Raw genomic sequence first — 41494 nt, forward strand, 5'->3', positions numbered from 1 at the left:
GGCCTGGCGATGGAGCTCGACCGTGCGGAGCGCATCGGCCGGCTCGGTCACATGCATATGGTCGAGCGCTTCCAGCGCGCCGCCCGGAACCGGCACTTCGGTGCCGATGATGTAGACGGGTTTTTCATCACCCGAGCGGGCGACCGCCGCCTCGGCAACCGCCGCAAGCTCGGCCGCGCGCGCGGCAATCGTCTCGTCGGCGAGTGCCACGGAATCGTCGGCACAAGCCATGCTGGTGTCGAGATGCAGCTTGGTGAAGCCGGCGGAGGCATAGGCGTCGATCATCGCCGCCGCCTTGTTCATCGCTTCCGCCGCGGGCAGATGCTTCCACGGATTCGGGCCGAGGTGATCGCCGCCGAGGATCAGCCGGTCGAACGGAAAGCCGGTCCTGCCTGCTTGCGTCTCGACGAAGGCTCGAAAGGCGGCCGGGGTCATGCCGGTATAGCCGCCCTCGTGATTGATCTGGTTGCAGGTCGCCTCGATCAGCACATCGGCGCCATTCCTCGCGCCGTGGCGGAGCGTCGCTTCGATCACCAGCGGGTGCGCCGAACAGATCGAGGCGATGCCGCCCTTCGCGCCTGCCGCGCGGCGAGCGGCGATGCCAGCAAATCTTGCCGTGGCGCCGGTCATGCGCGTGCGGTCGCTTTTGCGATGAAGGCCTCGACGTCGGCGAGCCGGTGAATGCCTTCCATCGGCCCCTTGCGGGTAACGGCGAGCGCGCCGCAGGCATTGGCGATGCGCAGTGCATCGGCGGGCGAGGCACCGCGCAGCCAGAAGGAAACGAAGGCGGCGCCGAAGCAATCGCCGGCGCCGGTCGGATCGACTTCCTCGACCACAAAGCCGGGCATGGCGAGCGTGCCCTTGCGGTCGTGATAAGTGGCGCCATCGGCGCCTTTCTTCAGCACGATGCAGGAGATGCCTCGCCCCAGCAATTCGCGGACCGCGGCCTGTTCGTCGCTGGCGGACGAGAAAAGGAACAGTTCGTTGCCGCTCGGCAGGAAGACATCTGTCTGCGCGAGCACATGATCGAGCGCCTGACGCGTGCCGGACGCCTGCATGATCTCGCGACGGATGTTCGGATCGAAGGACACCGTGCCGCTCTTGGCCTTCACGGCCGCGATCGCGGCGAGTGCGACGTCGGTGGCGCGATCGGAAAAAAGCGAAGAGCCCATGACATGGACATGATCGGCTCCGGCCAAGAGCCGCTTGGCGGCATCGTCCATTTCCAAAAGGCCGGCGGCGCTGTTCCGGATATTGAAAACAAAATGCCTGGATGCATCGGTCCGGTAGGCGACGAAGGCGGTGCCGGTTGCATGGCCTTCACGGACGGCGATTGCCGAAACGTCGGCGCCGAGCGCGCTGAGCCGGTCGATGTTCAACTGGCCGAAATCGTCCCCGCCGACGGCGCCGATGAGACCCGCAGGCTGGCCGAGCGCCGCCGCCTGGCCGATGAAGATCGCCGGGGCGCCGGACGGAAAGGGGCCGGCCAGCGGACCGGGCTCGAGGAAGCTCTGGCCGATTGATTCCGCCATGATCTCGACGAGGATCTCGCCGGCTGAGACCAGCTTCTTCATCACGTCCTCCCGGCATTCGCCATGCATGGCTTTAGGGCTTGGAATACGGCCCCCTCTTTTTCACGTCAATTAATAAATTTACGCATGGAATAATTTCTCCGGACGCGTTGAAACTTGCGGAGCTTCCTGTAAAAACTTGCAGGCGCACGGCGATGCACCGTATGAGCGCCGGAGCAGCGCCATGGGAGCGAGGTTCCATGCCGCGAGGGTTTGGATGCCGATGACTCACAAGACGATGGAGGAGTTCGCCCGTTCCTGCGGCGTCTCCAGGCCGACCTTGTCGAAATTCTTCGACGATCCGACCAGCGTCAAGCCGGCGACGCGAAAACGCATCGAGGATGCGCTGCGCTCGTCCGACTATCAGCCCAATCTGTTCGCGCGAAACCTCAACCGCAAGCGCACCCGCAGCATCGGCATCGTCGTGCCGACGGTGACCGACCCGTTCTATTCCGAGATGGTCAGCCGCATCGAACTCAGGCTACGCGACGAAGGCTATTGGCCGATCGTCATTTCCTCGCATGGATCGAGCGAACTGGAAGCCGAGGCGACGCGGACGATCTTGTCGTTGAAGGTCTCCGGCGCGCTGATAGCACCGCTCGGCCGGCGCTCGGACCAGCGAGCGATCGAGAAGCTGACGCAGGCGATCCCGATTGTCTATTTCGACACCTATCTCGAAGGCGGCACGCCTTTCGTCGGCAACAACAATGTGCAGAGCATGTCGACCATCGTCGACTATCTCTGCCGCTCGGGCGATGCCCCGGTCTATTTCGATATTCCGCACGTCAATCATAATTCGCGCGAGCGGGTGGAGAGTTATGTCAATGCCATGAAGCGGCTCGGGCAGGAGCCGCTCGTCTTCGGCAATACCGACGACTACACATGGGAGTTCGAACGGATCGGCTACGAACAGACGGAAAAGCTGCTCGGCAATGGCGGCCTGCCGGGCAAGACCATATTGTGCGCCAACGATCGTCTCGCCTTCGGCGTGATGGCGGCCGCCTTCTCGAAAGGGCTGAAGGTGGGCCGCAAGGCGGATTGCGACCTGCGGGTGGCTGCGCATGACGACCATCCGCTCAGCCGCTACACTTGCCCGGCGCTCACCACCATGGCGCAGGATTTCGCGGCGATGGCCGGAAGCAGCGTCGAGACGCTGCTTACCCTGCTCGACGAGGACGGCGCGCCCGTCGCGGCGAAGGTCAATCTCGACGCGACGCTGGTGATGCGCCAGTCGGCCTAGGGATACCGAACTCCCGCTGGGCGATCACGGCGCCTCAGGCAAGCAGGCTCGCCGCCTCGTCTTCGCCGAGCAGCGGCGGCTGGTCGACCGAGCCGACGACGGCGACGGAGTTCCGGCTTTCGCCGGAGGCGAGGATCGCTTCCATGACCTCGAGCACGTGCAGCGCCAGTTCGCCGGACGCGCGGGGTCTGCGCCCTTCCAACAGCGACCGCGCCAAGTCGGCGACGCCGAGCATGCGATAGTTGGCGCGGTCCGGTGCGGCATAGGGCCAGTTGCGCGCGCCGTAGAGCTCGCCTTCGCTCTCGAAATCCTTCCAGTCGGCGCCGTGCGCCGATAGCGAGACCGTGCCGCCAAACGTGTCGGGATCGGGTAGCCTGAGCGAGCCTTCCGTCCCGTGCAGCTCGATCGGATGGTTGGAATGCTTGAAGACGTCCCAGGAGGCGCCGAAGGTGACGGTGGCGCCGCAGTGGAATTCGAGCAGCGACAGGATGTTGGTCGGCGTGCCGACCCTGAAGCTGGTGTTTTTGTAAGGGCCTTCGGCGGTGATCAGGCGCTCGTCCTGACCGCGCGTCGTCATCGCCATGACGCGGGCGACCGGGCCGAGCAGGTTGACCAGCATCGTCAGGTAGTATGGCCCCATGTCGAACACTGGACCGCCGCCCGGCTGATAGTAGAATTGCGGATTGGGATGCCAATGCTCCATGCCGCGCCCCATCATGAAGGCGGTGCCGGTCACGGCGCGGCCGATCGCGCCCTCGTCCATTAGGCGGCGGGCACGCCGCCCGGCTGCGCCGAGGAAGGTGTCTGGAGCCGAGCCCAGCAGCAGATCGCGCTTCGACGCCTCCGCGACCAGCCGGCGGCCCTCGCCGGCCGAGGTCGCCAGAGGCTTTTCCGTGAAGACGTGCTTGCCCGCGGAAAGCGCCGAATGGGTGATGTCGAAATGCGCCGACGGAACGGTGAGGTTGAGGACGAGATCGACCTCGGGATCGGCCAGCAGCGCATCGACCGGCAGCGCGCGGATACCGTATTCCCTGGCCCGTAGCGCGGCCAAGTCGGCGGAAATATCGGCGCAGGCGCGCAGTTCCACGCCGGCGAAAAGTGCTGCGTTGCGCAAATAGGTCATCGATATGTTGCCGCAACCGATAACGCCGATACCGAGCTTCGCTCCTGACTTTGCTTGCATTTTCCTTCCGACCTCCCAATGCGGCATCGCCCAGCAAACCCGCTGCAACGGCGGCGGACCATGTTCCCTACTCGCTATAGCGCATTTTAAATCTTGACGCGCGTAAAATTTCTATAGAGCATGTGAAAATGCTGGCTCGACATCGGAGGCCGCCAGCTCAAAACGATTGAGGAATTTTGCACTCATGAGCCTAGGAACCAAGGTGCGCCTTGCGCGCCTCTTCTCGCATCCATCCGGGAAGCTTTTTGGCGGCGCGGTCGACCACTTTGTCGGCTACGGCGACGTGCGCAAAGGCGGGCTTGCCGATCTGCCCGGTGCGCTCGCGCGCGTCATGATGGGCAAACCCGACTACGTCAGCATCCAGCCCGGCACCGCGCGCCATCTGTGGCCGCAATATGCGGGCAAAGCGTCTCTGGTGATCCAGGCGGGCTGCTTCACCCCAGACGATCGCATCAGCGAACTGATTGCAACGCCGGAGGATGCGGTGCGCGCCGGGGCCGATGCGTTGGCCGTGGCCATTCCGGTGCGCGGCGCGACCGAGGGTAAGTACATACGCTGGCTGACCGACTCGGTGAATGCGGCGGCACGCTACGGCATGCCCGTGGTGGCGCATATTTACCCGCGCGATTTCGCCGACGGAGCAAAAATCGTCTTCACCCCCGACGAGATCGCCTATGCGGCGCGCATCGGCTACGAGTCCGGCGTCGACGTGATCAAGATAGGCTACACGGGCGATTTCGAGTCGTTCCGAGAGACCGTCCGGACCTGCCCGGTGCCGGTTGTGATCGCGGGTGGTCCGAAGACCGAGACGCTGCTCGGCGCCCTTCAGCAGACGGCGGACGCCATACGTGCCGGCGCGCGCGGTGCCGTGGTCGGTCGCAATCTCTGGGGGCACGGCGATCCGGAGAAGGCGGCACTTGCCTTTCGGAGCGTCATCCATGACGGCCTTTCGGCAGAAGACGCCCTGGCGAAGGCGGGTGCCTGAACGATGCCCACCGTCCCTTCAATCCTCGGCTTCGGCGCTATTGCGATCGACGACATCGTCTATGTCGATCAGCCGTTGTCGGCGGGCAAGGGGAAGGTTCTGCAAACTGCCCGAACTTTCGGCGGAAATGTCGCGACGGCCCTTGCCGCCGTCGCGCGGCTCGGCGGAACCGCCGGGTTCGTCGGATGGCTAGCCAGTGCCGCGGACGACGCCGTGCTGTGCGATCTCGTTGCGAGCGGCGTTGAAACCGCATTCGCGCCGCGCCACCCGCAGGCACGCCCGGTGCGCTCGCGGATCACCGTCGGCTCGGATGGCGAGCGGTTCATCGCGTATGACGACGAAGCGATGCTGGGCACCGCGTCGGACTTTCCGGACGAGGTCCTCAGCCGCGCGGCCGTCCTGATCGTCGATAGTTACGCGATCCGGTCGATGGATGTCGTGGCTCGGGCTCGCGATCTCGGCCTTGCAATCCTCGGCGATATCGAATGGAGCAGCGGCCCAGCCACCGAGAGGCTGATCGGGCTCTGCGACCATGTCATTCTTCCCCTCGGCTTCGCGCGGACTGCCACGGGCGGCCGATCGCCCGCCGAGATGCTCGACGCATTGTGGATGCCGTCGCGGTCCACCGTGGTTCTGACTGACGGCGGCAGGGGCGTCTATTATCGCGGACGCGACGAGGCAGGGCTCTGGCACCTGCCTCCGCACCGGGTTGCCGTCGTCGACTCGACCGGCGCCGGTGACTGCTTTCACGGTGCCTATGCCCATGCATTGACGCGCGGAGCCGAGACCGCAGGCCGGGTCGCATTCGCAGCCGCGGCCGCGGCCCTGTCGATAACGGGGCGTGGCGGGCGCGAGGCGCTGCCGACCGAGGGCCAGGTCACGGAACTCCTGGCATCGACGAACGCCCCGTCGGCAGTCGAACTGAAATCTGCGCAGCTCGATACCGGAACATAGTTGAAACTATCCGAGGAAGATTTCGCAGGGCGACCATAGGCCGACAATAATCATAAAAACGAGCGGCTTAGACTTGTGGAGGGAGGAAGATGGCAGAAGTCATTCTTGAGAATATCTGCAAGACCTACGGGAACAACTTTCATGCAATCGACCAATTGAACTTGTCGGTCGAGGATGGCGAGTTCTTGATTCTCGTCGGGCCGTCCGGCTGCGGCAAATCCACCGCCTTGCGAATGATCGCGGGATTGGAGGACGTGACAAGCGGCAGCCTTCGGATCGGCGGAGTCGACGTGGTCGACATGCCGCCCAAGGACCGGGATATCGCGATGGTCTTCCAGAGCTACGCGCTCTACCCACATATGACGGTGTTCGAAAACATCGCCTTTTCGATGCGGCTGGCAGGCAAGCCGAAGGCCGAACGCAAGAAGCGGGTGGGCGAGATTGCCAAAACCCTTCAGTTGACATCTCTGCTCGACAGCAAACCCGCGAACCTTTCAGGCGGACAGCGTCAACGGGTTGCCATGGGCCGCGCCATGGTGCGCGAGCCGGCCGCCTTCCTCATGGACGAACCCCTTTCCAATCTGGACGCGAAGCTGCGTGTTCAAATGCGCGCCGAAATTACCAGCCTGCAAAAGCAACTCGGCGTCACGACCATATACGTGACCCACGACCAAACCGAGGCGATGACGATGGGGGACAGGGTCGCGGTGTTGAAAGGCGGCGTGCTGCAGCAGGTCGACACTCCCAAGAGACTCTATGAATCGCCGGTAAACGCCTTCGTTGCCGGCTTCATCGGTTCTCCTTCGATGAACCTGTTCGAGGCGACGCTGACGGGCGACGAACTGATGTCCGGCACCTTCGCCATCCGGCTGCAGGACGCAGCCTTCGTGCGCAGGCCGTCCTTGAGGACGTATGCAGGGCGCAAGGTCGTGTTCGGGATCCGACCGGAGGATCTCTATGACAGCAGTCTCGAATCCGGCCGCAGATATCAGACGATCCCGGCAAAGGTGACCTCGATCGAAGAACTCGGGTCCGAACACATCGTTCATCTCAGCATCGATGCGGTGCGGGTGGACTCCGGCGATCCGGACGCGGTGCAGGATTTCGGCATGACCTCGAACGCGGTGGCGAAATTCGAACCGGTCAGCACAGTCCTGCCCGGCTCGGAGATCCGCTTGGCCGTAGACGACGCCAAGCTCCATTTCTTCGATCCCGAAACGCATCTGGCGATCTGAAGATTTGTCGCAGAGCCCGCAGGCAGGAGCGATGCGCCTGCGAAAGTACTCGTAAGAAGACTTCTGAATGAAGCAGACGATCGTCCGCATTGTGCGGTCGATCTTAAGAAGGAGGAGAAAATGACGTTTCGGATACGACCCGCGATGCTGAAAATGGCCGCGGCCGCATGGCTGCTCGGCGCAACCGGCGCCATGGCGGACACGACGCTGGAATTCACGCAGTGGTGGGAGCCAGAGCTGCCCGCAGGCTCCTTGCGCAAAATCATGGACGAGTTCGAGGCTGCAAACTCCGGGATCAAGGTGACGCTGGTCAGCGGCCCCTATGCGACCACGCGAGACCAGATCTCGGTCGGTGCTGCGACCGGAACGCTTAGCGACGTTGTCGGTCTCGATGGCGCTTGGGTGAACAATCTGAACGCACAAAATGCGTTGGCCGACATGAATCCGATGATGGATGCGAGCGGCTTCGACAAGAGCCAGGTCGCCGATATCATCAAGGTGGACGGCAAGGCGGTGATGTTTCCCGTGGCTTCGTTCGTCTATCCGGTCTTCGTCAACATGGACCTCGCCGCCAAGGCAGGTGTGAGCAAGCTGCCGTCGACCCGCGCGGAGTTTCTCGAAGCCGCCAAGAAGATGACCCATGCCGACAAGAACCAGTATGGCTGGGTGCTGCCCCTGTCGCTGCAAACACCGTCCGGCGTTCAGAACGACATGATGTCGTGGGTTTGGGCTTCGGGCCAGTCGATGATGGCGAATGGCAAGCCCGACCTCGAGGGCAAACCGGTGGTGGATATGCTCAGCTTCGTGAAATCGCTCAACGACGCCGGCACCATCTCGCCCGGCATCGCCACCAAGACGGAACAGGAGAAGGTCGAGGAATTCGTCAACGACCGGGTCGGGATGATGATCGACTCGCTCGCGCATGTGAACCTCATCCGCAAACGCAATCCCAAGCTGAACTTCGACCTCATCCCGGTCCCGGTCGTGGAGAACTACAACGGCAAGCGCGGCCTTCCCTATGCCTCCTGGGGCATCGGTATCTCTGCCGGCTCGAAGCACCAGGAGGAGGCCTGGAAGCTCGTCCAATATCTGATGAGTGAAAAGGTGAACGCCAAGCTCGTGTCGCTTGCAAACGCCTTCCCGGGCAACGTCAACGCCAAGCCCGATTTCGTGACGTCCGACAAGGCATTCGCAAAGGCTTTCGAAATCTTCAAGACCGGTTATCTCGCCAACGAGTTCACGGGTCTGCCGGTGGCGGAAGACCTGATGACCCAGTTCGACGTGGAAGCCCAGAAGATGCTTGCCGGCGAGCAGTCTCCGGAACAAGCCGCAGCCAACGCTCAAAAGGGCTGGATGGCGAAATTCTGATCGGCCTGTTCCCCGTTCACTTTCTCGACCGGGTGGCCTGACTTCGGGCAGGCCACCCGGCCACAACGGATCGGTGGACCCGTGTTCCGAAGCTCACCTTCTCTTGAAGGCGTATTTCAAGGTTGGCACATGACCCCGCAGAAGCGCTCCCATCACAGACTGAAACGAGCGGTCGCACCCTATCTCTATCTGTCGCCCTCGCTCCTCATAATCGGTCTTCTGATGCTGCTGCCGATGGTGACGGTGATTGCCTATTCGTTCCAGAACAGCGCGGTGCTGCGCCGTGACCCATCCTTTGCCGGACTGAAACACTACCAGGCGATCTTTGCCGATCCGGTGTTTTGGGCTTCGCTGTGGCACACGCTCTACTTCACTTGCATGAGTGTCGTTTTCCACATGACCATCGGCATGGTCTTCGCACTCATGCTGAACAGCGACCGCATCAATCCGATGCTGCGCAATATTCTGCGCGTGCTCTACATACTGCCTTGGCTGTTCACTGCGGTGATTATCGCCGTGATCTGGCGCCTCCTGCTTGAGCCGAACGGGGTCGTGAACAGCATTCTCATGCAGATGGGCATCATCGGTTCCAAGGTCGAGTGGTTTTCCTCGCCCGAGACCGCGCTGCACGCCGTCACCTTCGCCAATATCTGGGCAGGGTACCCGCTTTTCATGGTCAGCCTGCTCGCAGGCCTGCAGGGCATTCCCAAGGATTTCTACGAGGCCGCCGATATCGACGGCGCCAAGGCCTACCAGAAGCTGATCTTCATCACGATCCCGCAGTTGATGCCGATCATCATCAGCATCTCGCTGCTCGACTTCATCTGGACCATGCAGGTCTTCCCATTGATCTGGATAACGACGGGCGGTGGTCCGATCTACTCGACCGAGGTCCTCAGCACCTACACCTATAAGCTGGCGTTTTCGAGCTACAACCTGTCTCAGGCGTCGGCGAGCGCTGTGGTCATTCTGCTGATCTCGCTTGGCCTGACGCTGTTCTACGTCCGTTATCAAAAGGCTCGGTAGTCACCATGAGGAAAAGGCACACGCCGAAAGACAGGCTGATCACCGTCGCGCTGCATGTCGCGCTTGCCGCGGGGCTGTTCTTCGCGGCCTTCCCGATCTACTGGATGCTCAGCAGCTCGTTCAAGTCGAATACCGAGATCTTTGCCCTGCCACCAACCATCCTGCCGAAGGCCTTCACGCTGGAAGCGTACGCAGCCATCGTTGGCGACCCGGTAAAGCTGCGCTTCTTCTTCAACAGCTACTTCGTGGCGGCAGCGGTGACCGTGCTGACGGTGCTGATCGCCTTGCTGGCGGCCTACGGGTTCAGCCGCTTCAACTTTCGCGGCAAGGGCAGCCTGAACACACTCATCATCAGCACGCAGACGATTCCGCCGATCACGCTTCTCATCCCCTTCTTCGGGCTTGTCGTCTCATATGGCATCTTTGACACCTATATCGCGCTGATCCTGACTTACCTGGTGTTTACGCTGCCCTACGCGATCCTGCTGATGACGGGATATCTCAACACCTTGCCCCGCGATCTCGATGAAGCGGTGGCTGTCGACGGCGGCACCAGTTGGACAGCGCTTTGGCGGGTGATCGTCCCGATCTCGCTGCCTGGTATCGTGGCGACGTCTGTCTACACCTTCCTGTTATGCTGGAACGAATTTCTCTTTGCGCTGACGCTGACCAAGTCGACCTCCATGCGCACCGTGCCGATCGGCATCCAGCTGTTGATGGGGCAGCACGCCTTCGAATGGAACCAGATGATGGCGATGAGCGTGCTCGGCTCGTTACCGCTTTTGCTCATCTACCTCGTTGCCCAGAGATTCTTCCTCGCAGGCATGACCGCGGGCTCGGTCAAGTAGGACGTCCCTCCCATGAAGACGCAGAGCGACACCAAGGAATGGGCGGTATCAAGGAATGAAAGAATGAACGTGAAAGACCTCAAAGTTGGCTGCCAGACTTTTACCTGGGAGATGCTCGGCGACCGTTTTGGCGGCGGCCCGGACGATCTCATCAAGGCGATTTCCGACGGCGGCTATGCCGGCATCGAGATCACCGACACGATGATCGGTCGCTATGCCGGCAAGCCTGCGGAGTTCGCCGCCGCGTTGAAGGCATCCGGCCTCATGCTGGTCTCGTTCGCCTTCGGCTCGAAGAGCGGCTTCACGCTCAAGGAGAAAATCGGCGAGGACCTCGAAACCGCCGGTCGCTGGATCGACTTCGCCGCCGCCTTTCCGGGAGCGCTGGTGTCGATGGGCTCGGCAACCGTCGTCTCCGACGGCCCGCGCGACCACAAATTCGCCATCGCCGCCGAGGTCTACAACAAGGCCGGCGAACTTGGGCGCAAGGCCGGCGTGCAGGTGGCTGTGCATCCAAGCTCGCATAACAACACGCTGCTCTTCGACCGCGCCGATTATGACCGCATCTTCTCCCTGCTTGACCCATCGCTGGTCGGCTGGGTGCCGGACACCGGACACATCTTGCGCGGCCGTCAGGACATGGCCGATACGCTCACCACCTATCGCGACCGCATTCGCTATGTGCATCTGAAAGACGTCGATGCCAACGGCAGTTGGGCGATGCTCGGCCAGGGTGTCTGCGACACGGCTAAGGTGATCGAGATCGCAAGCGCCGCGCCCAACTTCAACGGCTGGCTGGTGCTGGAGGAGGAATCCGAAACCGCCGCCGCCGATCCGGCTGGCGCGGTGAAGACCAATCGCCAGACCATGCGCGGCTACGGGGCTTGAGGCGATGATAGGCAAACAAGACCGTCGTCTTCGTGTCGGTGTGCTCGGCTGCGGGCCGATCGCGCAGTTCGCGCATCTGGAATCCTGCGTGAAGGCAGCCAATGCCGACCTCTACGCGATCTGCGACGCGGCGCCCGACCTGCTTGCGCGCATGAGCGCCACCTACGAGCCGCAAAAAATGTATGGCGACTATGACGAGATGCTCGCCGACCCCAAGTTGGAGGCGGTGATCGTCGCGACGTCCGACGCCTACCACGTGCCGATGTCGATCAGGGCGCTCGAAGCAGGCAAGCACGTGCTTTGCGAAAAGCCGATCGGCATTTCCGTCGAAGAAGGCGAGAGGCTGGCGGAAGCGGTCAAGCGCTCCGGCAAGGTGCTTCAGGTCGGGCATATGAAGCGCTTCGACCCGGCGCTGGAGGCGGCGCGCGATTTCGTGCGCGACGAGATGGGCGAGATCCTCGCGCTGAAGGCCTGGTATTGCGATTCCACCCATCGCTACACCAATACCGACGCCGTGCAGCCGCTGCCCGTCACCAGCAAGCTGGCGAGGAAGCCGGCCGGCAATCCGAAGGCGGACCTGAGACAGTATTTCATGCTGGCGCATGGCTCGCATCTGGTCGACACGGCGCGCTTCCTGTGCGGCGACATCACCGCCGTGCGCGCGCGGCTCAACCAACGCTTCGGCGCTTATTGCTGGTTCGTCGAGACGGAGTTCGCCAATGGGGCGCTCGGCCATCTCGACCTGACCGTTGCGGTGCGCATGGACTGGCACGAGGGCTTCCAGCTCTATGGCGAGAACGGCTCGGTGATCGCGAAGACCTTCAATCCCTGGTATTTCCGCGCCAGCGAGGTCGACATTTTTCATGAGAAGGACGCGACGTCGCGCAAGCCGCTCGGCGCCGACGGCCACTTCTTCCGCCGCCAACTGGAAGGCCTCGCCGACACGGTGCTCAACGGCGCGCCGCAGCGCGGCGCTACCGTGGAGGACGGGCTCGCTTCGATCCGCGCCATGGTGGCGATCGCCCGCTCGGTCGAAAGCGGCCAGCGCGTTGAGCTCGCCGGCGTCACCGGAGCGGTCTGATGCAGGTCGGGGTGTTCGCCAAGACTTTTCCAGGCGGCGAGCCGGCCGGCGTGCTCGCCGCCGTTCGCGAAGCGGGCTTCGCAGTCACCCAGTTCAACCTTGCCTGCGCCGGCCTGCCGTCGATGCCGGACGATGTTCCCGACGAAGCGATCCGTACGATCGATGCCGCCGCTACGGCTAGCGGCGTCGGTCTCGTCGCGCTGTCGGGAACCTACAACATGGCGCATCCGGACAGCCGGGTGCGCGATGACGGGCTGCGGCGGCTCGGGGTGGTCATTGAGGCAGCCGCCAGGCTTTCGATCCCGCTGGTGACACTGTGCACCGGAACGCGCAACGCCGAGGACCAATGGGCGCACCACCCCGACAATGCCGATCCCTCGGCTTGGGCCGACATGGCGCGGGAAATGGAGAAGGCGCTTCAGCTCGCCGAGCACCACGGCGTCGATCTCGGCATCGAGCCGGAGCAAGCCAACATCGTCACCTCCGCCGATGACGCCGCGCGGCTGATTTCCGAAATGGGTTCGAACCGGCTGCGCATCGTGCTCGACCCCGCCAATCTGTTCGAGCGAGCGAATGCCGACGAGGCACGCGGCATCGTTGCCGAAGCGGTCGAGCGCACGGCGGGTCATGTCGCGCTTGCGCACGCCAAGGACCGTTTCGCCGATGGGCGCTTCGCCACGGCCGGACGAGGCGTGGTCGACTTCGACGACTTCGTCGCTCGCCTGAGGGTCACAGGCTTCGACGGGCCGCTGGTGACGCACGGGCTTTCGGCCGAGGAAGCGCCGGGCGTCGCCCGCTTCCTCAAGGGGCTCATGTGATGGGCACGCTGCTGCGCGACGGTGCCACGCTGCATATGACCGACACCGGCGAAGGCCTGGCGGTCGTCTTTCAGCATGGGCTCGGCGGCGGCGAGGCGCAGGTCGCGCAGACTTTCCCCGCAGGCTTCCGGCGCATCACGCTGGAATGCCGCGGGCATGGCGGCTCTGGGCTTGGGAAGCGGCGGCCGTTCTCGTTCGAAATCTTCGCTGACGATGTGCTTGCCGCCGCCGATCGTGCCGGCCTCGACCGCTTCGTTGCCGGCGGCGTCTCGATGGGCGCCGCGATCGCGCTTCGCCTCGCCTGCCGTCATCCGCGGCGCGTCGCCGCCCTGGTCCTGGTGCGGCCGGCATGGACGTTTTCGCCGGCACCGCAGAACATGCAGCCGATCACCGAGGCCGCCGAGCTCATCCTGGAACACGGGGCCGACAAAGGGCGGACGATCTTCGCACGATCGGACTCGGCCACGCGGCTCTACCGCGAGGCGCCCGACAATCTGTCCTCGCTGCTCGGCTATTTCGACCGGCCCGACGCCAAGGAGTTCGCGCAAGTGCTCGCCGACATCGCCGGCGACGGTCCAGGCGTTTGCGACCGCGACGTCGCGGCGCTCGACATTCCTGCGCTGGTCGTCGGCAACGCGATGGACGCGGTGCATCCGCTGTCGAGCGCCTACACGCTTGCCGCCGCGATGCCCCGCGCGGTCTTCGCCGAAATCACGCCGAAGGCGCGCAACAGCGCCAGACATTTCATCGAACTGCACGAGCAGATCGGTTCCTTCCTCCAGTCCAACTCGAATGCCCGGAGCCTCATTCCGTCATGACCGCCAAACCCGTCTCCGGACCCGCGGCAATAGCCGCACTGCCGCGCAACCGGCTTATCGGCGAATTCTCGCTGTGGTCGGCGGATCTCGCCAATATGGAGCGCGACCTGAAGCGCATCGAAGCCCATGTCGATCTGCACCATATCGACGTGGCGGATGCCCGCTTCACGCCAGGCTTCCTGTTCTTCCCCGACATGGTGGCGCGCATCGCCAAGCTGACGGCGAAGCCGATCCACGTCCATCTGATGGTCGAGGCCGAGATCGTCGAGGCTCAGACGCGCCAGTTCATCGAGGCTGGTGCCGATCTCGTCACCATCCATGCCGAGAATGGCGCTGCAGGCTTGCGCGCCGTGAAGCTGGCGCGTGAGCTCGGCGCGGAGGCCGGCGTGGTGCTGCGGCTGGAGACGCCGGTTGAAGCGATCGAGCCGTTCCTGCCACGCGTGGCCTTCGTGACGCTGCTCGGCACCTCGATCGGGGTGAAGGGACAGAGCCTGTCCGAGGAAGCCTGCCCAAGGCTGGTCGAGGCGCGCGCGCTGATGAGGAAGGCCGGCCGCGAGCCCGACATCCGGCTCGCCGCCGATGGCGGCATCCGCCATGAGACGGTGCCGCTGCTGCGCGCCGCCGGCGCCGACACGGTGGTGCTGGGCTCGCTCGCTTTCGGCGATCCCAATCTCGCCCAGCGCATGGCCTGGCTGCATGGACTGAAGGCCGCCGCCTGATGAGCACGATCGCCCTTGCCTTCGATCTCGGCGGCACGGAACTGCGCGGCGCGCTGGTCGAGCGCAGCGGCGAGGTCGTCAAGCGCGTCTCGGCGCCGACGCTCGCCGGCGCCGGATCGGAAGCGGTCATCGGCCAGATCATAGCGCTTGCGGACAGGCTGCTTAAAGAACACCCGCAGGCAAAGGTCAGCGGCATCGGCATGTGCGCGCCGGGGCCGCTCGACCCCAAGGCAGGCATCGTCATCGGGCCGCCGACGCTCGCCGGCTGGCACAACGTGCCGCTGATCGACATCCTCAGCCGCCAGTTCGGCTTGCCGGTACGGCTGGAGAACGACGCCAATGCCGCGGCGCTCGGCGAGTGGCGTTTCGGCGCCGGCCGCGGCGCGGGCTCGCTGGTGTTCGTCACCGTCTCGACCGGCATCGGCGGCGGCGTGGTTGCTGATGGCCACATCTACCATGGAAGGCGCGGGCTCGCGGCCGAGATCGGCCACATGACGATCACCGGCGAAGGCGACCGCTGTTTCTGCGGCAACGTCGGCTGCTTCGAGGCCGTTGCTTCCGGCACCGCGCTCGGGCGCCGGGCGACCCGGCTCACCAAGCCAGGCGACGGCTCGGTGCTCAGACGGCTTTCCGACGACGGCGACGTCTCGGCCCGGCATGTCGTGGATGCCGCGCGCGCCGGCGACGCGGCCGCCGGCGAACTGGTCGACACCGAGGCGAAATGGCTGGGCATCGGCTTCACCAATCTCCTGCATCTCTATTCGCCGGACCTGATCGTCATGGGCGGCGGCCTTGCCAACGGCTTCGACCTGCTGGCGCCCGGCATCAGGGCGACGGTCGACGAGCGCGCCATGAAGGCATATCGCGACGTGCCGATCGTGCCGGCCGAGCTCGGCGACCGCGCCGGGCTGGTCGGCGCGGCAAGCCTGATCCTGTGGGAGGGCGAGCCGGGAACGGCGCTGGCGATGGTGCAGAATGAGCAGACGAAGCCCGTCGAAAAGGCCGGCGCTTCGGCCCGATCGATCATCGAACGGATGAAGGAGAGCGAAGGGAACTGAGACCGCTCGCCTTCCTATTGTCCGCGCCCGGCTCGGTCTTGGGCTGAGGTCGCGCCAGAAGATAAAGGGCGGCCACGTGCGTAATCATCAGCAGGGGCACATAGATGATCGGGATCGCGTATGCGGCGCCCAGCTGCCCGGCCTGCTCGGGCAGATGAAGCACGGTGCCGTGATAGTAATCGCCGACGAGGTCGACTATTCCTACCAGATTGAAGGCTGCGACGGACGGCCAGAAGATCGAGGGCCGCCTCACGCCAAGCAGCGCCAGCATGGCCAGCAGCCCGGTCGCGAAATCGCATAGGCGGCAAAGACGGCGAAGTCCGCCGGGAGGTTCGGGCCAACGACGCCCGGAACCAGGAAGGCCAGCCCGAAGAATCGGAAGCTGTGCAGCGTCGCGATGGCGCGCTGCGCCTCGACGCGGTCCATGAGCCTGAGCCTCGGCCAGATATAGGCGCCGAAGCAAAGCAGCCACGGGACGTAGCCCAGGAGGAGATGGATGCTGAAGATCGTGGCCGGCGTCATTCTTGTCTCCCGTCAGACATTGGCTGGAACGGCTTCGAATACCGCCGTCAGGATACCGAGACGGCCTTCCAACAGATTGCGTCCAAGATTGGCGGCATAATCCGCGGAACCCGGCCCCATGACGACGCCGAGATTTAGCGAAGGCGGCGGCCCCGACGCCCGCAGCCGCACGCGATCCAAATCGTCCGTCATTGCCACTTCCCTTCAGCCTTCCAATCGACAACACAGATACGACCGCTTTGTGCCGGGAAGTATCCGCGATAATCTCCATGGGTCATGAAGCAAAACTTCACAGTCCGGCATGGCGCGCTCGACGGCGTCGAGGCGTTCCTGAGCGTCGCCAGGCATCGCAATTTCCGCAAGGCGGCGGCGGAGCTTGGCGTCACGCCGTCGGCGATCAGCCAGGCGGTGCGGACTTTGGAAGGGCGCATCGGCGCCGCGCTGTTCGTCCGCACGACACGCAGCGTCGGCCTGACCGAAGCCGGCGAGCGTTTTTTCTCGCGCGCCCGGCCAGCCTTCGAGGAATTGATAGCAGCAAGCGAGGTCGCGCGCGAAATCGGCCAGCGGCCGGCTGGACTTTTGCGCCTGTCGGTTCCGCCTGCGGTGGTGCCGACGCTGCTGGAGCCGATGATCGCATCCTTCTGCCAGGCCTATCCCGAGATCGAGCTGGAGATCGTCGCTAGCGGCGAACTGGCGGACCTCGCAGCCGAGGGATTCGACGCCGGTATCCGGCTCGGCGACCTCATCGCGGCCGACATGGTCGCGGTTCGACTGACGCCGTCCTTTCCGATGGTGGTCGTCGGCAGTCCCGGCTATCTACGCCAGCGAACAACGCCGGAGCGCATCGAGGATCTGCGCCACCATGCCTGCCTGCGCCTGCGCCGATCGAACGGTTCGGTCGCGCCGTGGCGCTTCACCAAGGGCAACAAGGCGGTCGAGGCAATCGTTTCCGGGCCGTTCATTGCACACGACTATCCCACGCTGCGTGGCGCTGCGATCCAGGGCGCCGGGCTTGCCCAGGTGCCAAGCCCGATTGCCGCCGCGGCGCTCGCGGACGGGCGCCTCGAAACGCTGCTTTCGGCCTTCGCCGCGACATCGCCGGGTGTCTTCCTCTACTATCCGGAAAAACATCAGGTCCTGCCCAAACTGCGCGCATTCATCGATCACATCAGGTATCGAGGCGGCGCCGAGACCACCCGAAAACGGCCGAGGGGACGGCAGGCTCAGGCTTAACGCATCAGACCGATCGACCGGGCACACGCCTCTCTCAGATGCGGAGCAGATCAGCGAGGCTGTCGGACTTCTCGACCTTGTCGGTGAGATCGAGGCCCGAGAGCAGATCGACCAGATGGCTGTTCATCAGCGCCGCGGCGTCGGCGCTGTCGCCGGCTTCAATGGCGTCGACCAACGCGTGATGGGCATGTTTCTCGCAGGTGGCGTCGCGGCGTTTCCAGTAGAGCGCGATGATCAGCGAGGAATGCGAGACGAGGTCGCGCACGAAGTTGGTGAATACCGAATGAGCCGCGATCTCGGCGATGCCGACATGGAAGCGCGCCGACAGCATGATGGCGTCGCTATCGCGACCGGCATGCAGCGCCTCATGCTCCTTCTCCAGGTGCATTCGCAATTGCGCGATGTCGGAGGGCACCGCAGCCTTTGCGGCGAGCGCCGCCACCTTGGGTTCGATCAGCGCCCTCGCCTCGAACACTTCGCGCGCCTCGATCTTCGAAGGCTGCGCGACGAAGGCGCCGCGATTGGGCTCCAGCCGCGCCAGCCGGTCATGCGCAAGGGCCTGCAAGGCGGCGCGGACGACGGTGCGGCTCACTGAATAGATCGATGCCAGCTCGTCCTCGGGCAGCTTGGTGCCCGGAGCGAGACGATGGCTGACGATGGCGTCTCTCAGCCCATAGTAGATCGGCGACCAGCGCGCTGCCGGCTTGTCGTCGCGATCGTCTTCTCTGAGTACCGTCAACATGCTTTCAATGCGCAGGCCCGACGCGGCCCGCTCTGCCCCCAAATCGCCAGCGGCCGGTCCAATCTAATGGCGCTCGCGCCCCGGTCAATCCCGCGGGATCGATCTCCCGGGGCCACGTTCAGCCGGGCGAACCGGCGCCCGGGGGAGACGCCGAAGCGAAGATACCCGCGAAACGCTTGCCTCGCGGGGCGGCATAGCCGCCGATCTTCGATGTCTTCAAGCCGACCTTGAACAGGCTCTCGGCCAGGGTGACGGCGCAGACGACGCCGTCAAGCACCGGAACGCCATGCTCTTGCGACAGGCTGTGCGCAAGGTCGGCCATGCCGGCGCAGCCCAGCACGATCGCCTCGGCGTGATCCTCGCGAATGGCGCGCGCGATCTCGTCCGAGATCCGATGCCTGGCGTTCGAGCCTGGCCGTTCAAGCTCGAGCACGGCGACTTCCGACGAGCGCACTTTGGCGCAGCGCGAGGAAAGACCGTATTTCGCAAGGTTGTGCTCGATGGCGGGGACTGAGCGGGCAAGCGTGGTGACCACGCTGAACTTGCCGGCGACAAGGCTGGCGAGATGGAAGGCCGCCTCGCCGATGCCGATGACCGGCGCTTCGGTCGCGCAGCGCGCGGCGTCGAGCCCGGTATCGTCGAAGCAGGCGATCACATAGGCATCCGCCGCCGGCGCCTTGCTCATCTCGGCGATGATGCCCGGTACGGCAAACACCTCGTCGAAATAGCCCTCGATGCTCGGCGGCCCATCGGCCGGATTGACAGCGACGATCTCGGTTCCTGAGGACGCGACGCTTGTCGCCGCCTTGCCGATCTTGCCGGTCATCGAAGCGGTCGTGTTGGGGTTGATGACGAGTATGCGCATGGAAATCAGCCTCAGATCTCGCCGCCGAGATAAAGACGCTTGACCCGGTCGTCGCTCAGCAGTTCGGCGGAGTTGCCGCTCAGGGCGACGCTGCCGGTGGTCAGCGCATAGGCGCGCTGCGAAATGCGAAGCGCCATGCGGGAATTCTGCTCGACCAACAGAACGCTGACCTTCTCGTCGCGGTTGATGGCGACAATCGAGCGGGCGATGTCCTGGACAAGTTTTGGCGCGACTCCGAGCGACGGCTCGTCGAGCAGCAAAAGCTTCGGCTTGGCCATCAGCGCGCGGCCGATGACCAGCATCTGCTGTTCGCCGCCGCTCATCGTGCCGGCAGCTTGGGAGAAGCGCTCCTTCAGCCGGGGAAAGCGCCCCAGCACCATCTCCAACGTCGCCGCGATCTCGGCCTTGCTCGAGCGCGTGAAGGCACCCATCAAAAGGTTGTCCCTGACCGTCATATAGGGAAAGACGCGGCGCCCTTCCGGCACCATGGCGATGCCCATCTTGACGATCTCGTCTGGAGCGGCACCGTCGATGCGCTTGCCGCTGTAGTGGATCTCTCCGGACCTTATCCGGTTGAGCCCGGTAATGGCGCGCAGGATCGACGACTTGCCGGCGCCGTTGGCGCCGATCAGCGCGACGGTCTCGCCCTCATTGACCTCGAGCGAGACGCCCTTCAGCGCATATACGTGATCGTAATAGAGTTCGACGCCGGCGAAGTTCAGGATCTGGTTCATAGCCCGATCGCCTCGTCTTCGCTGCCGAGATAGGCTTCGATGACCTTCTCGTTGGCCTGGATTTCCGACGGTGTTCCCTCGGCGATCTTCTGCCCGAAATTGAGCACCACGATACGGTCCGAGATCTTCATCACGGCCGGCATGTCGTGCTCGACGAGCAGGATGGTGAGGCCGAGATCGCGCAGGCGCCGCACCATCGCCACCATGCGCATCGTCTCCTCGTGATTCATGCCGGCGAAGGGCTCGTCGAGCAGCAGGATCGAGGGATCGGTGGCAAGGCCGATCGCGATGCCCAGCGCGCGCAAATGGCCATGTGGCAGGTTGCGGGCGATCTCGCTGGCAAGCGAGGCCAGGCCGAGCAGCGCCAGGATCTCGTCGGCGGACTGGCCGAAAGCCGCTTCGTCGGCCTTGGCCGTGCCGGTGCCGAGAAAGAAGCCGACGAGGCTCGCCTTCGAGCGCAGATGATGCGCGATAATGACGTTGTCGCGCACGCTCATGTTCTTGAAGATCGTCGTTTCCTGGAAGGTGCGCACGACGCCCTTGCGCGCGGCGATATGCGGCGCCATGCCGGAGATGCGTTCACCCTTCAGGCGGACCTCGCCGGACGTTGGCCTGAGGAACGACGAGATCAGCTTGAACAGCGTCGATTTGCCGGCGCCGTTCGGACCAATGACCGAGAGAATCTCCTTCTCGCGCACCGAGAAGGAGACGTTGTTGACCGCGACGAGACCGCCGAAGCGCTTGGTGATGCCGGAAACTTCGAGCATTTCGGCCATGGCTCAAGCCTTCTTCCGGGTCGGAACCGTGAGGCTGAGCAGGCCGTTGGGCAGCACCAGCATCAAAACGATCATCAGGCCGGAATAGATCAGGAGCTGGAATTGGCCGGTCTGGAACAAGAGGTCCCAGCCGAAATAGAGCACCAGCGTGCCGAGCATCGGACCGAACACGTAGCCGAGGCCGCCGAGGAAGCAGTTCAGCATGAAGTTGACGGAATCGGTGACCGTGAAGCTCGACGGATAGATCGACTGCGAGATGGCGGCGAAGATGGCGCCGGCGAGACCGCCGAAGAAGGAGGACACCGCATAGGCGATGACGCGCAGATAGGCGATGTTGACGCCGATCGAGGAGGCGAGTTCCTCGTTCTGCTGCAGCGACTGGCAGAGCTTGCCGATGCGCGAGTTGACCAGCCGATACATCACCGCGAAGCAGCCCACCATCAGCGTGACCGCCAGCAGGTAGAAAGCGAGCCGCGAATTCTGCAGCGTGGCGAAGTCCGGGATGATGGTCAGCCCGAAGACCGAGAGCGCGCCGGGCAGCGGGATGCTGACGATGCCCTTGGCGCCGTTGGTGATCGGCAGCGCCAGCGCCAAGAGCCGCACGACCTCGGTCAGAACCAGAGTCACCATGGCGAAATAGACGCCGCGCAACCGCAGGATCGGCAGACCGATCAGCACGCTCGCGCCGGCGCAGAAGAGACCCGCGACAGGCAGCGTCAGCCAGAACGACCAGCCGTGGTTCATCACCAGTATGGCCGAGACATAGCCGCCCATCAGCGCATAGGCGCCCTGGCCGATATTGATGCGACCGATGTAGAAGGTGAGCCACACGCCGGCGCTGGCGATGCTGAGCAGCGCCACCGAAGTCAGCGTGTAGTAGAGGTCGATGCGGCCGCTGGCCGAGATCGCGGCCGGCACGGCGATGAAGACGATCGCCAGGAAGGCTGCGACCGAAGCGATCTTCATGTTGCGATTGCGGGTCATGGCAGATCAACCCCACGGCTTGCCCATCAGCCCGTTGGGGCGGATCGACAGAAACACCATCAGGGCGGCGAAGATGACGAGATAGGTGACGTCGCCATATTCGCGCAGCGCGGTGAGGCCAACCGATTCCATCATGCCGAGGATGAAGCCGCCGGCGATCGCGCCGCCGACGACGCCGGCGCCGCCGATCATCACCATCAGGAAAGCCTTGATCGAGATCGGGCCGCCAATGCCGGAATTGACGCCGGTGATGGTGACCAGTAGGCCGCCGACAACGCCCGCCAGCATGGCGCCGAGCGCGAAGCCGATCATCGAATAGCGGTCGACCCTGACACCCATCAACTGGGCCGCGACACGGTCCTGGGCGAGCGCGCGCATGGCGCGGCCGACCCGGCTGTACTGCATGTAAAGGACAAAGGCGGCGATGAAGACGATGGCCAGAGCGCCGACAACCAGGCGGTCATAAGGCATGATGATGCCGGCCTCGTTGAAGACGCCTTTGACGATCTTGGGAACGCCGCGCTGCTTCTCACCGAACATGAGCAGGATGACGGCGTCGAAGAAGAAGGCCGTCGCGGCGGCGAGCAGCATGGTGCTCTCCTCGCGGTGACTGCGGCGGATAACCGTTCGAAAGAGGAATCTCTCCATCAGCGCGCCGATGACGGCGAGCGTCACACCGGAGGCCAGCAGCGCCACGACGAAAGGCAGGCCAAGCTGGCCGTAGACGGTGTAGGTGATGAACCCGCCCAGAACGTACATCTGCCCGTGGGCGAAATTCAGCACGTTCATCAGGGCGAAGATCAGGGTTAGCCCGAGCGCGATCAGCGCGTACTGGGCGCCGAGATACAATCCGTTGGCGATGACCTGTTCCATGGATCCTTCGATCTTCCGCGGGGTCCGAGCATCGCCCGGACCCCCGGCATTCGGGAGGAAGTAACCTTAGGAACCCAAACCTAGTCGACGGAGCCGACGAACAGGGTCTGGAAAGCGCCGTCCTTGTATTCGTTGACCACCATCGGCACGGCTAGCTGACGCTTCTGGCCGAAGGAGGTCGCGCCGACATAACTCAGCTTGGCGTCCCCCTTGAGGAAGGGGTTGGGCGCCGAGAAGGTGTCCATGGTCTTCTTGAATTCGTCGACATTGTTGATGGCGGCCGGATTGGCCTTCATCGTCTCGATGATGTACTCCAACGCGTAAACCTTGGTGTTGGACTCGTCGTTATACTCGCCGAACATCTTGGTGTAGCGGGCGACGAACTCTTTCATCTCGTCGGACGCGATCTCCGGCGTCGAGGCACCGCCGACGGAGATGAAGCCGTTGGCGTATTCGCCGGCGCCCTCCTCCAGAACCTTGGCGTCCTGCGCCGTCTCGGTCGAGATCAAGCCCTCGAAGCCGAGCTCGCGGGCGGCGCGGATGAGCAGCGGCGCGTTGGCCGGCGCCACGCCCGACAGCACCAGCAGATCGGGCTTCAGCGCGACGATCGGGGTCAGCACCGGCGTGAAGTCGCGGGTGTCGTTCTGGTACGTGTCGTTCTGCGCGACGACGTCGAGCCCGAGCGCCTTGGCCGCCTCGACGCCGCTGTCACGCTGGCTGAGCGGGTCGGATTCGTTCGCGGCGACAAAGGCGATCGTCTTCACGCCCTTGTTTTCCTTGAGGTATTTATAGATCGCCGGGCCCGACTGGTAGTTGGCGATCATGCCGAGCACGGCGTTCGAGGCCGGCTTCTGGTAGAGCGCCTTCGGGAAGGCGTAGGGGAAATAGATGATGCCGTTGGCCTCGGCGACAGGGCGCACCGCAGCAGCGCCGTCATCGACATTGGGTCCGACGACATAGTGGATGCCCTCCTGCGCCATCTTCTCCATGCCGGCGATGGCGCGCTTGGGATCCTTCTGGTCGTCGAAGGTGACGATGTTGATGTTGTAGGTGTCGTCGCCGATCTTGACGCCGCCTTTTTCGTTGAGCCAGGCGGCGCGCGTCTGCATCGAGCGCACATTGGACGTGCCCCAGGCGGCGGCGGGACCGCTGGTGACACCAACAAAGCCGATCTTCAGTTCCTTGTTTTCAGCCTGCGCGGACGGGATGCCTATGGCGGCCATGGCCAGGGTCGAGACGGCGCCAAGCACCAGCGATTTCAAAGTCGAGCGTCGGTTGATCATATCGGTTCCCTTCTGGTTATCGCGCTTTTGTTTTTGCTCATTGGCTGCGCGGATAGCCTATGGGAAGCCGCCTGGGACAGATTGTCAACAGATTTCTTTGTTATTGTATACAATGTTGGGCTGAATGTGTGCGACGGCAGAGCGGCCCAACCGCGGGGCAGGCTGAGGACTGGCTGTCCGAACGGCCAGCCACCTCGGCGAACGATCAGTTCGCGGCATGATCAATGGAGGCGGTCGCGCCTTGCCGACGGCTGGCCCGTACGAATGGCGCGGGGCAGACCTTATTTTCCGCAGTGATGGTCGTTGATTTTGTTCAGCGCGTTCGCGTCCGGCCCCGTCCGGTGGTACGAACATGCGCCCGCCGCCGAAGTGACCAGCATGGCGTCATAGTAGCGCGGTCCGCCGAACAGGATGTCGATGAGGTCGCCTTGGGCCGGAACGTAGCGCTCCTGCTCGACCGGGCGCTTGAGCTGCCGGTCGCCGGCGAACGCCGCGCCGGACACGCCAATGGCCGTGGCCAGAACGAGAGCGGAGATCGCAAGGTGTTTCGTCATCGGCGGCACCTTTCCGGCCATTTCGGATCAGCAGCATATCCAAAATCGCCAGCGGAGCAAAAGTTCCCAGTCTCTATCTTCAAAATCGCTTGGCCCGATTGGGCGCTACACTCCTTCCCCGGAGTTGCTGCGGCTACTCGAAGGAGTAGGTAAAACCTTCCTTGGACGCGCCGACGGTGACCTTCGTCATCTTCTCGCCCTCCAGCGAGCGGTTGAGCACGCCGCGGCTGAGCTCCGGCAGCAGCGTGTTGGTGAGGATGGCGTCGATCATGCGGCCGCCGGACTCGATCTCGGTGCAGCGCGCCTTGACCAGATCCATGACGCCGTCGCCGATGACCAGTTCGGCATCGTTGGTCGCTTTAAGCCGCCGCGCGATCTTGCCGAACTGATGGCGGGCGATCGCCTCGATCATCGAATCCGACAGCGGATAATAGGGTATGGTGACCACGCGACCGAGGAAGGCGGCCGGGAAAACTTTCAGCAGCGGAGTGCGCAGGGCCGCGTCGAGATCGTCAATGCCGGTCCGCACGGTGCCGTTCTTGGTGCGGTCCATGATGACGTCGGAGCCGACATTCGAGGTGAGCAGGATCAGCGTGTTCTTGAAATCGATGCGCCGGCCCTCGCTGTCGTCCATCATGCCCTTGTCGAAGACCTGGAAGAAGATTTCGTGGACGTCCGGATGCGCCTTCTCGACCTCGTCGAGCAGGATCACCGAATAGGGTTTGCGCCGCACCGCCTCGGTCAGGATGCCGCCCTTGCCGTAACCGACATAGCCGGGCGGCGCGCCCTTGAGCGTCGAGACGGTATGCGCTTCCTGGAACTCGGACATGTTGATCGAGATCAGGTTCTGCTCGCCGCCATAAAGCGTCTCGGCAAGCGCCAGCGCGGTCTCGGTCTTGCCGACGCCGGAGGGGCCGCAGAGCAGGAATACGCCGACCGGCTTTTCCGGCGCGCCAAGGCCGGCGCGGCTGGTCTGGACACGTTTGGCGATCATCTCCATCGCGTGATCCTGGCCGACCACGCGTTCCGAAAGGGTCGCGGCCAGCCTGAGCGCTTTCTCGGTCTGGCTGGACAGCATCCGTCCGGTCGGGATGCCGGTCCAATCCTGCACCACGGCGGCGACCGCATTGCGATCGACCGAAGGCAGGATCAGCGGCGTCTCGCCCTGCGCCGCGGAAAGCTCCGCCATCAGCTCGCGCAGCCGCGCGAGATCGGCAGACGAACCGGCCGATCCCTGGGCGATCGTCTCTCCGACGACCGCCTCGGGGTCGACCGCCTCGCCCTTCGCCGCCTTGGCTTTCGAGCCCTTGGATTTCGCGGGCTTGGTTTCAGCCGCCTTGCTCTCGGGCGCCTTTGCTTCGGGAGTTTCGGACGCAGCCGGCTCAGCCGCTACGGTTTCCTCCCCGGCCTCCCCCCCCGCCGCATCGAGCGGCACGCCTTCACCGCGCAGTTTGGCGCGCAGGTCGAGGATCTGGCTCACGAGCGCTTTTTCCCGATCCCAGCGCGCCTGGGCGGCGGCTAAAGTCGTCTCGGTTTCCGCCAGCCCGGCATCGACGCGAGCCTGCCGGTCGGCGACCTCGATGCCGATCGCCGCCTCGCGGCCGATGATGCCGCTCTCGACCTCCAGAGCCTGGCGGCGGCGCAGAATGTCTTCGACCTCGGCCGGCGTCGCATGCTGCGAGACCGCGACGCGGGCGCAGGCGGTGTCGAGCAGGCTGACCGCCTTGTCCGGCAGTTGCCTGGCCGGAATGTAGCGGTGCGAGAGCGCGACCGCCGCCTCGATCGCCTCGTCCAGTATCTGGACCTTGTGGTGCTGCTCCAGGACGCCGGCGACGCCGCGCAGCATCAGCACGGCCACAGCTTCCGACGGCTCCTCGATCTTGACCACCTGGAAACGGCGCGTCAGCGCCGGGTCCTTCTCGATATGCTGCTTGTATTCGGCCCAGGTCGTGGCGGCTATGGTGCGCAGCTCGCCGCGCGCCAGCGCCGGCTTCAAAAGATTTGCGGCGTCGCCGGTGCCCGCGGCACCGCCGGCGCCGATCAGCGTATGCGCCTCGTCGATGAACAGGATGACCGGCACCTCGGAGGCCTGAACCTCGTCGATGACCGCCTTCAGCCGCTTCTCGAACTCGCCTTTGACGCTGGCGCCCGCCTGCATCAGCCCGACATCGAGCATGCGCACGCTGACATTCTCAAGCGTCGGCGGCACGTCGCCCTGGGCGATGCGGAGCGCAAATCCTTCGACCACCGCCGTCTTGCCGACGCCGGCCTCGCCGGTCAGGATCGGGTTGTTTTGGCGGCGACGCATGAGGATGTCGACGATCTGCCGGATTTCCGGGTCGCGGCCGACGACCGGATCGATCTTGCCGTCGCGGGCGCGCAGCGTGAGGTCGGTCGCGTATTTGGCCAGCGCCGAATCTCCGCCCGGACCGCGCTTCATCGGCTGTTCGGCGGCGGCAGAGGCGGGAGGTGTGCCGGCTTCGAGCGAGCCTTCGGTGACATCGGCGAAACGGGAAACGACGCCGTCGGCATCGATTTTGTCGAATTCGGCGCTGATTTTCGACACCAGGCCTTCCAGTACCGGCGTCCTCAGGCAGGCCAGCAGGATATGGGCGCTGCGCACCTCCTCGACGCCGAACTCCAGCGTCGCCAGGTTCCAGCCTTCCTGGATGGCGTGGAAGATGTGATCGGAGAATTCCTCGACGGAGGTCGCGCCGTAAGGCAGCTTGTCGATGGCCCGGGTCATGTCAGCCGTCAGCCGGCTGACGTCCAACCCGGCATCGGCGATGATCATCTGCACGTCCGAGCGCTCGGACAGCACCAGTTGCTGGATGAAGTGGACGAGCTCCACATAAGGATTGCCGCGCAGCTTGGCCGTGTCGGCCGCGGCCTTGAAGGCGCGCACCCCCGTGGCGTTGAGCTTGGCGACCAGTTCCTTACGCTTGAAGCTCTGCGATGACCGGCGCTGTTCCATTCGAACCTGCTCCCGCAATCTGCCAACCGTACCCTGCCATATAAGCGGCGGCTTGACAAAGCCGTGTGACGGATAAGGCGTTTGGATCCATCCGGGCGGCACTGCCCGGTTACACAAGCTCTGCAATGTCGTGCAAGAAATACCGGATTGCGGTCCGGGCTATGCGAGCCATTTCACATACCCGGCCCGGCAATCGCGCAATGGGTTTTGCTGAAAGAAACGGTCGCGTTTAGCATCCGTTAGTTTTTGAGCAGCTGCTCAATTGTCGTGACGCGAGGCCGGTGGTAACGTTGCGTCACATAGGGTCTCAGGGCCGCTGGCTGGGGGTTAGTGTGATTGATCTCGCACTCTGGCTGAATCCTCTGAACGGTGAAAATCCGTCGGGAGAGGACTTGCGTAACGACCCGGCCTTTCATGAGCTGGAGCGCCTGACCGAACAGCAGAAAAAGGTCGAATACGAAGGAAACAACAAATCGGAAGTCGATGTTCCGGTCGACTGGTCCGTCGTACTCACCAAGGCGGAGGAGTTGCGGTCGCACGGGCGGGACCTGCGCCTTCTCGTGCTGGTTGTGCGTGCCCTTGCCAACGAAGAACAGCTGGGCGGGCTCGCCGAAGGCCTGACGCTGATCGCCCAAACCTTCGACAGGCATTGGGAAACGATGCATCCGGCACTGCGCTCTGGCGCCACGCCGCGCGAGGCTGCCTTGCGGCGCATCAATGCGCTGATCGACCTGCAAAACAGCCAGGACGGGCTGCTCAAGGATCTGCGCGGCATGGTCTTCTTTGCGCCGCGCACGGTCGGCCCTATCAAGGGAGAGGACCTGGAGAAGGGCAGCCTCGACGAACACGTCATGCTGCAGGAGGCTGCTTCGGGACTGGGCGCGGCGGAAAAGGCGGCGCTGGTGAGCGGCCACAACCAGCTGGTGAACCGGGTGCGCACCGGGTGCAAGGCGCAAGTCGATCAGGCCGGCGAGGCGATGACCTCGCTGCTCGCCGACGCCCGCGCGGTGATCGCCGCTCTCGACGAGGTCGACGCCGCCCTCAACAAGCGCATCGACGGCAATGGCCCCGCCATTCCGGAATTGAGACGCTTCCTGCAGCGATTGCTGACGACGCTGGAGCGGAATTCCGCCGCCGGTGCCGGGGCGAACGGGGCCGCAAAGCCAATCCCGCAGCCGGCGGAACCGGCAGCGCCCGGCCCAAACGGCCATGGCGCCGAAAGGATGGGCGCCGAAGCGAGGGGAGCCGAATCGATGGCAAGTGTCGCAAGCTATGCGGAACCGGGCGCCGGGCTGCCCGACCGGATCACCTCGCGCGACGACGTCGTCAAATGCCTGGATCTCGTCGTCGCCTTTTATGACCGCACCGAGCCGTCGAGCCCGATCCCGCATCTCGCCCGCCGCGTGCGCCGCATGGTGCACATGGATTTCGTGGAATTGATGGAAGATCTCGCCCCATCGGGGCTGAAGGAGTTCCGGCTGCTTGCCGGTGTCCCCGATCCGAAGAAGCCGGCCCAGAAGGATGAAAGGTAACAAGCATGCCAGCAGAGAGCAAAGCGAAGGTCATCGAAAGAAACCGCGCCCCGCGCGTGCAGATCGCCTATGACGTCGAGACCTACGGCAGCCCGACAACGATCGAACTGCCGTTCGTCATGGCCGTGATGGCCGATCTTTCCGGCGCTTCACAGACCAAGGAAGCGGTGAAGTCGGTGCTCGACCGCAACTTCGTCGAGACCGACGCCAATCGGTTCCCGAAGTTCATGGAGGCCATGGGGCCGCGGGTGAAGGCACGAGTAAAGAACACACTCCCGCAAGCCGAGGGCGCCGAGCGGGACGAAGAGCTCGCGATCGATCTCACCTTCTCCAAGATGGGCGATTTCGCGCCGGACAAGATCGCTGAGCAGGTCCCGCAACTGGCCGAGATCCTCAAGATGCGCCGGCAGCTCGAAGAGTTGCTCGGCTTCATGGATGGCCGCGTCGACGCCGAAAAGCGCATCGCGCAGCTTCTGAACAACGAACCGCTGCTGAGCAAGATCGCCGGCCAGGCGATTTCTGAGGGCAAGGGCGAGGAGTAAGTCATGGCTGAACAGCAAAAAACCGCAGCCGCCACCGCCGAGGCGGAAGCGATTGACCTCGGCGAATTCAGCGGCCTCCTGGAAAAGGATTTCAAGGTCAAGAAGGACGACAGCGAGAAGCTCCAGCAGCTGGTGCGCAACCTGGCGCTGGCGGCGCAGTCGCGCTCCGAAACCACCACCATCTCGTCCAATGCGATCAAGTCGATCAAGTCGCTGATCGCCGGCATCGACAAGATGCTGACGACGCAGGTCAACGAGATCCTGCACGCGCCGGAAGTGCGCGAGATGGAAGGCACCTGGCGCGGCCTCTGGTATCTCGTCAACAACACCGAGACGGATACGAAGCTCAAGATCCGGGTGATGAACATCTCCAAGGAACAGTTGGCCGACACGCTGGAAGACTATGAAGGCCAGATGTGGGACCAGAGCCCGATCTTCAAGAAGGTCTATACGGACGAGTATTCGATGCTGGGCGGCGAGCCGATCGGCTGCATTCTCGGCGCCTACGAATTCTCGAACCATCCGCGCGACGTCGGCCTGCTGCGCAACATCTCCGGCGTCTGCGCCTCGGCGCACACGCCCTTCATCGCCGCCGCCTCGCCGCGCCTGTTCCGCATGGACAGCTGGCAGGAACTGCCCAACCCGCAGGACCTGCAGATGATCGTCAACAACCCGGCCTATGCCTCGTGGCAGTCGCTGCGCGAGAGCGAGGACGCCCGCTATATCGGCCTCACCATGCCGCGGGTGCTGGCGCGCCTGCCTTACGGCTCGGAAACCGTTCCGGTGAAGGGTTTCACCTTCGAGGAAGAGGTGGGAGGCGACCACAACAAATATGTCTGGATGAACGCCGCCTTCCCGATGGGCGTCAACATCAACCGCAGCCACAAGCTTTTTGGCTGGGGCACACAGATCCGCGGCGTCGAAAACGGCGGCACGGTGCTCAACCTGCCGGTGCACGCGTTTCCGACCGACGACGGATCGATCGCGATGAAATGCCCGACGGAAGTCGCTATCGACGACCGGCGCGAAGCGGAGCTCGCCAAACTCGGCCTGATGCCGATCCTGCACCGGAAGAACACCGACCTTGCGGCCTTCATCGGCGCCCATTCGCTGCAGGACGACGAGACCCGAGCCGGGCGTCTGGTCGATCCCGACGCGCAGGCCAACGAGCGGCTCAGCGCCAACCTGCCCTACCTGTTCCCGGTCTCGCGCTTCGCCCACTACCTCAAGGCGATCGCGCGCGACAAGATCGGCTCGTTCAAGGAACGCACCGACATGCAGATCTGGTTGACCGAATGGATCAACCGGTACGTGCTGGCCAATCCAGCCTTTGCCGACGACAAGGCGCGCGCCAAGCGCCCGCTCGCCGCGGCCGAGGTCCAGGTCGACAGTGTCGAAGGCCGGCCCGGTTACTACAACGCCCGTTTCTATCTGCGTCCGCACTACCAGCTGGAAGGCATCAATGCCTCGCTCCGGCTGGTGTCCGAACTGCCGTCAGTGAAGGGGTGAAATCGCAAGCATAGTCATCTTGTTTGGTTTGAGAGCGGTGGAGAAAGACAATGCCTTCAATGAAGATCGATGGTTTTCTGAAAGTTCCGGACATCAAGGGTCCCAGCGTGCGCGACGGCCACGAAGATGAGATCGAAGTCCATGGCGTCGACTACAAGATGATCGCGCCTTACGATCCCAATTCGCTCTCGCGCCGCGGGCGCGTATCCTTGGGGATGATCAAGTTCACCAAGCATTACGACAAGGCGTCGCCTTACCTGAAGAAGGCGCTGTTCGACAACAAGGCGCTCGACGAAGTGGTGTTTTCGGCGCGCCGCACCATCGACGGCGAGACCAGCGATTATCTGGTGGTGACGCTCACCGACGCTTCGATCATGGAATACGACATGAAGCAGGCCGATGACGAGGCCGACCTGATCGAGGAAGAAGTGAGCTTCGCCTACAAGAAGATCAAATTCGTCTACGACAAGGACGACGAGATCGAAATGGATGTCTATGTCGGCAAGTGAGGCCAAAAGGCCCGGCGCAAGGGCGCAGCTCGCCGGCAGTTCGCGAGCAAAGCGCGAGGCGGTCCAGCCCTCCCTCTGGGACCGCCTCATCAACGACCTGCCCGGGCTGACGTCGGAGATCGAGGGGCTGCGTCGCCTGCTGGAAGAAGAACTCGGCGCCGAGCGCGTCGAGGCTCTTCTTGCCGGCAGCGCACGCACCATCGATGCCGATGCGGAACTCACCCCCGACCAAAAGCGGCGCCTGCACCGTCTGGTGTTCCAGGCCGAACATCGCGCCGAGATCGAAAGCCGCGGCGTGGTGGTGTCGGCGCGGGTGCTCAGGGAAGCCGTCCGGCGCGACATCGAAGCCTTGTTCAACACCGAGCGCTTCGAGTCCGTTCCGATGCTTTCCGATGCCGAGCACGAACAGCCCCTGGACGAGCTGCCGTCGCTTGCCGACTTTCCGGAGGTGCGCCGCAGCGTCGTGAACTACGGCGTGCCGTCCTTCTCCGGCCGCTCCTCGCGGGACTTCGACCGCGATACCCTGGCGCGCGAGATCCGCGCGGTGCTCGCCACCTTCGAGCCGCGGCTCAAGGAAAGCGCCACGACGGTCAATGTCACCCTTGGCGACAAGAGCGTCGGCCTGAAGATCGAGATCGACGCCGTGCTGATCATGACGCCGACGCCGGAGCGCATGCGGCTGCGCACCACGATCAATCTCGACAACGGCCTGGCGCGAACCGAATTCCGGGAGACCTGAGATGGATCGGGTCTTCGTCGAATATTACGAAGAAGAACTGACCCATATCCGGGCGCTCGCGGCCGAATTCGCCGATATGCATCCGGCAGTCGCCCGCAATCTTTCCCTCGACACCGTTCCCTGCCCGGACCCCTATGTCGAACGGCTGCTCGACGGCGTGGCCTTCCTTGCCGCGCGCACGCGGCTGAAGGTCGACGCCGAGCGCTCGCGCTTCTCGCGCGCCGTGCTCGACGTGCTTTACCCGGACCTGGTCACCCCGGCGCCGGCAACGGCGATGGCGGTGCTGAAACCCGGCCAGCAAGTGCAGTCGATGATCGCCGGTCATACAGTCGCGCGCGGCACACGACTGGTCTCCAGCCTGCATCCGGGGCTGTCGACGCGGTCAACCTTCAGCACCGCGCAAGAGATCACGCTATGGCCGATCGCGATCACCTCCGTCAGCTATTTCCAGGATCGCAGCGCGCTGGCTGCCGCCGGCATCGGCCCAGTCGCCGGAGCGCGCGGCGAGGCAGCGCTGCGCGTCGCGCTTGCGCGCACCGGAAAGGGCAAGCTCAGCGAGCTGTCGCTCGACCGTCTCGATCTCTATTTCGCCGGTCGCACCAAGGCGCCGCTCCTGTTCGACGCGATCTTCGGGGCCTGCTCGGCCGTCGGCGCGCGGGCGGAAGGAAAGACCAATCCGCTATCGGCGTTGCCCGAGCCCGAGATGGTCGGCATCCGCGACGACGAGGCGCTGATGCCGCGCACCCGCCCGACCTTCGAGGGCTACCGCCTGCTGCGCGAATATTTCATGGTCCCCGAACGCTTCCACTATGTGCGGGTCGCCGGCCTGCAGCCGGTGGTGCGCAGATGCGAGGCGGGGATGGAGATCATCTTCCTGTTCCGCCGCCCGGTGCCCGAGCTCGCCGACGTTGCGCCGGCCGATTTCGAGCTCTTCGTGACGCCGCTGATCAATCTCTTCGAGCGCGAATGCAACGTCATCGAGATCGATCCGCGCAGGACAAGGCAAGTGCTGCATGCCGATCGAACCAGAGCGCGCGATTTCGAGATCTTCCGCGTCACCCGAGTGGAGGATGCCGACGCGGAGGGCAGCGAGGCCGAGATTCCCGAGCTTTTCAGCCTGGGGCAGAACCGCGGCAGCGGCTGGGTGTATTCGACCGAGCGGCGCCCTCGCAGGGCCACCGAAGATGAGCGTCGCGACGGCCTGACTCGCACCTCCTACACGGGAGACGACGTTTTCCTCTCGGTGTCGCGCCCGGCCGGCAGCCCGGCCAACCGGCCGCTCAAGCGCCTCGACATCATGGCGCTTTGCACCAATCGCGACCTGCCGATCCTCGACGACACACCGACACTGACGCTAGAGACGGCGGACCCGGTGGAGGCCGTCAGGCTGCTCGGCGCGCTGCGGCCGCCCCAGCCGTCGATCCCGGCGTCGCTGCCGGCGGGCGCCGAAGGCGAATCCCGCGCCGACAATCTTGCCTGGCGGCTGGTGGCGCAGCTCTCGCTCAACTTCTTGAGTCTCGCCAAGGAAGGCCGCGGCGTCGATCCGCTGCACGCGCTGCTCGATCTTTATGCCGACCGCGGCGACCCGAGCCTCGCCCGCAACGTGCATTCGATCACCCGCATCGACTCGCGCCCGGTGATCGAGCGGCTCAAGATCGACGGGCCGATGTGCTTCGGGCGGGGCACGGAAGTGACGCTGCATGTCGACCAGTCGGTGCTGGCGGGGCAAAGCACGCTTTTGCTTTCGGCCCTGCTGGCGCGGCTGTTTGCCCGCCATGCCGGGATAAACGGTTTCGTGCGGACACGCACGCGGCTGCTGCAGAAGCAGGAGGATGTGCCATGGCCGATGACGCCCGGCAATCGCTACCTGATCTAGCGCGGCCCGCCCTGAGCGAAGCCGTCTCAGACGGAATCGGGGCGTTGTCGGAAAGCTTTGACTTCTTCGAGCTTCTGCGCCGGCTGGAGCAGAGGGGCGGGCTGTTCGGCTATTCCGGCCAGGCCAATCGCGAGCCGGCGCGGCTCGGCCAGCATGTCCGCCTGAGCTTCTCGGCCAGGGACGTGATGAAATTCCAGGAGGCGGGCGAAAAGGCTCCGGCGCGGGTGACCGTCGCCAATCTCGGACTGCTCGGGCCCGAAGGGCCGATGCCGCTGCATCTGACGCGCTGGGTGCTCGACCGGCTGTCGCAGCGCTGGTTCACCGGCACGCAAGCGGAGCAGACCAGCGACACAACCTTCGTCGACTTCGTCAACATCCTGCAGCACCGGATGATCGCGCTTTACTACCGCGCCTGGGCCGACGCACATCCGGCGGTGCAGGTCGAGCGCTCGATCGGCGGACGCGTCCGCGCCATGCTGGAAGCAATGTCGGGGATCGGCCTTCCCGGCACCCAGGATGCCGAACTCGACGCTGTGCGGCTGCGCCAGGCCGGATCGCTGGCCAGCCAGGTCGACGGTCCGGAACGGCTCACCTTGTTTCTTGCCACGGCCTTCAAGGTGCCGGTCGAGATCAAGGAATTCGTCGCTTCCTGGATCACCATACCGGCGGCACTGCAGAGCCGCGTCGGCAAGGCCTATGCGGCGCTCGGGCGCGGGGCGACGATCGGCCCGCGCGTCTTCAGCCGCCAGAGCCGGATCGAGTTGCGCGTCGGCCCGCTCGATCTCGACGACTTCAAGTCCTTCCTGCCTGGAGAGCGGCGCCTCGCCCTCTTCAAGAAAGCGGTGCGCGACATGATCGGCGAAGCGCTGGATGTCGATTTGCGCATCGTGCTTGCGCGCGACGCCGTGCCGCCGCCGAAGATCGGCACCGTCCAGCTCGGCCGAACCTCCTGGCTTGCTCGCCCCGCCGAGAAGGGAGACGCCGACGATCTCAAGCTCCGCACTGTCGTCGGCTGGCGGCCGGAAATGGCGGAGGCGGCCGCATGAGCCTGCTGCTGACGCTGGAACAAGGCCCGCGCTCCCAGGTGGTCAGGCAGACCCGGCTGGACGAAGGCGAGCTGGTGATCGGGCGCAGCGCCGATGCCGGCTGGCAGATCGACGATCCGGACATGTTCGTGTCGCGCGCCCATTGCAAGATCAGCGGCGGCCGCGACGGCTACTTCGTCACCGATACATCGAGCAGCGGGCTGTTCATCGACGATTCCGACAGCCCGCTCGGCACCGGCAGGTCGGCACGGCTGCAAAGCGGCATGCGTTTGAGACTGGGCGACTACGTGCTCTATGTCGAGATCCAGCCAAGCGCGAGCCAGACTTCGGTCGGTGAGGCCGCCAACCATTCCGCCGCCGCCTGGTCGGCGCCTCAGCAGCGATCTTCGCCCAGCATCGGCGGCGACGATTTCTTTTCGGCCAAGGTCGAGGAGGAGCCGCGGCGGCCGCGGCCGGCCGATCTGCCGGACCCGTTCGAGCAGCCTGTGCCCGGCGCGTATGACCGCGCCTCGAACCAGCGCAGTTCGCCCGCCTTCGACGACCCATTCAGCCTCGACCCGGTGGCGACACCGGCCTCGGACGACGACTCGGCAACTGGCCGGTCCGATCCGTTCGGCTTCGGCGACATGCCCGCGCGCGGCGATACGGCGCAGCCGGCGCCGAAACCGACCGGCTTCGACGACTTCAGCTTCGGCCCAGCCGCGACGCCTGCCTCCGCCAACGGCGCGCATACGGCCCGTCGCAGCGAGCAGCCAGCCGAAAAGCCGCAGGTCGCTCCTCCGCGGGACTTGCCGGCGCGCACGCCCGAGCCGCCTCCTCCGCCGCGCCCGGCTCCCGCGCCCAGGCCGTCCCGTGCAGTTCAGCCTGTGCCCGGCGATATGGCGCTGCGCGCCGCCTTCCTGCGCGGCATGGGGGTCGAGGAGGCCGATTTTGTCGGGCGCGACGCGATCGCCGAGATGGAAAAATTCGGGCGCGAGTACCGGCTGATGCTGGACGGGCTGATGCAGCTTCTGCGCAAGCGCGCCGAGGAAAAGGGCAGCGCGCGCGTTGCCCAGACGGTGGTCGGCGCCTCCGAGGTCAACCCGCTCAAATTCCTGCCGACGGTCGAGGATGTCATCGTCACCATAATCTCGGAGCGCAGTCCCGGCTTCCTCTCCGGCGAGGCGGCGATCGGCGATGCGGTGAAGGATCTCGCGCAGCACCACGTGCGCGCCTGGCGCGGCGTTCAGGCAGCGCTGCGGCGCATGATCGACCGGTTCGATCCGGCGACGATCGAGGAAGAGCTGAAATCCAATTCCGCGATCGGCAACCTGCTTGCGGGCGGCCGCAACGCTAAGCTGTGGGAGCTTTACCAGAAACGCCATCGCGACATCGCCCAAAGCGCGGAATCGAGTTTCCTGGGCGAGATCGGCGCAGACTTCAGGGATGCATACGAAGAGGAGTAGGACATGATCGATCGACGCGAATTCATCGTTGCGCTCGGCGCGACGGGGCTGCTTGCGGCTTGCCAGAGCGGCCCGCCGAAACCATCGGTTATCTCGGTCAACGTGACCGGTGGCGCCGGCATGAATCCGGGACCCGGCGGCGGCGATCGACCGGTGACTGTGCTGGTGATGCGGCTTGCCAGCACCGGCAAGTTCAATTCGGCCGATTATTTCGCGCTGCAGGGCGATGCGGGGTCCGCACTTGGGGCCGACCTTATCGGATCCGATTCGATCTCCGTCGCACCGGGCAAGACGGCGGCCAAGACCATCACGGTCGAACCGAACGCGACGGCGCTCGGCTTCGTCGCGCTGATCCGCGAACCCGGCGGACGCAACTGGCGCACGACCAAGTCGGTGTCGGCGGGATCGAAATTCACCATCAACGTCACGCTAGGCGGCGGCGGTATTTCCGCCTGACGGCGAGACAGAAGTTGGCAGTGCAGAGAGCAGCGGCATGAGCGACGCAAACAGGGTGCTATGGTCCGAGGGGCTCTTCCTGAGAACCCAGCATTTCCAGCAGCAGGACCGGTTCTTCGAGGCGATGGTGCGGGGCGCGCTGCAGGCCGGCCAGCTCCATACGTTCGGCTTCCAGCAGCTGACGCTCGATCAATCGCTGCTCGATGCAGGCCAGGTTTCTATCGTGTCCGCCCGGGGTATTTTCCCCGACGGCACGCCCTTCTCCATCCCGGAAATGATGGACGCGCCGAAACCGCTGCCGGTCACGGCCGATACCGGCGCCGGGCCGGTGCTGGTCGCGCTGCCGCTCGAGCCGCCCGGCGGCGTCGGTTTCGACCCGGCGCATGCCGCGTCGACCGGCGCGCGCTATCACGGCAGGATCGTGTCGGTGCGCGATTCCGTGCAGGGCGGCGCCGACCCGGAAGAGATCGAGATCGCCCGGCCGCAAGCGGTGCTGCTTGCGCCCGGCAAATCGGTCGGCGGCTATACCGCGCTGCCGGTCGCCGACATCAAGGGCGTGCGGGCCGACGGCGGCGTCTCGCTCGACGAGAGCTTCCTGCCGCCGACGCTGATCACGGGCGCGGTCGCCTGGTATCGGCAACTGCTGCAGGAGGTCGTCACCGGTCTCGACCAGATCGCCGAAGCGCATGGCAAGATGGTGATGGGAGGCCCCGGCCGCAGCGTCGAGGACCTGCTGATGCTTCATCTTGCCAATGCGGCCAAGCCGCGGCTCGCCCACATGCTGGCGCAAGATGTCTTCCATCCGGCCGAGCTCTACCTCGAGCTCGCCGGCCTCGCCGGCGAAATGGCGACTTATGGCTCCAGCTCGCGCCGGCTCGGCGAGCTGCCGGCCTATGACCACATGGCGCCCGGCCCTGCCTATATGGCCCTGGCGGACGCCTTGCGCTCGCTGATCCTCAGCCTGCGGTATATCGAGCCGAAATCGCGCGCGCTGCCGGTCATGCGGCATGCCACCAATGTCTGGAAGGTGCGCATCGACAACCCGAAACTTCTGGTGGCCAGCCGCATCGTCATCCGCGTCGGCTCCGAACTGTCGGAAGACGCGCTGCGCAAGATCTTCGTCAACCAGGCCACCGTCGGGTCCGCCGACCAGTTCGAGGGGCTGTGGAAGTCGCGCCTGCCCGGCATTCCGCTGAAGCCGCTGCATTCGCAGCCGCGCGAGATCCCCTATGACGGCGACCGGCTGTGCCTGGAGCTGGACCAGAAGAGCGAGCATTGGGCCTCGCTGCTCGACGCCCCCGGTTTCGTCATCGGCGTTTCCGGCGTGCTGCCAAGCGAGCCGCAGGTCGACTGCTATTCGGTGAACAGGTGAGGCCATGAGCCGGGATGATCCTTTCGGACTGTCGGAGGATCGCGAACGCACGCGCATCAGGCTGACGGGCGCTTCGCCCCGGCCGATGGCGCCGCTGGCGCCGGGCGCGCCGGTGAAGCGCGCGCGCGCCCATCCCAATGTGCTGATCAATAGCTTCGCGCCGCTGCTCGAATTCGCGCCGGAGCTGGAAAGCGCGCTGGCGCCAGAGAACCCGGAAGTGCTGCGCACGCGCCTGCTCGAGGAGCTCGTGCGCGCACGCGACGCCGCGATGGCCGCGGGCTCGTCGCTGGAGCGGGCCGATCAGGCCGCCTGGGCGGTGGCGGCCTTGCTCGACGACCTCGCGCTCAACACGCCCTGGGGCGGCGCCAGCGCCTGGCCACGCCAGCCGTTGGTGGTGATGCTGCGCGGCGACGTCGATGCCGGCACGCAGTTCTTCTCGCGGCTCGACGAACTGGAGAGGCATCCGAACCGCGACCGCGAAATGCTGGAGTTGCAATATTATTGCCTGGCGCTCGGCTTCCGCGGCAAATATCGCGTGCCTGGCCGCGCCGGCGACCGCTCGCTCAATGCCGTTCGCGTGGCGGCGGCGCGCTTCCTGCGCAATGCCGACGCCGAAGATGCGCCGCTGTCGCCGAACTGGAAGGGCGTGATCGCCTCGGACGAGCCGCAGCGCTTCATCGTACCGATCTGGGTGATGGCGCTGGCGGCCGTGGTCATCGCCGCCGCTGCTTATGTCGGCCTGTCGATGGGGCTGAGCAGCCAGGCGGTCGAGCTCTCCGCCCTGGTCCGCGCTTTGCCGCCGCCCTCGCGGGGCGACGTCACCCGCGCCGCGCCCAAGGTCGACGCGCCCGAACCCGAGGCGCCGCAGCCGGAACCGGTCGATTTTGCGCTGCTGCCTGAATTCAAGGCCGAGGCACCGGATGGTCTCAAGCGGGCGCTGAGCGGGACCGAGAGCGTGTCGCTGGCCAAGCTCGTCATCCAGTCTTCCAATCCCGAACTGTTCCAGTCGGCGCGGCCAACACTCACGCAGGGCTATGAGCCTCTAATCGAATCGATCGCCAAGGTGATCCTCGCCAATCAGGAACTGATCGGGAACGTCACGGTGGTCGGCCACACCGACAATGTGCGCCTGCAGAAATCGAACCCGCTTTCGTCGAACCAGCGGCTGTCGGAAGCGCGCGCCGAGACCATAGCCAACCTTCTGGTGCAGGCCGGCGTCCCGCAGGAGCGCATTCATTCGGAAGGCCGCGCCGAGACCGATCCGGTGGCCGACAACTCGACGCGCGAGGGCCGCGCGCTCAACCGCCGCGTCGAGGTCCTGGTCGAGAAGAGGCTCTGATGTTCATCCTGCGCTTCCTCTGGGCGGTTCTCACTTCGCGCTTCCTTTGGACGCTGATCGGCATCGCGCTGCTTTCCCTGCTGATCTGGGTGTTCGGCCCGATCGTCCAGGTCGGCCCGTATGCGCCGTTCGATTCCGACAATGTGCGCATCGCCATCATCGCCGGGCTGATCATCCTGTGGCTGATCTGGCTGATCATCGCGCAGCGCCGCGCGATCCGCGCCAACCGCATGTTCGTCGCCGAGATCGCCGCGCCCGTGGCGGAAAAGCAGCTCACTCCTGGCGAGGAAAGCGTTGCCGCAGTCGGCGCCAAATTCGGCGAGGTGATGGCGGAGCTCAAGCGACGCAAGCTCGGCGGCCGCAAATTCCTGCGCGAGATGCCTTGGTATGTCATCGTCGGACCGCCGGCCACGGGCAAGACCACGGCGCTGCGACAGTCAGGCCTCAACTTCCCGATCGATCTCACCGACGATCTGCAGGGCGTCGGCGGCACGCGCAATTGCGACTGGTTCTTCTCGGAGAATGCGGTGCTGATCGACACCGCCGGCCGTTACGTCCAGCAGGAAAGCCAGCCGGATGTCGACGCGACGGAATGGCTGGGTTTCCTCGATCTTCTCAAGAAGCATCGTGGCCGGCGCGCACTCAACGGCGTCATCGTCGCGCTGTCGATCGATGCGCTTTCGGAAGGCGACGAAGCGATCAAGGCGCATGGCCGCAAGATCCGCCGCCGGCTGGCGGAGCTGAACGACCGCCTCGAAATTCGCCTTCCCGTCTACCTGATGCTGACCAAGGCCGACCTGATCAAGGGCTTCGAGGCCTTCTTCGGCGGTCTCTCGACCGCCGCCCGCGAGCAGGTATGGGGGACGACCTTTCCGCTCGATGCCCGCATCGACGCCAAGACCATCGAAAGAGAGCTCGCCGCGCTTGCCACGGAGCTGGAGCGGCGGCTGGTGCCGCGTCTGGAGGACGAGGACAAGCTCGGATCGCGCGCGGAAATCTTCCGTTTCCCGGCCCAGCTCGCCAGCCTCTCCGAGCCGATCCAGGTGCTGATCGAGGCGATGTTCGGCGAAAGCCGCTACGAGGAAGCCGCCTGGTTGCGCGGCCTCTATCTGACCTCGGCGACACAGGAAGGCGCGCCGATCGACCGGCTGACGGCGGCGCTGTCCTCCTCCTTCGGGCTGCCGCCGCGCCGCGCGATGCTCGCGCCGCGCGTCGAGAAGCGCAGCTTCTTCCTGCGCAATCTCCTGACCGAGGTCATCTTCAAGGAAGCGGGTCTCGGCACGTTCGATCCGCTGGCGCAGCGCCGGCGCGCCTGGATCTGGCGCGGCGCGGCCGCGGCTTGCGCGCTTGCCGCCCTGCTGGCGGGCGGGCTGTTCACCTGGTCCTATCTCGACAACCGCAATGCGATCACCGAGCAGGCCGGCCAGTTCGAGGCGCTGCAGGCGCCGCTCACCGACGTCTCCGCCACGCCGGCTTCGGTGGAGCAGCCGACGATGGATGGGGCGCTGGCCGCGATGGACACGGTGGCGACGGCACGCACCGCACCGCCGGATGCTGTCCACAATTTGCTCGGCCCGACCGCTTCGGCCGAGCTCGTGCGCGCCCAGACCGACACTTACGACCACGCGCTGCGCAACGTGCTCGAGCCGCATATGGTGGCGCTGCTCGAAGCCACGATGTGGCGGCAGATCCGCGATCCGGATTTCATGCTCGGCGCGCTGAAGACCTATCGCATGATGACCGGCCTGTCGCAGATGGACACCGACTTCGTGCAGAACTGGTGGGTGAACAGTCTGCCGG

39 protein-coding genes and 1 pseudogene are annotated in these 41494 nt (G+C 64.7%); 26 read left to right on the forward strand and 14 right to left on the reverse strand.

The annotated features are described in order from the left end of the window. Both EOA79_RS06075 and EOA79_RS06080 read right to left on the reverse strand, forming a co-directional pair. Window positions 1-630, reverse strand: a 630-nt coding sequence (locus EOA79_RS06075) for a class II D-tagatose-bisphosphate aldolase, non-catalytic subunit (protein ID WP_164893829.1), incomplete at its 3' end; no start/stop codon positions are given. Then, window positions 627-1574 carry a sugar kinase gene (locus EOA79_RS06080; protein WP_095776665.1) on the reverse strand — a complete coding sequence of 316 codons (948 nt, stop codon included), beginning with the start codon at window positions 1572-1574 and terminating at the stop codon, window positions 627-629. The genes EOA79_RS06080 and EOA79_RS06075, both read right to left, overlap by 4 nt. Window positions 1575-1788: 214 nt before the next feature. Here EOA79_RS06080 and EOA79_RS06085 point away from each other — a divergent pair, with 214 nt between their 5' ends. After that, window positions 1789-2811, forward strand: coding sequence for a LacI family DNA-binding transcriptional regulator (locus EOA79_RS06085; RefSeq protein ID WP_095823886.1), 1023 nt, complete (start codon window positions 1789-1791; stop codon window positions 2809-2811). A gap of 34 nt (window positions 2812-2845) precedes the next feature. Here the strand turns inward: EOA79_RS06085 and EOA79_RS06090 are convergent, their stop codons facing one another. After that, window positions 2846-3994, reverse strand: a complete 1149-nt coding sequence (locus EOA79_RS06090; protein ID WP_095823887.1) for a Gfo/Idh/MocA family oxidoreductase — start codon at window positions 3992-3994, stop codon at window positions 2846-2848. Between the two features lie 184 nt (window positions 3995-4178). Here EOA79_RS06090 and EOA79_RS06095 point away from each other — a divergent pair, with 184 nt between their 5' ends. From EOA79_RS06095 to EOA79_RS06150, 12 genes are all read left to right on the forward strand, one after another. Continuing rightward, window positions 4179-4979 carry a class I fructose-bisphosphate aldolase gene (locus tag EOA79_RS06095; RefSeq protein ID WP_095823888.1) on the forward strand — a complete coding sequence of 267 codons (801 nt, stop codon included), beginning with the start codon at window positions 4179-4181 and terminating at the stop codon, window positions 4977-4979. Window positions 4980-4982: 3 nt separating this feature from the next. Next, window positions 4983-5933 carry a PfkB family carbohydrate kinase gene (locus tag EOA79_RS06100; protein ID WP_095823889.1) on the forward strand — a complete coding sequence of 317 codons (951 nt, stop codon included), beginning with the start codon at window positions 4983-4985 and terminating at the stop codon, window positions 5931-5933. Between the two features lie 89 nt (window positions 5934-6022). Further along, on the forward strand, window positions 6023-7168 hold the full coding sequence (locus tag EOA79_RS06105) for an ABC transporter ATP-binding protein (RefSeq protein WP_095823890.1): 1146 nt from the start codon (window positions 6023-6025) through the stop codon (window positions 7166-7168). Window positions 7169-7288: 120 nt separating this feature from the next. Then, a complete protein-coding gene (locus EOA79_RS06110; RefSeq protein WP_095823891.1) occupies window positions 7289-8536 on the forward strand; it encodes a sugar ABC transporter substrate-binding protein in 1248 nt (415 codons plus the stop codon). A gap of 129 nt (window positions 8537-8665) precedes the next feature. Further along, window positions 8666-9562: a sugar ABC transporter permease gene (locus EOA79_RS06115; protein WP_095823892.1), complete on the forward strand. Its 897-nt coding sequence runs from the start codon at window positions 8666-8668 to the stop codon at window positions 9560-9562. Window positions 9563-9567: 5 nt separating this feature from the next. Further along, a complete protein-coding gene (locus EOA79_RS06120) occupies window positions 9568-10410 on the forward strand; it encodes a carbohydrate ABC transporter permease (protein ID WP_095800988.1) in 843 nt (280 codons plus the stop codon). A gap of 63 nt (window positions 10411-10473) precedes the next feature. Beyond that, window positions 10474-11295 carry a sugar phosphate isomerase/epimerase gene (locus EOA79_RS06125; RefSeq protein ID WP_095823893.1) on the forward strand — a complete coding sequence of 274 codons (822 nt, stop codon included), beginning with the start codon at window positions 10474-10476 and terminating at the stop codon, window positions 11293-11295. Window positions 11296-11299: 4 nt separating this feature from the next. Beyond that, the gene (locus EOA79_RS06130; protein WP_095823894.1) at window positions 11300-12376 is read left to right on the forward strand and encodes a Gfo/Idh/MocA family oxidoreductase; all 1077 of its coding nucleotides are present in this window, start codon (window positions 11300-11302) and stop codon (window positions 12374-12376) included. After that, window positions 12376-13194, forward strand: a complete 819-nt coding sequence (locus EOA79_RS06135; protein ID WP_095823895.1) for a sugar phosphate isomerase/epimerase — start codon at window positions 12376-12378, stop codon at window positions 13192-13194. The genes EOA79_RS06130 and EOA79_RS06135 overlap by 1 nt, the downstream gene beginning before the upstream one ends. Continuing rightward, window positions 13194-14012, forward strand: a complete 819-nt coding sequence (locus tag EOA79_RS06140) for an alpha/beta hydrolase (protein ID WP_095823896.1) — start codon at window positions 13194-13196, stop codon at window positions 14010-14012. Before EOA79_RS06135 ends, EOA79_RS06140 begins: the two co-directional genes overlap by 1 nt. After that, a complete protein-coding gene (locus EOA79_RS06145; protein ID WP_095823897.1) occupies window positions 14009-14731 on the forward strand; it encodes a ribulose-phosphate 3-epimerase in 723 nt (240 codons plus the stop codon). The genes EOA79_RS06140 and EOA79_RS06145 overlap by 4 nt, the downstream gene beginning before the upstream one ends. After that, window positions 14731-15789, forward strand: a complete 1059-nt coding sequence (locus tag EOA79_RS06150; RefSeq protein WP_245322303.1) for an ROK family protein — start codon at window positions 14731-14733, stop codon at window positions 15787-15789. The genes EOA79_RS06145 and EOA79_RS06150 overlap by 1 nt, the downstream gene beginning before the upstream one ends. On the opposite strand, the pseudogene EOA79_RS06155 reads toward EOA79_RS06150, so the two are convergent. Beyond that, window positions 15755-16311: pseudogene (locus EOA79_RS06155) on the reverse strand (hypothetical protein). The gene EOA79_RS06150 and the pseudogene EOA79_RS06155 sit on opposite strands and share 35 nt — an antisense overlap. Before the next feature lie 12 nt (window positions 16312-16323). After that, a complete protein-coding gene (locus EOA79_RS06160; protein ID WP_245322305.1) occupies window positions 16324-16503 on the reverse strand; it encodes a hypothetical protein in 180 nt (59 codons plus the stop codon). 84 nt (window positions 16504-16587) lie between these two features. On the opposite strand from EOA79_RS06160, the gene EOA79_RS06165 reads away from it, so the two are divergent. Further along, entirely contained in the window at window positions 16588-17544 is a 957-nt protein-coding gene (locus EOA79_RS06165; protein WP_127335836.1) for a LysR family transcriptional regulator, read from the forward strand. 34 nt (window positions 17545-17578) lie between these two features. Here EOA79_RS06165 and EOA79_RS06170 read toward each other — a convergent pair whose 3' ends face one another. The 9 genes from EOA79_RS06170 to tssH form a co-directional block, all read right to left on the reverse strand. Continuing rightward, window positions 17579-18286, reverse strand: a complete 708-nt coding sequence (locus EOA79_RS06170; protein WP_095823898.1) for a GntR family transcriptional regulator — start codon at window positions 18284-18286, stop codon at window positions 17579-17581. 118 nt (window positions 18287-18404) lie between these two features. After that, complete coding sequence (locus tag EOA79_RS06175) at window positions 18405-19151, reverse strand: aspartate/glutamate racemase family protein (RefSeq protein ID WP_095823899.1); 747 nt, start codon at window positions 19149-19151, stop codon at window positions 18405-18407. A gap of 11 nt (window positions 19152-19162) precedes the next feature. Then, entirely contained in the window at window positions 19163-19885 is a 723-nt protein-coding gene (locus EOA79_RS06180; RefSeq protein ID WP_066989044.1) for an ABC transporter ATP-binding protein, read from the reverse strand. Further along, window positions 19882-20661, reverse strand: coding sequence for an ABC transporter ATP-binding protein (locus tag EOA79_RS06185; RefSeq protein WP_095776295.1), 780 nt, complete (start codon window positions 20659-20661; stop codon window positions 19882-19884). Before EOA79_RS06185 ends, EOA79_RS06180 begins: the two co-directional genes overlap by 4 nt. Before the next feature lie 3 nt (window positions 20662-20664). Continuing rightward, window positions 20665-21645 carry a branched-chain amino acid ABC transporter permease gene (locus EOA79_RS06190; protein ID WP_095776296.1) on the reverse strand — a complete coding sequence of 327 codons (981 nt, stop codon included), beginning with the start codon at window positions 21643-21645 and terminating at the stop codon, window positions 20665-20667. A 6-nt stretch (window positions 21646-21651) separates the two neighbouring features. Further along, entirely contained in the window at window positions 21652-22518 is an 867-nt protein-coding gene (locus EOA79_RS06195) for a branched-chain amino acid ABC transporter permease (protein ID WP_066989049.1), read from the reverse strand. An 80-nt stretch (window positions 22519-22598) separates the two neighbouring features. Next, window positions 22599-23801: an ABC transporter substrate-binding protein gene (locus EOA79_RS06200; protein ID WP_095823900.1), complete on the reverse strand. Its 1203-nt coding sequence runs from the start codon at window positions 23799-23801 to the stop codon at window positions 22599-22601. A gap of 281 nt (window positions 23802-24082) precedes the next feature. Beyond that, window positions 24083-24376, reverse strand: a complete 294-nt coding sequence (locus EOA79_RS06205) for a hypothetical protein (protein WP_245479189.1) — start codon at window positions 24374-24376, stop codon at window positions 24083-24085. Between the two features lie 112 nt (window positions 24377-24488). Continuing rightward, window positions 24489-27329 carry a type VI secretion system ATPase TssH gene (tssH, locus tag EOA79_RS06210; RefSeq protein WP_127335178.1) on the reverse strand — a complete coding sequence of 947 codons (2841 nt, stop codon included), beginning with the start codon at window positions 27327-27329 and terminating at the stop codon, window positions 24489-24491. Window positions 27330-27661: 332 nt separating this feature from the next. Here tssH and tssA point away from each other — a divergent pair, with 332 nt between their 5' ends. From tssA to tssM, 12 genes are all read left to right on the forward strand, one after another. After that, window positions 27662-28861, forward strand: coding sequence for a type VI secretion system protein TssA (gene tssA / locus EOA79_RS06215; protein ID WP_067327623.1), 1200 nt, complete (start codon window positions 27662-27664; stop codon window positions 28859-28861). Between the two features lie 5 nt (window positions 28862-28866). Then, complete coding sequence (gene tssB, locus EOA79_RS06220) at window positions 28867-29403, forward strand: type VI secretion system contractile sheath small subunit (protein ID WP_066989057.1); 537 nt, start codon at window positions 28867-28869, stop codon at window positions 29401-29403. A 3-nt stretch (window positions 29404-29406) separates the two neighbouring features. Continuing rightward, on the forward strand, window positions 29407-30912 hold the full coding sequence (tssC, locus tag EOA79_RS06225; RefSeq protein WP_066989059.1) for a type VI secretion system contractile sheath large subunit: 1506 nt from the start codon (window positions 29407-29409) through the stop codon (window positions 30910-30912). A 59-nt stretch (window positions 30913-30971) separates the two neighbouring features. Next, window positions 30972-31421 (forward strand): Hcp family type VI secretion system effector, encoded by a 450-nt coding sequence (locus EOA79_RS06230; RefSeq protein WP_170950255.1) that lies wholly within the window; start codon window positions 30972-30974, stop codon window positions 31419-31421. Continuing rightward, a complete protein-coding gene (gene tssE, locus EOA79_RS06235) occupies window positions 31408-32160 on the forward strand; it encodes a type VI secretion system baseplate subunit TssE (RefSeq protein ID WP_067327620.1) in 753 nt (250 codons plus the stop codon). Before EOA79_RS06230 ends, tssE begins: the two co-directional genes overlap by 14 nt. A gap of 1 nt (window position 32161) precedes the next feature. After that, entirely contained in the window at window positions 32162-34036 is a 1875-nt protein-coding gene (gene tssF, locus EOA79_RS06240; RefSeq protein ID WP_067327617.1) for a type VI secretion system baseplate subunit TssF, read from the forward strand. Next, window positions 34000-35082, forward strand: coding sequence for a type VI secretion system baseplate subunit TssG (tssG, locus tag EOA79_RS06245; protein WP_067327614.1), 1083 nt, complete (start codon window positions 34000-34002; stop codon window positions 35080-35082). Before tssF ends, tssG begins: the two co-directional genes overlap by 37 nt. Continuing rightward, window positions 35079-36527, forward strand: coding sequence for a type VI secretion system-associated FHA domain protein TagH (tagH, locus tag EOA79_RS06250; protein WP_095823902.1), 1449 nt, complete (start codon window positions 35079-35081; stop codon window positions 36525-36527). The genes tssG and tagH overlap by 4 nt, the downstream gene beginning before the upstream one ends. Before the next feature lie 3 nt (window positions 36528-36530). Then, window positions 36531-36983, forward strand: coding sequence for a type VI secretion system lipoprotein TssJ (gene tssJ, locus EOA79_RS06255; protein ID WP_066989071.1), 453 nt, complete (start codon window positions 36531-36533; stop codon window positions 36981-36983). Between the two features lie 37 nt (window positions 36984-37020). Then, window positions 37021-38355, forward strand: a complete 1335-nt coding sequence (gene tssK, locus EOA79_RS06260) for a type VI secretion system baseplate subunit TssK (protein ID WP_067327608.1) — start codon at window positions 37021-37023, stop codon at window positions 38353-38355. A 4-nt stretch (window positions 38356-38359) separates the two neighbouring features. Beyond that, the gene (gene tssL, locus EOA79_RS06265) at window positions 38360-39694 is read left to right on the forward strand and encodes a type VI secretion system protein TssL, long form (protein WP_067327605.1); all 1335 of its coding nucleotides are present in this window, start codon (window positions 38360-38362) and stop codon (window positions 39692-39694) included. Then, on the forward strand, window positions 39694-41494 hold a 1801-nt coding region (gene tssM, locus EOA79_RS06270), incomplete at its 3' end, for a type VI secretion system membrane subunit TssM (protein WP_128292938.1). The genes tssL and tssM, both read left to right, overlap by 1 nt.

It is taken from the genome of Mesorhizobium sp. M1A.F.Ca.IN.020.03.2.1 (assembly GCF_004023205.1).
Lineage (GTDB): Bacteria > Pseudomonadota > Alphaproteobacteria > Rhizobiales > Rhizobiaceae > Mesorhizobium.

Coding starts and splice junctions, on each gene's coding strand:
- EOA79_RS06080 (WP_095776665.1), bottom strand. CDS start 1,574: ATGAAGAAGCTGGTCTCAGCCGGCGAGATCCTCGTCGAGATCATGGCG.
- EOA79_RS06085 (WP_095823886.1), top strand. CDS start 1,789: ATGCCGATGACTCACAAGACGATGGAGGAGTTCGCCCGTTCCTGCGGC.
- EOA79_RS06090 (WP_095823887.1), bottom strand. CDS start 3,994: ATGCAAGCAAAGTCAGGAGCGAAGCTCGGTATCGGCGTTATCGGTTGC.
- EOA79_RS06095 (WP_095823888.1), top strand. CDS start 4,179: ATGAGCCTAGGAACCAAGGTGCGCCTTGCGCGCCTCTTCTCGCATCCA.
- EOA79_RS06100 (WP_095823889.1), top strand. CDS start 4,983: ATGCCCACCGTCCCTTCAATCCTCGGCTTCGGCGCTATTGCGATCGAC.
- EOA79_RS06105 (WP_095823890.1), top strand. CDS start 6,023: ATGGCAGAAGTCATTCTTGAGAATATCTGCAAGACCTACGGGAACAAC.
- EOA79_RS06110 (WP_095823891.1), top strand. CDS start 7,289: ATGACGTTTCGGATACGACCCGCGATGCTGAAAATGGCCGCGGCCGCA.
- EOA79_RS06115 (WP_095823892.1), top strand. CDS start 8,666: ATGACCCCGCAGAAGCGCTCCCATCACAGACTGAAACGAGCGGTCGCA.
- EOA79_RS06120 (WP_095800988.1), top strand. CDS start 9,568: ATGAGGAAAAGGCACACGCCGAAAGACAGGCTGATCACCGTCGCGCTG.
- EOA79_RS06125 (WP_095823893.1), top strand. CDS start 10,474: ATGAACGTGAAAGACCTCAAAGTTGGCTGCCAGACTTTTACCTGGGAG.
- EOA79_RS06130 (WP_095823894.1), top strand. CDS start 11,300: ATGATAGGCAAACAAGACCGTCGTCTTCGTGTCGGTGTGCTCGGCTGC.
- EOA79_RS06135 (WP_095823895.1), top strand. CDS start 12,376: ATGCAGGTCGGGGTGTTCGCCAAGACTTTTCCAGGCGGCGAGCCGGCC.
- EOA79_RS06140 (WP_095823896.1), top strand. CDS start 13,194: ATGGGCACGCTGCTGCGCGACGGTGCCACGCTGCATATGACCGACACC.
- EOA79_RS06145 (WP_095823897.1), top strand. CDS start 14,009: ATGACCGCCAAACCCGTCTCCGGACCCGCGGCAATAGCCGCACTGCCG.
- EOA79_RS06150 (WP_245322303.1), top strand. CDS start 14,731: ATGAGCACGATCGCCCTTGCCTTCGATCTCGGCGGCACGGAACTGCGC.
- EOA79_RS06160 (WP_245322305.1), bottom strand. CDS start 16,503: ATGACGGACGATTTGGATCGCGTGCGGCTGCGGGCGTCGGGGCCGCCG.
- EOA79_RS06165 (WP_127335836.1), top strand. CDS start 16,588: ATGAAGCAAAACTTCACAGTCCGGCATGGCGCGCTCGACGGCGTCGAG.
- EOA79_RS06170 (WP_095823898.1), bottom strand. CDS start 18,286: ATGTTGACGGTACTCAGAGAAGACGATCGCGACGACAAGCCGGCAGCG.
- EOA79_RS06175 (WP_095823899.1), bottom strand. CDS start 19,151: ATGCGCATACTCGTCATCAACCCCAACACGACCGCTTCGATGACCGGC.
- EOA79_RS06180 (WP_066989044.1), bottom strand. CDS start 19,885: ATGAACCAGATCCTGAACTTCGCCGGCGTCGAACTCTATTACGATCAC.
- EOA79_RS06185 (WP_095776295.1), bottom strand. CDS start 20,661: ATGGCCGAAATGCTCGAAGTTTCCGGCATCACCAAGCGCTTCGGCGGT.
- EOA79_RS06190 (WP_095776296.1), bottom strand. CDS start 21,645: ATGACCCGCAATCGCAACATGAAGATCGCTTCGGTCGCAGCCTTCCTG.
- EOA79_RS06195 (WP_066989049.1), bottom strand. CDS start 22,518: ATGGAACAGGTCATCGCCAACGGATTGTATCTCGGCGCCCAGTACGCG.
- EOA79_RS06200 (WP_095823900.1), bottom strand. CDS start 23,801: ATGATCAACCGACGCTCGACTTTGAAATCGCTGGTGCTTGGCGCCGTC.
- EOA79_RS06205 (WP_245479189.1), bottom strand. CDS start 24,376: ATGGCCGGAAAGGTGCCGCCGATGACGAAACACCTTGCGATCTCCGCT.
- tssH (WP_127335178.1), bottom strand. CDS start 27,329: ATGGAACAGCGCCGGTCATCGCAGAGCTTCAAGCGTAAGGAACTGGTC.
- tssB (WP_066989057.1), top strand. CDS start 28,867: ATGCCAGCAGAGAGCAAAGCGAAGGTCATCGAAAGAAACCGCGCCCCG.
- tssC (WP_066989059.1), top strand. CDS start 29,407: ATGGCTGAACAGCAAAAAACCGCAGCCGCCACCGCCGAGGCGGAAGCG.
- EOA79_RS06230 (WP_170950255.1), top strand. CDS start 30,972: ATGAAGATCGATGGTTTTCTGAAAGTTCCGGACATCAAGGGTCCCAGC.
- tssE (WP_067327620.1), top strand. CDS start 31,408: ATGTCGGCAAGTGAGGCCAAAAGGCCCGGCGCAAGGGCGCAGCTCGCC.
- tssF (WP_067327617.1), top strand. CDS start 32,162: ATGGATCGGGTCTTCGTCGAATATTACGAAGAAGAACTGACCCATATC.
- tssG (WP_067327614.1), top strand. CDS start 34,000: ATGGCCGATGACGCCCGGCAATCGCTACCTGATCTAGCGCGGCCCGCC.
- tagH (WP_095823902.1), top strand. CDS start 35,079: ATGAGCCTGCTGCTGACGCTGGAACAAGGCCCGCGCTCCCAGGTGGTC.
- tssJ (WP_066989071.1), top strand. CDS start 36,531: ATGATCGATCGACGCGAATTCATCGTTGCGCTCGGCGCGACGGGGCTG.
- tssK (WP_067327608.1), top strand. CDS start 37,021: ATGAGCGACGCAAACAGGGTGCTATGGTCCGAGGGGCTCTTCCTGAGA.
- tssL (WP_067327605.1), top strand. CDS start 38,360: ATGAGCCGGGATGATCCTTTCGGACTGTCGGAGGATCGCGAACGCACG.